This is a genomic window from Marinospirillum sp., assembly GCF_035271045.1.
Taxonomy (GTDB): Bacteria; Pseudomonadota; Gammaproteobacteria; order Pseudomonadales; family Halomonadaceae; genus Marinospirillum.
The window spans coordinates 1-57,671 of sequence record NZ_DATESC010000018.1 but is presented as its reverse complement, the minus strand read 5'-3'; the positions used below and the strand labels follow the sequence as shown (position 1 = coordinate 57,671).

Below are 57,671 nucleotides of genomic sequence, written 5' to 3'. Positions count from 1 at the left end.
CTTTATTACAAAACCTAGATTTAGACCTTAAAGGCTTAAAAGCAACCGTGGTCGGCGCGTCTAATATTGTTGGTCGCCCAATGGCGCTAGAACTTTTGTTAGCCGGCTGTACTGTTACCGTAACGCATCGTTTTACTAAAGACTTAGCCACTGAAATTGCACAAGCAGATATAGTTGTCGTTGGGGTTGGCATTCCTGGTTTAGTTAAAGGTGAATGGATTAAGCCCAACGCTATCGTGATTGATGTCGGTATTAACCGGATTGAAGATGGTTCATTAGTCGGCGATGTAGCGTTTGCACCCGCATTTGAACGGGCTGCTTGGATAACGCCTGTGCCTGGTGGTGTTGGCCCCATGACCGTTGCAACCTTGCTAGAAAATACGCTGCAAGCCTATGAGTGTACTTTAGATGCTCATAAACAATAATTAGGTATAAATAATGACTGAAACCACAGCCAAACGCATTCTGTTGGTGGATGATAGCCGCGTTGCGCGTTTAACTTTGCAGTATTTAATCAAGCTAACCGATGAACACGCCGAAATCACCCAAGCAACAAACGGCGATGAAGCTTTGGCTGTGTTCCAACCGCAAGCTTTTGACCTTGCCTTATTAGATTTTAATATGCCAGGCATTGACGGTTTAGTGTTAGCCGAGTTAATTCGCCAGCAAGATGCCAATATTCACTTAGTATTGGTAACAGCCAATATCCAAGATGCCATCGTTGCACGCGCTAAAAGTATGGGGTTAGACTTTCTTGGTAAACCCGTTGATCCAGAGCAGCTTGCTTCTTTATTAAAGAGTTAAATAATGGTCAATATTCTTAATCAAGATCAACAAGAAACCATTGTCGAGTTAATGAATATCGGTGTTGGACGCGCTGCTGCTGCCTTATCTAAACTGGTTCAAGATGAGGTTTTGTTGTCGGTACCCAAAGTTGATTTTGTTGATAGTCAAACAGCAGAATCGCGCTTTACTGAAATTCTTCCTGTGGCTTTAGCAGGTGTTACTCAAGCGTTTAGTGGCTTTATTAGCGGTAAAGCAGCACTTATTTTTCCTGAAGAGCGCAGCCTAGAATTAGTACGCATTGTGGTCGGCCATGAACTAACCGCCAGTGAAATTTCTGAATTAGAACAAGACACCCTTGCTGAATTGGGTAATATATTACTGAACGCTTGCTTAGCAACACTGGCCAATATTTTACACCGTGAGATTCGTACCGCTTTACCCGAAGCCTACAGCGGTAATTGTCACAATATACTAAAACTACTGTGCGAAGAAGATTCAATGATTATGCTAGTCCAAGTTGATTTTTCTTTACTACAACGTGAACTTCAAGGCTATTTAGCTTTTATTATTGACTTACAAACGGCTAGCGGCCTTTATGATGCGTTGAATGAATACTTAGAAAAGTTACTTTAATATGCCTCAACAGGAAGATTTCAAAAACCTAATTGATCGACTAGAAACGGGCTTAATTGTAGTTAATGCTCAACGCCAAATTTTACTTTGGAATCCGTGGATAGCACGCATTACAGGTATAGCTGAAAACCTAGCTTTGGACCAGGTGCTGGATAATGTTTTCAATGAATCCATCGACAGTGCATTAATTGATGCGCTTGAGCAGGCCAGTCAGTTTAATTTATCACGCCGCTTATCTCACCAGTTGCATCCTTCTTTATTACCTATTTTCCAACAAGGCAATAAAGAACCTTTACATCATTCTATTTTAGTTCAGCCACTTGTTTATAAGCAGCAAGCGGCTTGCTTACTGCAAATTTCTGATGTTACCACTAGAGTCAGACGAGAAAAACACCTACGCGCTGCCGTCGAAAAAATTCGTTACCTAGCCCACCATGATACTTTGACTGGCTTAGCTAATCGTACTTTACACGCCATTAATTTACACAAAACCTGTGCTTTTGCGGCGAAAAGCAATCAATCCTTTGCCTTGTTTTTTATTGATTTAGACGGTTTTAAATTCATTAATGACCGTTTTGGCCATGATGCCGGTGATTATTTACTACAAATCACGGCACAAAGACTGCAAAAAGCCTTGATTGATTTTGGTAGTAAGGCCGAGCTAGTAGCACGCTTAGGTGGTGATGAACTGGTTGCGCTATTACCCACCATAAGCAATGCCGATCAAGTGACTACGTTTGCTAATCGTGTTTGTAAAGTATTAGAAGAGCCAGTGGAATGGCAAGGGCAAAAAATGCACGTAGGTGCAAGTATTGGCATTGCACTTTGGCCACACCAAGGATTAACACCTGAAGCACTTATGGCCAGTGCTGACAACGCTATGTATCTGGCTAAAGCACGCGGTAAAGGCCAAGCAATGCTGGCTTTAAATACACCTTAAAAATTATTTAATTGCCAAGCGTATTTGGATCAAATTCTTAGGTAGAATGCTTAAAATTTAAAGTGTTAAGATTCAAAATCTATCCATCCTTTGTAAAGGTGATTCCATGTTTGAACAAGTAGAACTTTTGCCCCCTGACTCCATTCTTGGTCTAATTGAAGCATTTAACCAAGACACCAACCCCTCTAAAATTGACTTAGGCGTGGGTGTGTACCGAGATGCACTAGGCAATACGCCCATTTTGCAATCAGTTCGTGAAGCTGAAGCTCTCTTGCTTACCCGTGAAACTACTAAAAAATACATTGGCTCACACGGTGACCCTTTATTTGCCAAATACCTATTGCCATTAGTGTTTGGTGAAAGCGCTAATGTATTAGCTGAAAATCGTGCCTCTTTAACACAAGCCCCTGGCGGTACAGGTGCACTACGTTTAGCTGCCGATTTTTTAAAGAGCAATGCACCCGAAAAAACCGTGTGGATTTCTAACCCTACTTGGCCTAACCACTACGCTATTTTTGATGCAGCAGGCATTAAACATAACAATTATGCTTATGTAGACAGCGAAACTAACCGCCTAGATTTTCCAGCTATGCTGGCTGATTTAAAACAAATCCCACAGGGTGATGTGGTTTTACTGCACGCTTGCTGCCACAACCCCACAGGTTTTGATCTTTCACTTGAGCAATGGCAAGCCGTATTAGTTATTTTACAAGAACGTGAATTATTACCCTTAATCGACTTTGCTTACCAAGGCTTTGGTGAAGGGCTAGATAAAGACGCTGCTGCGGTGCGCTTACTGGCTGAACAATTACCTGAAGTAATGATTACTGCATCTTGCTCCAAAAACTTTGGCTTATACCGTGAACGTATCGGCGCTTTTATTGGTGTTGCTAAAAATGCGGCCGATATGGAAAAACTACGTAGCCAAATGGCGAATGTGGCACGCGCTAACTACTCCAATCCACCCGCCCACGGCAGTGCAATAGTTGCAACCGTGCTGGGCAGTGCCGATTTAAACCGTTTATGGCGCTGCGAAGTCGATGAAATGCGTAATCGTATCAATACCTTACGTCAACAGTTTGTCACTGCTTTAGCACCCTACGGCTTGGCAGAGAAGTTTGCTTGTGTTGCTGAACAACGTGGTATGTTTTCTTACTCTGGCTTAAAACCCAATGAAGTAGCACTTTTACAAAAAGACTTTGGTATTTATATGGTTAAAACAGGCCGCATGAATATTGCCGGTTATAACGAACAAAACCTTCCCTACTTGTGCCAAGCCATTGCCAGTGTCTGCGGTAAAAAATAAAGTTAGAATCATTTATGCTGGTGGTACCATCGGCATGCTTCCAGGCGAAAAAGGACTTGAACCTGGCAGTAACTTTGGTTCACGTTTACTGCCTTTACTGAGTAAATCTTGGCTTAAAGCACTTAACTGTGAGCTCAGTTTTTGTGAGCTTAACCCCCTGTTAGATTCGTCTGCCATGAATGCCAGCCACTGGTTTAGTTTAGCAGCACAATTATTAGAAGAAGAAAATAACTACGATGCTTTTGTTTTATTACAAGGCACCGATACGCTTGCTTGGACAGCCGCAGCACTGCATTGTTTATTAAATAATGGCTTATTAAATAGCTTTTCACGCCCACTAATACTTACAGCTTCGCAACTGCCTTTAGGTGAACCCAACAGCGATGCTTTAAGTAATATCAAATTTGCATTAGCATCCATTATTCAGCTTAAAACTGGCTGCTTTATTGCTTTTAATGGTGAATTATTACCGGCACAAGCCACACGCAAATTTCACACTCAAGCGTTTAATGCGTTTATCGCAACCAGCCAACCAATGGCAATTAATCACCAATTCTGGCCTGCTGATGGGCAATTAAGCCTTACTGAATTGCGCCAGCTAGCCATTGACTTTAAACCTAACATTTTACGTTTACCGTTAATTCCTAGCCTAAATGATGCTTGGCTTAGTCGGCAGCTAGAAGGTTTAGACGGTTTAATTTTAGAAGGTTTAGGCAGCGGCAATGCACCGCCCTTACCTTTAACTTTTAAACGCCTAGCCGAACTAGGCCAAGAACAAAACTTACCCTTAGGTTTAATCAGCCAATGTTGGCAAGGTGGCGTTAATCAAAACTATGCTGCTTCTGCGGCACTAGAAGAAGCAGGCATCTTAACTTTAGGTAAAATGACACCTGAATATGCTGAAGTACGCCTAGTCTGCTTATTAGCCTTAAAAAAACTGAACAAAATCTCGGCTAAAGACATTGTTTTTTTCTGGTTAGAAAATTAATCTTGTTGATTCAAGTCACACAAAAGTACAAAAGCCTGCCAGATCCGTGACCTAGTTCAAGTTTTGCTGAAGATACCACATTTAAGGCATAGCCTGTTATTTTAAGGCGCTTACAATGCTGGTTAGCGAATAAAAAAAGCAAGCGCAAAAGAACAAACTTAATAAGCAGCGGAGAAAATAGATGAAAAAATTAGGCGATCGCATTAAAAGTTTAAGGCGTTTACGTCACTTAACTCAGCAGCAATTAGCAGAAAACCTTGGTATCGATCAAGGTGCGGTATCACGCTGGGAACGCGGTCACATCAACCCTTCGGCTCGCTACCGTCAACAACTTGAGGTTATTTTAGGTTCGCCACTGATGGAGATGGACCAACCACTGTTAGAAAGTGTCAACCGTGATCTGCATTTTTCATTATTACTGGATGCCAATCTTTGCGTTTTAGCCGCTTCTGAAATAACCATTGCCGTGAATGGCTGCCGCTCTCGGACCGAGCTTGTGGGCAATGGCTACACACCACTATTAGACAAAAGTTGGCAAAGGCTTTATTTGTGGTTAAAAGAATCAGGCGCTTTTAAAGAAGGTATTAACTGGGCGCGTATTACCATGCCAACCCCCACCATTAACTCAGGTTATCGCTGGATGGAAAGTTTATGGGTACCTTTTCGATTAGACAGCGGCGAATTGGCTTACCGTGTTTCTTGTTGCTTGCTAGATAACGTCCCAAACGAAAGCTTAGGACGCGCGATTTTAGAAGTAGATAATAAGCAACACGAACTAATTATTCCCATTCAAGAGCATCAAGTTTATAGCCAGCAGCAGCAACCCGTTTGGATACAAGCTGCTAGTGCTATCTAAGCATTCGTACAGTCTATCAATTGACTAATGGCTTATTAGTGCTCCCGGGTTGAATGGAATTCAATATCTGGGTAGCGCTCTTGCGTCAACTGTAAATTAACCCGAGTGGGTGCTAGGTAAGTCAATAAACCCGCACCATCCACACTCAGATTATCTTCTGCTTTAAGACGAAACTCTGCTAATTTTTTTGCATTCTTACTTTCTACCCAACGTGCCGTTTGAACACTCGCTGGCTCGTATAAACAATCCACCTTGTACTCATCCTGTAAACGGTACATAACCACTTCAAACTGTAGCTGACCAACAGCTCCTAAGATTAAGTCATTATTTTTAAACGGCATAAATAGCTGCACAGCACCTTCTTCTGATAATTGCTGCAAGCCTTTTTGTAGCTGCTTCATTTTTAAAGGATCTTTAGGGCGCACACGCTGAAAAAGTTCAGGCGCAAAATGAGGAATACCCACAAACTTTAAGTTTTCGCCTTCACTAAACGTATCACCTATTTGAATAGTACCGTGATTGTGTAAACCAATAATATCGCCCGACCAGGCTTCTTCTAGTAGTTCTCGGTCACCCGCCATAAAGTTGACCGCATCAGCAATGCGAACGTCTTTACCTGTTCGACAATGACGCATTTTTAAACCACGGGTATATTTACCGGAACAAATACGCATAAAAGCAATACGGTCACGGTGTTTAGGGTCCATATTGGCTTGAATTTTAAATACAAAACCAGTGAATTTATCTTCAGTCACAGCGACTTCACGGGTTTCAGTGGCTCTAGCACACGGTGCAGGTGCCCACTTCACAAAATCAGCCAGCATTTGCTGCACACCAAAGTTAGCCAGTGCTGTACCAAAATAAACCGGCGTAAGTTTTCCGGCTAAGTAAGCGTCTTCGTCCCACTGATGCGTTGCGCCTCTAACCAGCTCTAACTCTTCTACTGTGGCATCATATTCATCACCTAAAAATGCACGTGCTGCCGGTGAATTTAAACCTTTAATCATTTCAAAATCGTGCAGCGTATGGCCATACCCAGCAGCAAAAACCAAAATCTCATCCGTATAAAGGTTATAAATGCCTTTAAGCCATTGCCCTGAACCAATTGGCCAATAAATAGGTGCGGCTTTAATTTTCAACACTTCCTCAATTTCATCCAACAACTCAATAGGGTCACGAATATCCCTATCAAGCTTGTTAACAAAAGAAAAAATAGGTGTGGTGCGTAAACGGCAAACTTCCATAAGTTTAATGGTACGGTCTTCTACACCCTTAGCGCCGTCAACCACCATTAATGCTGAATCAACAGCCGTTAGGGTACGGTAAGTATCTTCAGAGAAGTCTTCGTGACCAGGGGTGTCTAGTAAATTGACGGTACGGCCATTAAAAGGGAACTGCATCACCGACGAAGTAATCGAAATACCTCGCTCTTGCTCCATAGTCATCCAATCAGACGTAGCGTGTTTATCGGCTTTTTTACCTTTTACAATACCCGCTGTTTGAATCAATTTGCCCAGCAATATGAGCTTTTCCGTAATGGTGGTTTTACCTGCATCAGGGTGACTGATGATAGCAAAAGTCCTTCGACTCTCGATTTCTTTAAGAAGATTTTGGTCTGTCATTAACAATTTTTTCCCGTGAGGGTGATAGGTTTGGGCGCTATTTTCGCTGATATTGAGTTGATAAACAATCAATAGCCGCTAGAAGCCAAACCAGCAGGTTTCAGTTATCAAAAAAAACAATCTTATAACCATAGAGCAATTTATTCTTTTAGCCTTAATTCAGAGTATGACAAAATAATGCCATTATTTTTGGAGTTACTGTTATGAAATCTATCTACACCCTTTTGGTGTTCTTACTTTGCCTGTTTGTCAGCAGTGTTCAAGCTGCAACTTATCAGCCTTTATTAGAGGCTCAGCAATTAAGTGCTGCGCTAGAAACAAATACAGCCCTGCATATTATTGATATTCGTAGCCCGGCTGATTATGCAGCAGGTCATATTGCTGGTGCGGTTTCTGCACCTTACGGCCAATGGCGTGGACCAGCCAATAACCCAGGGCAGTTAGCGGATGTGGCTTATTTTCAACAGCTCACGCGCCAGCTAGGTTTAACCGATCAGCAGCCAATCGTGGTTTATTCTAGTGGCGCGAATGAAACCGACTTTGGTGCAACAGCTAGAGTGTACTGGACACTAAAATACTTAGGCTTAACCGATTTAACCCTTTTAAATGGTGGTTTTAAGCAGTGGCAGCAAGCACTGCAACCTATTGAAGTGGGCGTTAACCAGCCATTAGCCAGTAACTATACGGTGCAAATCAACGCTAGGTTAGCCATAGATAAAAACGAACTATTAGCAAAAATCACCCAGCAAGATACTAATTATCAGTTGTTAGATGCTCGCCCACCTGCTTTTTTTGAAGGCAAGGTAAAAGCACCAACGGCATCAACAGGTGGCACTATTGCAACGGCTGAAAGCACACCTTTTCAACAGTGGTTTAACAACTACGACACACGCATTCGATCGACCTATGAAGTTTTACAGCTAGTGCGTGAACAGGGTTTAGACCAAGCAGAAGAAACCGTTTCTTTTTGCAATACCGGCCATTGGGCAGCAACCAACTGGTTTGTTTTATCTGAAGTGGCTGGCTTACCGAATGTACGCCTTTACCCTGCTTCTTTAGCAGAGTGGACGCAATCAAGTGTAGGCTTACCTATGGAAAACACCCCTAACCGTTGGGAACAAATTCAAGCTAATTTCTCTAAACTGGTGAGCGAATAATATGAATAACCGTCTTGCTTTAACGCTTGTATTTGTTGTTTTTACAGCCTTTTTATTTTGGTTTGTTTCTATTCGCCAAAGTTTATTGTTTATTGTGGGTATTGGTTTAGGTGCAGTTTTGGCAGGTGCGCGTTTTGGCTTTACTACCGGCTGGCGTAATCTTATTGAAAAACGTGATGCCAGTGGTGTGTTTGCCCAGCTATTACTCTTGGCTATTGCCGCCGGTATTTCTTTACCGCTACTGGCTTTTTTCCCAACCGAACTCAGCGCGGCATTAGGCCCACCCAGTATTAGCCTGCTTATTGGCGCTTTGGTGTTTGGTGCCGCCATGCAGATAGCTGATGGTTGTGGTTCGGGCACTTTATATAAAGCCGGTTTAGGCATTCCTTTAAATATGGCTATTTTGCCAGTCTTTGCATTAGGCAGCTTTTTAGGTTCAGTTCACCTAGGTTGGTGGCTAGAACTGGGTAGTATTAAACCCGTCGGCTTAGTTAATGAAGTGGGCTTAACCGGCGCGATGGGGCTTACTTATTTAGGTTTAATGCTAATCGGTTTGGCGGCTTGGTTTTGGTCAAAAACCAGTGGTGGTTCACGCATTTTATTTAATAAAACTTTAATTATTGGCGCGGTGCTGCTTGCATTATTAGCCGTACTCAACTTTGTTATTGCTGGACAGCCTTGGGGTGTGGTTTATGGGTTTGGTTTGTGGGCTGCAAAAATTGCCTATGCTGGTAATTTATTTGACCCAGCCACCAATCCTTTTTGGAGCCAGCCGGTTAACGCTACCGCGCTTCAGCAATCAGTATTTTTAGACCTAACGTCTATCACCAACATTGGTATTTTAGCCGGTGCTTTATGGATTTTCTCACGCAATAAAAGTGGTAAAGCCGACAAGTTAAACACCCAACAATGGGTGGTGGGTATTATTGCAGGCTTTTTATTAGGCTACAGCTCACGCTTAGCATTTGGCTGTAACGTGGGTGCTATGGTCAGTGGTATTTCTACCGGCAGCTTGCATGGCTGGATTTGGGTGGTTATGGCCTTTGCAGGCTCTTTAATTGGTGTGCGTATTCGCCGTTATTTTAATTATTAATACTGAATTATTAAGATGGATTGCTAAAAATGAATAAATTAACGAGTGTACGTATGGTAGTATTTTGGGCTTTATTAGGTGGTTTCTTTGTTTGGGATTGGCAAACGGCTCAGCCCGTTAACCTGCGCTTAGAAACGCCAATTATTGCCATAGGTTCTGGGCAAGCGCCTTCAGGTGGGCATTGTGCTACTTTTTAACCTTTACGTTTAACAAGGCGGTTTTTCTTGTTCATCAACACCCTACTGGTTAATTACAACCAGTAGGGTGTTTTTACATGGGTTCTCCCTTAATATGCTTAACTTTTTAGGAAGTCCTCGCTTGCAAACTGCCCAATCAACACAACCTTTACCCTTATCCACACCCGGTCGTAATTTACTGCGCTTAACTTTGGTGCGTGGCATTACTTGGACAGGCTTTTTAGGCGGTATTATCTTCGGCTTAAAAGTGCTTGATTTTCAGCTTAATGTTTTTGCTGTTTTTTCCGTCATCTTCACTATGGCTTTAGTTAACTTACTCACTTGGTGGCGGCTTAGCTGGCCTGGCCCTGTTACCGATAAAGAATATTTGCTGCATCTATTAGCGGATGTTGTTGGTTTAAGCGTATTATTTTATTTTACGGGAGGAGCTAGCAACCCTTTTATTTCATATTTCTTAGTACCTTTAACCATTTCTGCTGCAACCCTACCTTGGCGTTCTACATGGATTATTGCTGCTTATATTTTATTGGCTTACCCGCTGCTAATGATTTTCCATCACCCTGTGCCTCAACTCGTACACATGGCTGAAACCCGCGAGTTAAACCTACACCTTTTAGGTATGTGGGCGAATTTTGTACTGAGTACAAGCTTGATCGCTGTGTTTGTTTTTAAAATGGCACAATCTTTACGTCAGCGTGATGCGGCTTTATCAGATACGCGAGAACGCTCACTGCGCGATGAGCAAATTATGGCCGTTGCAACCCAAGCCGCAGGCACTGCCCACGAGTTAGGCACGCCCCTTTCCACTATGGCAGTCATGCTAAAAGAGTTAAGCAATGACTATCAAAATGACCCTCAGCTAGTCGCTGATTTAGCGCTGCTACGTCGCCAAGTTGATACGTGTAAAATTACGCTACAATCTTTAGTCAGTAATGCTGATCGCAGTAAATTACTTAACCCTGAATGCAAACCTTTAAAAAGCTTTTTACAACAAGTGTTGGAACACTGGGAAGTGCTGCGCCCAGATGTGCGTTATTGCATTGATTGGCCTAGCAACAAACAAGGTGAGCCGCGCATTGTTGATGATATAACGCTACAACAGGCGCTGATTAATCTACTAAATAACGCCGCCGATGCCAGTCGAGAACCTGTCACCATTATTATTCAGTGGAATCCCCAAGAAGCCCAAATTGACATTCATGACCAAGGCCCTGGCATCCCTTTAGAAATTGCTGAGCGCTTAGGGCAAACTTTTTTATCCACCAAAAGCAAAGGCTTAGGTTTAGGTCTATTTTTAACCCATGCTACCATTAACCGCCTTGGTGGCACTGTCCATTTGTATAATCATAAACATGGCGGTACGCTAACCGAAGTTAGAGTACCCGTAAAATCCGGATTGCCTAAAGCAGAATATTTAGAGGAAATAGTTGAATGAGTAGTGATGAGCCACAGGATGAAACCGTCCGTATTTTAATTATTGATGACGATGATATTTTTACGCACGTCTTACAACGTGCCTTTATAAAACGCGGCTATGAAGTTGAAATTGCCGCCGATGAAGCCCAAGCTTTAGAAAAAACTCAAGCGTTTGAACCCGATTTAATTAGCCTCGATTTAAAGCTACAAGGCAGTTCTGGCTTAAACCTTTTACCGCAACTGGTTGAACGTTCGCCCCAATCAAAAATAGTGGTATTAACGGGCTATTCCAGCATTACCACAGCGGTTGAGGCCATTAAATTAGGTGCGATCAACTACCTTTGTAAACCTGCTGATGCCGATGAGATTTTAGTGGCTTTTCAAAAACAAAATGGCAATCCAGATGCTCCCGTTGCTGAACAACCTATGTCAGTTAACCGACTCACTTGGGAGCATATTCAAAAAGTGCTGCACGAGCACGATGGCAACATTTCAGCCACCGCGCGTGCTTTAGGAATGCATCGCCGAACATTGCAACGTAAATTACAAAAGCGCCCCGTCAAGCGCTAAGTTAAGTTTTAAGCTTCGTCTAGGTATTTTTTAGGATCGAACGCCCTTACCCAATCCGGCATATAAGCGGTTAACCCACTGACGATCATGCCGTTAACAACCGCTTCTGGTGGCAAGGTTAGCGGCAAAAACAAAAAATAATTTTGGGCTAAATGCGTAAATTGATGACCCGAAGTGTAAAACCAAGTAATTAAAATCACCACCAAACCCGTGCTTAATACCGCTAAAACACTACCCAAACCCGCCGTCACCAATACAAAAACAAAATAATTAGGCGGCAACTTCCACTCAACAAAACGCCACACCCAATGACTAACAAAAACGGGTAAAACACAAATCAGCAACGCATTAATACCAAACATATCCCAGCTTGCTTTGCCGGTTAAAGTGACACTAACTAGGGCAATGCTAGTAGCAATTAACGCCATAGGCCAATAAAACATCAGCGTTAAACTGGTAGCTAAAATAAGGTGAATAGCTACTTGTGAACTAATACCTGCGCGCATTTGCCATAAAAAAGCGACTAAAACAATGCTACCTAAAAAAAGGTGCTGTAATCCTTTTTCTTTAAACAAAATACGCCAAGGCACCTGCCACAAAGCAACAATTAAAAACAGAAGGTAAATAACCCAAGCTATCCACCCTAAGGTTTCAGGGTAGAGGCTGGAAGAAAAGCTCATATCATTTGATCCTTTAATAGAAAATACCTAGAGGTTAACAATTCTTTATAGAATAAAGCTAGAAATCCACCCACTCACAGAGGCATAATAGCTTTCTTTAATCAAAAGAATAATATACACCTTGTCTAAGCAAAAATTTTAATCACGACTCTACAACAATAAAAATCTTCGATCAGTTTTGCTTTACTCTATTATCAGCAATTTTGGAGATTTTTTTCTATGCAATTATTGCTTAGACAACTCACAATCAATTTACGTCTATGGCTAATTTTAACCCTTGCTTTACTAGCAATAGGTTTGGTTAGCTTCCTTGCTATGCAGCAAGAGCGCGGTGCTATTCTAAGCCAAAAAAAACTTCAGCTTAAGCAACTGCTCGAGCTAAGTCACAATACGCTAGAGCATTTTCATCAACAAGAAAAAAACGGCCAACTCACTCCTAACGAAGCACAAAGCAAAGCCTTTGCGATTATTAAAGAGTTTCGCTTTACTAATGGTCAAGATAGAGACTACTTTTCTATTTTTGATAAGCAAGGGCTAGCAGTTATGCACCCTAATGCCTCTATAGAAAACACCAACATGCTAAGCACTAAGGATGTAGAGGGCTTTGCTTTTATTCAAGATATTTTAAATAAAGCTGCATCTGCCAGTCAGGGTTACGCTTCTTATAGTTGGGACAAACCTGGTTTTTCTAACCCTGTTGCTAAACTTGCCAGCTACCAAACTTTTGAACCTTGGGGGCTAGTCATTATTAATGGCGTGTACTTAGACACTATGAACGCTTTATTATGGCAACACGCAATAAAGCTTTTTGTTAGCTTTGTAGTAGCGGGTTTAGTTATGGCTGGCCTAATTCTAGTGGTTATTAGCTCTATCAAACGCCCTTTACAAAATATGCTGTTAAGAATGCGTGATATTGCCGATGGTGATGGCGACCTAACCCACAGACTGCCTTTAGATGGTAGTGATGAGTTAACAGAAATAAACCGTGCCTTTAATCGCTTTATTGGTAAAATTCAAGAACTGGTACAACAAACCCATCAGTCATCTTTATCTGTTTCTGCCGCTGCTGAAGAGCTTTCTGCGGTAACCCAACAAAGCTCACAAACCGTTCACCAACAAAGCCAAGAAACAGACCAAGTGGCAACAGCCATGAACGAAATGACTGCCACAGTGCAAGAAGTTGCCACCAATGCTACCCAAGCGGCTGGTGCAGCACGGGAAGCCACAGATCAAGCACTAAAAGGACAGTCACGTTTAAATGCAACGTTAGAAACCTTGGCAGACTTAGATGAAAGCATTGAGAATACGGCTATAACACTTGAGCGTTTGAAAGAAGGTACTGAAAACATCGGTATTATTATGGATGTTATTAGTTCAGTTGCAGAACAAACCAACCTGTTAGCACTTAACGCAGCCATTGAAGCCGCTCGTGCAGGTGAGCATGGTCGCGGTTTTGCTGTTGTTGCTGATGAAGTCCGAAGTTTAGCGGCTCGTACTCAAGAAAGCACCACTGAGATTCATGGCACTATTGAGCGTTTAGTTAAAGAAGCTGATGAATCGTATAAAGCCATGGCTGAAAGTCGTAAAAAAGCCGCAGAAACAGTCAACCATGCTAAAGAAACTTCAGAGGCGTTAGACCAAGTGGGTGAGGCAATTCACTTAATTGCTGATATGAATATTCAAATTGCCAGTGCTGCAGAACAGCAAGCCGCAGTGGCTGATGAGATAAACCGTAATGTGGTGAATATTAATGAGCTTTCTAGTCAAACGAAAGAAGGTTCTGAACACACTACACAAGCCAGCAATGAACTTGCCCAATTAGCTGAAATGCTAAATGGACAAGTAAGTCAGTTTAGAACCTAAGCTACAACTTTGAGCTAAGCCGCTAAAGGCTTAGCTCATCACTTTATTGCGTCCGGTACCCTTAGCTAGATACAATTTTTGGTCGACCAAAGAAAGTAAATCATCAATACTTAAACCCTGCTTAGCTTCTACCACGCCAGCACTAACGGTTTGTTTTAAATCAATATCAAAGTGATACGTTTCTATCGCAGCACGAACTTTTTCTACCACAATACAAGCTTGCTGTTGGTTGGTTTCAGGACAAATTAATAAGAATTCTTCACCACCCCAACGACCAAATACATCCGTAGAACGTATATTCTTTTTAACTAGCGCTGTAAAAACTTGTAATACTTCATCCCCCATTTGATGGCCAAAGTTATCATTAACTTTTTTAAAAAAATCCAAATCAAACAAAGCAATTGCCATAGGCCGCTGATGACGTTGTGCTAAAGTAACTTGTTCACTTAAAGCCTTGTCTAAAAAATGCCGATTATAAGCATTGGTTAACTTATCTGTAATGGACATCATCTCTAGCTGAGCATTTTTTTGTTTTAAGTCTAACTCAGCCTGTTGCAGCAAGTGATTGGCTTGGCGTATCCGCTTATTTAAATTAAATAGATAAAATGTATAACCACCTAATACCAGCAAAATAGTGAACAAACCTAAAAAAAGAGGTAAAAATCGGCTCCAAGGAAAACCTTTAGCGACTTCCATATTCATCCAGCGGTCATAAATAAAGGTGTGCTGCTGCCTAGAAATGTGTTGTAACGCCTTATCTAAAATCACTATTAACTGCGAATTATCTTTTTGTACAGCCATTGACAAATCAAACGAGTAAGGTGTTTGCCCTGATATTTTTAGATTAGCTAAACCTTGACTCCTAATTAAATAACTAACTACGGCTAAGTTATCAATAAAAGCATCAACCTCCCCAATAGCAACGGCTTTTAAAGCTTCAATAGCACTGTCTTTAAACACCAATGTAATTAGTGGATGGTGTTGTGCCAACAGTTCATGAGAAGCATAGCCTTTAACCACAGCCACACGTTTATCATCAAGCTCAATCATATTAGCAATAAAATTAACATTATTATTAGTCACTATTACCATAGGAGAATGCACATAAGGTTTCGTAAAATCCAAATAATTATTACGTTCAGATGTATGATTCACAGCCAGTAATAGATCAATTTCACCTACTTTTGTTGCCTGTAAAGTTTGTGGCCAATCAAGCTGGTCTTGAATCTCAAAATCTAAGTATAAAAGTTCTTCTAACAGTTTAAGGTAATCATGGCTAATACCTTGTAACTCAGTATTATTAACGCCTAAATATTCAAAAGGTGGCCAGTTACGATCAATACCCACCCTTAATTTTGGCATTGATGCTAAAAAAGCCCACTCTTCATTGGTTAAATTAAGCTCTTTGTTGCCACTATCAGAAATTAACTGAGCAATGCCTTTTTGTAGCTGATGCTCTGCAAAATTAGTTTTTATAAGCTTAAATTTAGTTAAAACACTTATCATGTATTCCAATCGACCCGGTGTTAACGTACCCAGTTCAGTGGTATCCCTTGCAATTAAAGGTTCTAGCCCTTGCGCTTCATTCATTAACGCATTATAAGTTTTATTTTGAGTGTTGTAGCGCGTTAAAATAAGGTTAACTAACTCTTCTTTATTATCTAATGCATAATTCCAGCCACGCAACACCGCACGACGCATAGCAGCCACACGCTTTGGATTCTTTTGTGCTTCTTGCTGACTGGTAAAAAAAACATCACCGTAAAAATCCATACCATAATACTTGGGGTCAATAATATTTACGGCATAACCCATTTCACGTAATAAAAAAGGTTCGTTAGTGCTGTACGCCGCAATGGCATCTACATCACCATCAATCAACCGTGCAAGACGTTCTTGTAAGTTGTAACGAATTAAACCGTCTTCTAATACACCTTGATTTGCCAATAAAGCTAACAAAGAAATACCATCAGTATCGTTATCATAAAAAGCTAAACGACGATCAATCAAATCTTTAGGTTGCTGGATATTTGAAGAGCGCAGCGTCATTAATACATTGGGCGAATGCTGAAAAATAGGCGCAACCAAAACAATACGGCTGCCCTGTAAATGATGCAACAAAGCAATAGAATCCGTCACGCTATAATCCACTTCACCTTGTAAAACTTGGTCTATATTACTAATCTCTGGATTACGCTCCCTTAATTCAACAGTCAAACCTTCTTCAGCAAAATACCCTTTTTCAAGCGCTGCGTAATACCCAGCAAATTGAAATTGATGCAGCCATTTTAATTGAATAATGATGGGTTCTGATGCTGATACGAATGAAGCAGAGCTAATAATACAAATAAGCACGGAAAACAAATAGCGAAAAATTATCAAAAATCGCCAGCCAATTAATTTATTCATACTTAATTTGCCTAGTTAAATTACCAACACTTAGCATAATCAATGATTAGCAGTATTAATAGTACATATTTAAATGATTTAGCTTAACTCGCGGCGAAAAGGCGGCAGGCTGTTCAGTAGTTGACTACCATAACGCTTGGTAAGAATACGACGGTCTAGTAGGGTAACACGGCCTTGATCTTGCTCGGTACGGATTAATCGACCACAGGCCTGCACTAATCGAATACTAGCATCAGGCACAGTAATTTGCATAAAAGCATTACCGCCTGTTGCCTCAATCCATTCAGCCAAAGTAGCATCCACCGGATCATCAGGGGTTGAAAAAGGTAAGCGTACAATAATAACGTGAGTTAAGTATTTACCCGGCATATCAATTCCTTCTGCTAAAGAAGCCAGTCCAAAAATAATGCTAGGCTTTTCTTCATCTATGCGCTGTCGATGCTTTTCAATCAGTCGATTTTTAGACAGCATATCTTGGGTTAGCGTGATCTTTTGTCGTTTATTATCAAGCCGTTCATACACTTCATTCATCTGCCGCCGTGAACTAAACAACACCAAAGCAGATACTTTAATATCGCTTAAATCCTGATGAATATAATCCAAAATAGCTTGAGTATGCGCTTCAACTTGTGAAGGATCACAAGCTTGTTTAGGCACCTCAAATACACCCAATTCTGGGTAATTAAATGGGCTTTCATAAGTTTTACACGGCGTATCGGCTGATAAGCCAGCCCGCTGTTTTAGTCTATCAAATTGACCTAAAGCCGTTAAAGTAGCTGACGTTAACGTTGCACCAAAACAGCGTGACCAAAGCCGATAAGCTAAATCATCTGCTGCAGTTACAGGACTAGCACACAACTCTAAGTCTTCATCGCCTTCATTTAAGCTGTGCTTAACTAACCAACGGGCTAATGGTGCCTGATTAAGCGGGTCTTGCTGGGCGCACAAACGCCAAAGCTGATGTGCCGACAAAGCACGGGTATGCAGCACTGCCAACAAAGGCTGCCATTCTCCAGCTAACTTAGTGTCAATACTGGAGTTTTTTTCTGGGTCTTGCGCTTCTTTTAATAGATTAACCAAACCCTCTAATAAACGACACAAACCCGCAAAATAGGTTAATAGCTGCTCAGAAAAACCTTGTAAACTTTCAGGTATTACACCTTGCGGCCAGCGGTGTATAACGGGTCTTGATGCATCAGTCGTTGCTGCTACCAGTTCATAAAGTGAACCATACAAGGTACCTAAGTCGCGCTCTAACAACTCTAAAGGTGTAACTAATTGATTCAATAAACTAACCGCCGCTGGACTCGTTGCACCCAGTTTTTTTAACAGCTCAGGCTGATGTTTTTTTAACAAACGCAACCAACTAAGCGCGGCATTAAACCGAAAATTTGCTGCAAAGTGATTAATGGCTTTATCAGGTAAATGGTGCGCTTCATCAAACACATAATAGGTTTGATCGGGCGGCGGCAAAATAACCCCCCCACCCAAGGCTAAATCGGCTAATACCAAATCATGGTTAGCGACAATAATATCAGCTTGCTCCATCGCACGGCGCGAATTAAAGAAGGGACAAGCACCAGCAAAGTGTGGGCAACGGCGGTTAGTACAACGCTGATGGTCAGTGGTCAATCTATCCCACACATCATTGGCAAGGTTATCTTTTAACGAATCCCTATCGCCATCCCAAATGCCTAACGCAAGGTTTTCAGCCAGCTTTTCTAGCTGCGCTTGTCCGGTATGGCTAGAATGCTTAATGAGTTCAGCTTGAAATAAGTCCAGTGTGGCATCTTGTTCACTTAACTGATTCTTATCTAAAGCTTTTATAAGCTGGGACGTACAAACATAACGCCCACGACCTTTGGCTAAAGCATAACTAAACTTTAGGTCCGTTAACTTTGCCAGATCAGGTAAATCTTTCAGCAATAGCTGTTCTTGCAAAGCGATGGTTGCTGTTGCGATAACTAGCTTTTTTTCACGCGCTTGTGCAACAATCAGCGTACCTAATAAATAAGCAAGGGTTTTACCTGTGCCTGTACCGGCTTCAATGACCATGAGTTGTTGCTGGCTAGTACGCTGACCTTCGTCATCTTCTTTAATAGCAGCAAAACTTTTAGCAATGTCAGCAATCATATGTGCCTGACCACGACGTGCCTTTACGCCCCTACCCGCTAAAAAATCGCGGTAAGTTTGTTGAATTTTCGCTTGCCATTGAGGGTTCATATTTAGTTATGTTCTTCTTTTATTTCTTTTTCATCTTGTCGCAATTCATCAGGCGGATAAACACACGGTAATTTATTTTTGGTGAGTTCTTCAATAGCAGGCAAAGCAAACGCATCTTCTTCACCAATAAAACTAATGGAAGTGCCTAAAGCGCCAGCACGCCCAGTCCGACCAATCCGGTGTACATAATCTTGCGGATCTTCTGGCAAGTTAAAGTTAATAACATGGCTAATATCATCAATATGAATACCACGACCCGCAACATCAGTAGCCACTAAAACTTCAATACGCCCCGAGCGAAAATTTTCCAACGTAGTAATGCGCTTTCTTTGCTCGACTTCACCCGACAACATATCCACATTAATACCGGCTTTTTTAAGCCCTTCATAAACCTTTCGCGTTGCATCACGGCGATTCGCAAACACAATAACTTTAGTTAAACCCCACGTTTTAATTAAACGGGTTAATAAAGGAATTTTTTCTTCCTCAGACACTAAAAAAGCGTGCTGAGTAATGTTTTCTGAGGCTTGAATTTTAGTTGCAATTTCAACGGTTTGCGGTGCAATTGTCCATTGGTCAGCCAAGTTCATTATGTCTTGAGTAAAGGTTGCCGAAAAAAGCAGTGTTTGGCGCTGTTCTTTATTGGGCGTGGCACGAATAATGCGTTTTACATCAGGAATAAAACCCATATCTAACATACGGTCAGCTTCGTCCAAAACCAGCACTTCCACTTCACGTAAATCAACATCTCGCTTGCTGTGAAAATCTAATAAGCGGCCCGGCGTTGCTACCAATAAATCTATTTTTTCACCACGTAATTGGTCACGCTGCTTAACGTAATCCATACCACCCACTACCGACAGCAGCTTAAAAGGTGTATAGCGCATTAACGTTTCAGCATCTTTACAAATTTGAATCACTAGCTCACGCGTTGGTGCTAAAATCAAGGCTCTTGGCGCACCAATTTTTTGACCTTCAGGTATTTTTTCTTCTAGTAAATAAGTAAGAATGGCAATTAAGAAGGCTGCCGTTTTACCTGTGCCGGTTTGTGCTTTACCAATTAAATCAACGCCATGCAAAGTATAAAATAATGACTGGGCTTGAATCGGAGTGCAGTAATCAAAACCTTGCTCACTAATAGACCGCAATAACTCATTAGGCAGTTGCAAATCGGCAAAGCGCAATTTACCTTCTGCTGCAGCTACGGGATAATCTTCAGGTTTCCAATCGACCATAATTTTCTTTCCTTGCTGCTGACTGTTAAGTGTATTTGAAGCAACACGGGGTGAGTTAGGACGACGGTTCGACGGATTTCTGCGGCGGCGGCGCTTATTATTAGGACTTTTTGATCCAGACGGTGCGGCAGGGGGATTTGTCAAAACACAACCTCAACTAATATCAATAATTTAACGTTTAGATTCTCTATCATAACAACTTTTTTGCCAGCAACCTAACAGGGCTTTAACGCGCTTGCTGTAACACTTGAACCTCTTCCATTAAACGCGTAACTCGACCCACTAATTGACCACGGCTAGCTTCAAGCGAAGCAAGAATTTCTTGTTGTTCAGCGACTTGCGCGGTTAATTCGTCTATCAACTTAGCGTGTAGTTCATCCGATTTAAATTCGGTAACAGGTGTTTTACTACTTAATTCTGCAACACGCTTCTCTAAACCCACCCAATCAGTGCGTAAATCTTGATTGCGTAAACGCTCATCTAACGTACTTGCCGTTAAGCTAACTTCGGTCAGGCGTTGCATTAATCCTTTAAGCTGAACATTCACTTCTTCAGCATTGACAGTTATTTTTTCAGTATTCGCATTTAAAGTAGCCGAGTATTTATTTAAGTCATTAGCCAAAACAAGGTTTTGTTCCGTTGCAGCTTTACTGGCTAATGCTGCTGTTTTACTGACATCCAACGCTTCTGCTAGCTGCTGCTCTGACTTATTTAAACCTTCTTCTAATTGCTTAATTTTAGTTTCTAATACATCAATCGCAGGACGATTACGTTGGTGAGCGATAACCCATAATTTACGAATTTCCGAATCTGCCCACTCCAACTTCTCATTAAGCATCTTACCTGCTTCGGATAAATCATTACCCGTTGTTAACAGGATGCTTTCTAATTCCTGAATACGATTACCTAACAGTTGCATAGATTGTTGCTGCAAAACCCCCTGTTGCGTGGCTTGTTGTAGCTGTAAAAACTGCCAAGCCAGTAATCCTAAAGCGATTAATGCTAAAAAAATACCCAACCAAGCTTTTCCCGATGCACTTTTTGGTGAATTTACTGATGAACCTTGTTGTGGCTCGCTGGGTTTAGGATTAGATTTAGAACTGGACGCAGAGCCTTGTAAAAAAGCCTCTGCTTGATCGTCAGTGTCACTAGCCAGACTTTTAACCAGTGGCTGCTCTTCGATTTCTAAACGCGGTTCTTTGCGGTTTGGCATAGCTAAATTCACCCGTTATTATTGCTGCAAGCAATCGATCAATATTGAGATTGAATGCTATTTTGCCAAGACTTGCTGCGAGTAGCTACACTCGCATTTTTAATGTGCATTATTTTTTGTTGAATGCTTACTATAACCCACCAATAAGGTCGGGTTTGTCAGTGCGGTCAGTGAATGTTATTATTCCTATCGACTGATTTTTATCAGAGCGGGCTTGAAATACGCCGCTGCTAACACCACCTAATAAACAACGCTTCACTTGATGAGTAATAATAAGGAGAGTCACCATGGCTTTTGAATTACCTGCACTACCTTTTGCAAAAGATGCACTACAACCACACATTTCTGTTGAAACCCTAGAGTTTCACCACGGTAAACACCATCAAACTTACGTGACCAAGTTAAATGAATTGGTACCAGGTACTGAGTTTGAAGGCAAAAACCTAGAAGAAATCATTCAGTCAGCACCTGCTGGCCCAGTATTTAACAATGCCGCGCAAATTTGGAACCACACTTTTTACTGGAACAGCCTAAGCCCTAACGGTGGCGGTGCTGCAACGGGCGCTATTGCTGATGCTATCAACGCTAAATGGGGTTCTTTTGCTGAATTCCAAAAAGAATTTGATACCAAAGCAGTTAACAACTTTGGTGCATCTTGGACTTGGTTAGTTAAAAATGCGGCAGGTGAGTTAGAAATCGTTAATACCTCTAACGCTGGTACACCTATGACTGAAGGTCACACTGCACTATTAACCGTAGACCTTTGGGAGCACGCTTACTACATCGACTTCCGTAATGCGCGTCCTAAGTACCTAGAAGCATTCTGGGCGCTGGCTAACTGGGACTTTGTTAACCAAAACTTTGCGGGTTAATTTTTCTCGTTAATAGTCAGTTTGTTCAGTAAAAACCCAGCTTAGGCTGGGTTTTTTATTTAATCAATTAAACGGTGGTGAAGCAAATCTAAACCGTCATTAGGCGCTGAACCTAATAAGCGCTCGGCATAGGTTGTTAAATTACCCAACTCACAAACAACCAATTCTCGCCCTTCACCCCAGCTTTCTATTACAAAGCCAAAACGCCGCCAAAAATTACGCCGCCCCGCCAAAGGCTCTAACACCAATGATTTAGGCGCTTTTAAGCGACCCGTTACAATCACTGTTTCTGGCAACATACTGTTTAGCGTATGAATCATAGTGTTCACTAATAAACTAGAAACCCCTTGTCCCGACAAAGGGTTAGCGTTTTCTAAATCAATTAAAGGCTGCGTGCCAACCAAGTCCAGCACTTTAATTTTTTGATCGGCAGTAAAAGTTAAGCTCATTCTTGCTCTATGCACTTGCCCATTTAACTTGGCAGCAAAATTAATACCAAGTTCTGACTGTTTAACATCGGTATAAAGCCCAGCGCTTCCGTTAGGAATAATCACGGGTTGTTTAATGCCTTCTAACAACTGCAGCATTCGCATAAAGTTCTTTTTCAATTTAACCACTCCATGTTTGTTATTTTAAATTAAATTTAGTCACTAATTTAACGCTACATAAAAGTGCAAAGCAGCCAGTTGCAATAACAACAATAAACCAACATACCCTAAATTCCACCGCGTAAAGGCATAGGAAGCTATACCATAGCGCCCCTGCATAGCAAGGTGAGTACCAGACAAAGGCGATAAACTAACCCCTAAAGCCCACGTCATTAAAAAAACCAAAGCTAACAAATTAGGATCACTTACCCAAGGCGAAAATAAACCGCCTGCGGTTGCAATGCTAATCACTGGATGCACGCCTAAACCTGAAATCGCTACTAATACCAACAACAGCAACCAAGCTTGCCAAGCACCAAAGGTTTCTAGCTGTAAAGAAAACTCCGCCGCCTGTAAAGCAGAACCCAAACCCGCTGCTAAAACACCTGCCGCTAAAAACAACAGTACTTCACCCGACATAGTGGGCAAAGTATGCGCTATGTGCTGGCGTAAATACTGCAAAGCTTTGTAACGGTAGCGCCACACCAACAGCAGCAGCGTAAAGAATAGTGACAAAGAAGAAACAAGGGTTAAAACAGGAATGTCTTCTTTAATTAAATGCACGACCAGCACACTGATGGCTAATAAAAAAGGCAAGGTTAACGCTCGCCAATGCATAGGGTAGGCGGCGGTTAACTCTGCTTCAGGCTTACGCATTAATAAAAAACCAGCAATCAATAAGCCTATAGCTGCCAACATCAAACCTACCGGCATTAACGTCCATAAACTCGCACCCGGCGCACTGATTAATACCACCCCCATCGAAGCAAAAAAAGGCGACCAATGCGCTGCTAACGTAAAACCACGGCTAATCACTAATGCTTGCAAAGGACTTAAAACCTGCTTATTGGCTAAGCGATCAGCCATAATAATCATCGCTGAAAAGTTAATCACCGCACCAAAAAAATGCACACCCAGCAACGTTTTCCATAAAGCACGACGACCAACGGGTAAGGGTTCTTTTGCGGCTAGCTCGGTGATAGCAACAAGCCTTAAAAAACTTACGGAAAGCAGCATACTAATCAAGCCTTGATTGCCTTCTAAAGCTTTAAGTAACCAGCTTACATCGGTATTTTTTAGTTGACCAAATACCAAACCCACAGCGCCTATAGCCAACATAATTAACACTTGAATTTTTTGCAGCGGTAATAAGCGGCGAAACAAACGCACCGCAGCAAACCACGCAAAGCAGCCCGCTAAACTCGCCAATAAAGGCCAGCCAAAACTAGCTAACAGTGCCAACAAAACCATGATAAATAGGCTATAGCCAGTTAATGGGTCAGCAGGTTTCATTAGGTAAATGCTGTTTTTTCATAGCCAATTGTAAATGCGCTGCAAGCCCTTGCCTTGCTTCAATCGCAGCACGCATGATTGCAAAAGAAAAACCTTTAGCGTCAGCATTGCCATGACTTTTAACAACGCAACCCTGCAAGCCAAGAAAGCTGCCACCGTTGTAACGCACCGGATCCATCTGTTGTTTTAAACGCTGCAATAAAGGCTTAGCCATAAAACCCACTAAACGACTATAACCATTTTGATGAAAAAGGCCTTGAATTTGCCCTGATAAATAACGGGCTAAACCTTCACTGGTTTTTAAGACGGTATTGCCAGTAAAACCATCACAAACAACCAAATCTACATCGCCGTTAAAAATTTTATCGCCTTCAATATAGCCAACATAATTAAGGCAAGGATGTTGGCTGATCAAATTTGCGGCTTCTTTAACAAGGCTATTACCTTTAATGGCTTCGTGTCCGACATTCAACAAAGCAACACGCGGCTTAACTTTGCCTTCAACACAGCTAACCATCACCGAACCCATCAAAGCAAACTGCAATAAATGTTCTGGTTGACAGGCGATATTAGCACCAACGTCTAACAAGTAACTGTGGCTTTTATAAGTGGGTATAGCGGTACTGATAGCCGGTCTTTCAATGCCCGACAACATACCTAAATAATGACGACTAATGAGCATTAAAGCGCCGGTATTACCTGCACTAACAACACCTTGGCACAGGTTTTGAGCAACCAATTTAACCGCTAGGTGCATTGATGATTGCTTGCGATTACGCAGCACTGAAGCCGGTGCTTCATCCATACCAATAACGTCATCACTGGCTAATAAATAAATACGCGCAGCAAATTCACAACTTAGATGATGTTGTAGCAAAAGGGTTTGTAATAGTGATTTCTTGCCAACAAGGGTAACGCTAAGAAGAGGGTCATGCAGCAGTGCTAATAGCACACCAGCGATATTAGTACGGGGACCTAAGTCCCCGCTCATGGCATCAATAGCCAAGTTAATCTGCACAACTAAAACCAGTGCAAATCAGTACTTATTCTGCGTCTTTGTTGATAACTTGCTTGCCACGGTAAAAGCCTTCAGCAGTCACGTGGTGACGACGGTGAACTTCACCTGACGTTGCATCAACAGCCAATGCAGTTGTAGTTAATGCATCGTGTGAACGGCGCATACCACGTGCAGAACGGGTTTTTTTAGATTTTTGGACAGCCATAATTTACTCCCAGGTTTACTAAGCCAAACTTAAACATTCATTGCCCGGATTTAAGTGATTTTTTCAAATCAGCCAGAGCACTAAAAGGGTTGTGTTTCTTTGTAGACACTTGAACTTCAGGCTGCTGCTCAGTGAGCTGACCAGGTACCTTGCAACTGCCTTCTGGATGGTAAGCCACCAGAGGCAAGGCTAGAATCAATTCATCTTCTAAAGCAGGCAGAAGATCGAGTGTCTCATTTTCTATGAAGATGGGTTCATGCGTTCGTGGCAAATTAATCGCCGCTTCTTCGCTAGTCACCAGCCCCCATAAAAATTCGCTCTCAAGTGTCTGACTTACTGCTTCCAGACAACGCTGGCATTCCAGTGTCACTTCACCCTTAACCGTCCCTTGAACTTGCAACAGTCGCTGCTGGCCTATACTGAATTGCAACGCATAATGCGCTTCGCCTTCAGCACTCACCAACATTTTTTGCAACCGTTGCATAGCCTGCATAGACACATCAACAGTGATTGCCCGTTCTGCAGTACATAATTTTCTAGGATCCAGCGGGTGACGCAAGTATTCGTTTTGCATAAAATTCAAGCGCGTAATAATAGAGTGACTTAACCTAAGTGTCAAAGCACAAAGACACTTCAGCGCAAAAACTAACAGGACAAGCCTGTAAAGGCGGCTATTCTATGCTTTCATAACGCACAAGTCACCCTTATTCAAACTTAAACTTTTTCACTTTTAACTAGATTCTTTTTACCAAACAGTTTTTGTACAACAACAAAGAACAGTGGAATAAAGAAAATACCTAAAAAAGTACCAATCAACATACCGCCCAGCACACCCGTACCTATAGCACGTTGTGCGCCAGAACCAGCGCCCGTTGCTATGGCTAAAGGCAATACACCCAAACCAAAGGCAAGCGAGGTCATAATAATTGGTCGCAAACGGTCTTTCACCGCACTTAACGTCCCGTCAATTAACGCCATGCCTTGCTCTAGGTTAGCCTTAGCAAACTCGACAATAAGAATGGCATTTTTACTGGTTAAACCCACTGTGGCTAACATGGCAACTTGGAAATAGATATCTTGTTCCATGCCACGCGCTGTATTCGCTAACACCGTGCCTAAAATACCTAAAGGCGCGACCAGCATAACGGCTGTTGGCACTATCCAGCTTTCATAAAGTGCAGCGAGGCACAAGAAAACAACCAGCAACGATAAAGCATAAAGCAAAGGCGCTTGAGAACCGGCTTGGCGCTCTTGGTAAGACAAGCCGCTCCAATCCACACTAAAGCCTGGCGGTAACTGCTGCACTAGGCGTTCAATTTCATCCATCGCTTCACCTGAACTAATGCCCGTAGCTGCTTCACCTTGCACTTCCATAGCGGCTACGCCATTAAAGCGCTCTAAACGCGGCGAACCATAATCCCAACGCGTAGAAGCAAAAGCTGCAAAAGGCACCATTTGACCTTGATTATTTTTAACCGACCAAAGCAACATATCTTCAGGCGACATACGGAAATTAGCATCAGCCTGCATATAAACACGCTTAACACGACCCCGATCAATAAAGTCATCAATGTATTGTCCACCCCAAGCGGTTGATAACGTTGCGTTAATTTCAGCCATTGACAAACCTAGTGACGATGCACGCGCGGTGTCAATATCAATACGAAATTGTGGTGTATCTTCTTGCCCATTAGGACGCACGCGCGTTAGCAATGCACTTTGATTCGCCAAACCTAATAGCTGATTACGCGCATTTAGCAAACCTTCATGCCCTTGCCCAGCATTATCTTTTAAGAAAAAGCTAAACCCAGCAGCAACACCTAACTCTGGCATGGCAGGTGGTGGAAAAGTAAACGCAATGGCATCTTTTAAGCCTTGCCACGCACCCATTGCACGACCAGCCGTAGCGCCAGCACTGGTTTCAGGTGTAGTACGTTCAGACCAATCTTTTAGCTTAACAAACGCAATACCGGCATTTTGCCCAGCACCACCAAAGCTAAAGCCTTGAATGCTAAAAACTGATTGGACAACATCGACTTCATTTTGCATAAAATGATCTTCAAGCTTATAGATGCTTTCCATAGTACGCTCTTGCGTTGCACCCACCGGCGCAATCACTTGTGATATAAGCACACCTTGGTCTTCTGCGGGCAAAAAAGAACTGGGCAGGCGTACAAACATCCAAGCCATGAACCCTACAAGCAAAGCAAAGACCAGCATAAAGCGAGCAGGACGCAGCAGCATACCTTTTACACCACCACGATAAGACACACTGATTCGATCAAAGCTGCGGTTAAACCAACCAAAGAAGCCTTTCTTTTCATGGGTTTGACCTTTCACTATAGGCTTTAACATGGTGGCACACAGCGCGGGGGTTAATACAATGGCAACCAATACCGACAACCCCATTGCCGAAACAATGGTAGCCGAGAACTGACGGTAAATAACCCCTGTTGAACCCGACATAAACGCCATAGGCACAAATACTGCTGATAACACTAAACCAATACCGACCAGCGCACCCGTGATTTGATCCATGGATTTACGCGTGGCTTCCAAGGGCGACAAACCTTCTTCTGACATGATTCGCTCAACGTTTTCCACCACCACAATGGCATCATCTACCAGCAAACCTATCGCCAACACCATGGCAAACATGGTCAACATATTGATAGAAAAACCTAACGCAGCCAAAATACCAAAAGTACCCAATAATACGACTGGCACAGCGATGGTCGGAATAATGGTGGCGCGAATATTCTGTAAAAATAAATACATCACTAGAAACACCAGAACAACGGCTTCTATTAACGTGGTGAATACACCTTTAATGGAAACGCGAACAAAAGGCGTGGTATCAAAAGGAATGGCTAACTCTAAACCTTCTGGAAAGAAAGGTTTTAGCTCTTCCATTAACGCAGCAATGTTTTCAACCGTTGACAGTGCATTACCACCTGACGCTAATGAAATACCCACGCCACTGGCTGCTTGTCCGTTATAACGTGTTAAATAGCTATAATTTTCAGCCCCCAACTCAACACGCGCAATATCACCTAAACGCAGCGTTGATCCATCGGTATTGGCACGAATAACAATGTCACGAAATTCTTCAACCGTTTGCAAACGGTCTTGCGCGTTTATCGTTGCGTTAAGCTGCTGACCTTCTACTGCAGGTGTACCACCTAATTGACCTACGGCCACTTGAGCATTTTGCCCTTTAATGGCCGCAATCACTTCGTTAGTGGTGAGTTTATAAGTATCGAGTTTTTCAGGATTCAGCCAAATACGCATAGCATATTTTGCGCCAAATACTTGCACACGACCCACACCCGGTACACGGCTTAACGGCTCTGATAAATTGGTATTAACATAATCGGCAATGTCTGCACGATTCATTTTGCCATCGCTTGAATAAAACGCTAAGACCTGCAAAAAACCAGTGCTCGATTTATTAACACGAACCCCTTGCTGCTGGACGGTTTGTGGCAGTTGTTGCATAGCTGCCTGCACTTGGTTTTGTACTTGCACCTGCGCTGTATCTGGGTCTGTACCCGTAGCAAACGTCAAGCTAATCGCCGCTGCACCGCTAGAAGAGCTATTTGATGAAAAATACAGCAAACCATCTAAACCCGTTAAATTTTGCTCAATAATTTGAGTCACCGAGTTCTCTACCACTTGTGCAGATGCACCAGGGTAAGAAGCACGAATATCAATTGAAGGTGGTGCAATCGGTGGATACATAGAAACGGGAAGCTTTAAAACGGCTAAGCCACCGGCCAACATAATAATAATTGCAATTACCCAAGCAAAAACAGGGCGATCAATAAAAAAGCGAGCCATGCGCTACTCCTTATTCGGCTTTAACGGTTTTAACCGTGGCACCGGGACGAATTTTTTGCAGACCAGCCACAACAATGCGATCACCTGACGCAACACCCGAATCAACCAACCATTGGTCGCCAATGGTTTGATTCACAAGGATAGTGCGGCGTTCAATTTGGTTATTTTCGTTCACCAACATCACAAAGGTTTCGCCACGGGCATCACGCGCAACACTACGCTGCGGCACTAACAAGCCTTCAGCACGCGTTCCCATATTAATCCGTGCGCGCACATACATACCCGGTAATAATAGGTGCTCAGGGTTCGGCACTTCAGCACGTAAAGCAAAACTACCTGTCGTAGGGTTGACCGTAACGTCCGCTAATGTCATACGGCCTGCGTGTGGATAAACGCTGCCGTCTTCTAATGTAATACGTACAGCAACATCTTCAGCACGTGATAATGCGCCTGATTCTAGTTGGCGCTGAAGCTTTAACCACTCAACTGATGATTGAGTCACGTCAATGTACAGTGGATTTAGCTGCTGAATGGTGGCAAGGGCTTGCGGTTGATTAGCCGTCACTAACGCACCACGCGTAACAGAAGAAATACTAATTCTACCGCTAATAGGTGCAGTCACACGGGCATTACTTAACGTTACTTGGCGGCTTTGTAACGTCGCTTTTGCAACCGCTAGGCTGGCTTGCGCTTCTTCTAACCCCGTTTTAGCATCATCGTAACCTTGCTGACTAATCGCGCCTGTGGCACGTAAACTCTCTGCACGTTTCGCCACTCGCTGCGCCGAACTCAATGAAGCTTCCGCTCGCTGTAATGACGCTTTAGCGCTATTTAATTCCGCCAAATAAAGTGCATTATCTAACTGGTAAAGTGGCTGACCCTGCTCAACTAAAGCACCTTCAGTAAATAAACGCGCCTCAACAAGACCGCTCACTTGCGGGCGAACTTCAGCAATTAAAAAAGGGTGAGTGCGCCCAGATAATTCACGGTGCAAAGTAATCGGCTTGCTAGCCAGCGTTACGATAGAAACTTCTTGAACTGGTGCAGCAGCTGAAGGCGCTGCTGTATCTTGTTGATCGCAGCCCATCAGAAAAATGCTTACTAGCAAGGCAACAAGAAAGGTAGGACGAAAAGGCATACGCATAACAACCTCATTTAAATAGTGATGCCAGAAACCATAGCAACGCTACGGTAAATTAGACTGAGCGTTCTATTCTACATAAATTCAAATTAAAGTAATACTAATCACTTAGATTTTCACAAACATAGCAACTTAGTAACTGGGTACAGACAACTCAACTAAAGCCGATTTAAATGCCGTACTAAGGCGCTTTTCTAATACCTGCCAAGGGTTAGGTTCTGGCGTATAATTAACACTGTGCTGCACACCCAAAGCCGCTTGCAACGTAAAAACAGAACCCAACTCATCAATTAAACCTTGCGCTAAAGCCAGCTCGCCATTCCAAACCAAACCAGAAAAAATCGCTGGATTGTTGGCTAAACGGTAACCACGGCCTTCTTTTACACGCTGAATAAACTGCTGATGCGTTGAGTCAAGAATGCTTTGCCAAAATGCTTTTTGTTCGTCATTCATGTCAGAAAAAGGATCTAAAAAAGCTTTGTTATCGCCCGAAGTAAACACACGGCGTTCAATGCCCAAACGCGCCATTGCTTCTTTAAAACCAAAACCACCCGAAACGACACCAATCGAACCCACCAAACTGGCGCGATCGGCAATAATGGTGTCAGCAGCAACCGCAATGTAATAACCGCCAGAAGCACCTAAATCTTCGATCACTGCATAAACAGGCAAATTAGGATTCGCTTGTTTTAGCTTAACAATCCCATCGTAAATTTGCCCTGATTGAACTGGGCTACCGCCTGGGCTATTAATTATTAATACGACAGCCTTAGCACCCACCGCATTAAAAGCCCGCTGCGCCCCTTGCAATACCGTTGCCGCATTCGCACGCCCATCCGCTTCAATCGTGCCTTTAATATCAATCAGGGCTAAATGAGGGCTGCCACTCACCGCGTCTTCTGCTGCGGGTGAAAAAAACTGACGGCTTGAACCAAAGATCACCAATAAAACCACCAGCGTTATAACGCCACGAAAAATACCGCCAATTAAACGTCCGCGCCTTGCACGACGCTGCTCCAGTAATACCTCTTTTGCCCAAGCCTGCATCCATTGCTCTGGTTCACCTGTTTTTTTATGCTCTTCAACTGACTTAGCTTGGCTAGTCCAAGGATCGTGTTGTTCACTCATTTTACTTAACCTTAACCTGTTCAACTTTCTGCCAATTTTCATCTAAAGGCGCTTCTATACTTAGGCGCACTAGTGTTTGCGGATCTAAAAATTCTAAACGCCTTGCATGTAAGAACATTCTTGGGATCCCCGCACAACGAAAATGTTCATTAATTAAATCATTACCGTACTTGGGATCACCCAGCAATGGAAAACCGGCTGAAGTGGCGTGAACCCGAATTTGATGCGTTCGACCAGTCACTGGCTCTGCTTCTATTAAGGTTAAATCTTGATGTTTTTTAATGATTTTAAAACGTGTTAACGACGCTTTACCTTCTTTAAAGTCGGCAATTTTCATGCGCCTCTCGCCCGAAGGTGAAGACGCTCGATCAATCGGTGCGTTGATTTCCACTAAGTTGTTTGGCCAACGGCCTAATACCCAAGCCTGATAAATTTTACTCATGCTGTGTTCACGCAACTGGTCTTGTAAAAAATTAAGTGCCTGCCGTGATTTAGCCAGCAAAATGCAACCTGAAGTATCTTTATCAAGTCGATGCACCAATTCAAGATCAACTAATTCTGGACGAACCTGACGCAGCGCCTCAATTAAACCTATCCGCACGCCGCTGCCGCCATGCACAGCTAACCCTGCCGGTTTGTTAAACACCATCACCATGTCATTTTCAAACAACAATGCTTTACCTTCTAAAAGCTCACGCAAACCAGCACCAATCGGTGTTTTTGACGCTTTTTCTGCCAAACGAATCGGCGGTATTCTGATCGAGTCGCCTGCTTGCAAACGCGTATCTGCTTTAGCGCGTTTTTTATTAATACGCACTTCGCCTTTACGAATAATCCGATAAACCAATGTTTTAGGTGCGCCTTTAAGCTGATTAAGCAGGTAATTGTCTAACCTTTGACCATCTGCATTGGCGGTTACTTCTAAATAAGTTACTGCAACGGGGGAGCCTGCTGTGCTCGACATAAATCAAATCACCTAGGTTGGCTAGTCTTAAAATCGCGCCAGTATAACAAGCTTAAACGTCTTTTTCTGACCGATTGCTCAGCCCTATGACTGCTGGTATGATGCGGTAGCGCGGAAAAGGGCATAACACCCTCATGCAGCGCCTGCACCCACAGTCAATTTTGGTGGGTGACACGCAGGCCAGTGCAAAACATATTTTAGAAGAAGCCGCGGCACAGACTTGAGTTGTGAATTATTTATTTTTAGTCTAAACATGAAAAACCTAATGTAAACAACCCGCCATATCTGGGCCGCCAAAACCTACGGAAACACCATGAAACGTATGCTAATTAATGCTACCCAGCCAGAAGAGCGTCGGGTAGCCCTTGTTGATGGTCAAAGACTTTACGATCTGGACATTGAATCAGGTTCCAGAGAATCCAAAAAAGCCAATATTTATCGCGGACGTATTACCCGTGTTGAACCCAGCTTAGAAGCTGCTTTTGTTGACTATGGCGCTGATCGCCACGGTTTTTTACCGCTAAAAGAAATTGGGCGTGAATATTTTGCGAAAAGCCCCAACGAAGGCCGTGGCAATATTCGTGACTTGGTAAAAGAAGGCACCGAAGTTATTGTTCAAGTTGATAAAGAAGAACGCGGCAACAAGGGTGCAGCCCTTACCACTTACGTGAGCTTGGCAGGTCGCTATCTGGTCTTAATGCCCAACAATGCACGCGCTGGCGGCATTTCTCGGCGTATTGAAGGTGAAGAACGCAGCGCTTTAAAAGAAGCCATGAGTAACCTTAACGTACCCAATCAAATGGGTGTCATTGTTCGTACAGCCGGTATTGGCCGTACCAGTGAAGAGCTGCAATGGGACTTAGATTACCTTGTTAAAATTTGGGAATCGGTTAACCAAGCCGCACTAGAAAAACCTGCGCCATTTCTTATTTACCGTGAATCTAACGTTATTATTCGCGCCATGCGTGACTACCTACGCCAAGACATTGGTGAAGTACTAATTGATAACCAAGAAGTTTATGACCAAGCGCAAACGTTTATTCAGCAAGTAATGCCTTCTTACCAAAGCAAAATCCGCTTTTATCAAGATGACGTACCACTGTTTTCTCGCTTCCAAATAGAAAGCCAAATAGAAACCGCTTTTCAACGTGAAGTAAAACTGCCTTCCGGTGGCTCAATTGTTATAGACCACACCGAAGCTTTGGTTTCTGTGGATATAAACTCTGCCCGCGCAACCCGTGGTGGTGACATTGAAGAGACAGCGCTGCAGACCAACCTTGAAGCAGCCGATGAAGTGGCTCGCCAGTTACGTTTGCGTGATATTGGTGGCTTAGTCGTTATCGACTTTATTGATATGAGTCCAATTAAGAACCAGCGCGAAGTTGAAAACCGGATGCGTGATGCGCTAAAAATTGACCGTGCTCGTGTACAAATTGGTCGTATCTCACGTTTTGGCTTATTAGAAATGTCACGCCAGCGTTTACGCCCCTCGTTAGGTGAAACCAGTGGTATGGTTTGCCCACGTTGCGAAGGTCAAGGCACAATTCGTGATGTTAAATCCATCGCACTTTCTATTCTTCGTTTAATTGAAGAAGAAGCCATGAAAGAAAATACGGCACAAATTCGTGCAGTTTTGCCTGTAAGTGTGGCAACTTTCTTATTAAATGAAAAACGCTCGCCCCTTTACGACATTGGCAAACGCCAAGGCGTTGAAGTGCTGGTTATTCCTAATCCTGATATGCATACCCCTCATTATGATGTGGTGCGTGTCCGCGAAGATGAACTTGAAGACACCGACGTTATAACCGCAAGCTATGAGTTAGATGTCAGTTCGCACAATGACAAAGAACCCGTAACCAACAATGAAAAAGCAACCGGCTTTGCTGAAGCAGCCGTACAAAATGTTATTCGTACTGCGCCAGCACCTGCACCCGTTGCTATGGCTACCAACCAAGAAAAACCAGCAGTTAGCACGCCAGCACCAGCGTTAGAAGCTAAAGAAAAAACCGGCTTTTTTGGTCGCCTGATTAAGCTGTTTTTGGGCACGCCCGATGTTAGCGCTGAAAAAGTGGAAGTGGTAGCTAAACCAACGCCTAAAACGGCCAGCAAGCCAACAACCCATAATGCGCCTAACGATAAACAACGCAGCGAACGAACACCGCGCCCTAGTCGTCCACGCCCTGACAATAACCAGCGTAATAATCGTCAGCGTCCTGACACACGTCGCACTAATAATCGTCGTGATGACAACAGCGCACAAAATGATAATTCGCGTCCAGAAACCACGCGCCAAGAACCACAACGTCCAACAACCCCTACTGTACAAGCTCAAGACAGCAATACACCGCCTAAGCCAACACGTACTAACCCACGCAATCGCCGCCGTAATAAAGCAGCAACAGGTGATGCGGCAGTTGCACCCAACTTCAATAAGTTAAAAGCAGCTGACCCGGCAATCGTTGAAGATAAAACGAACAAGGCTACTGACACCGAAGATGCGACTAACAAGCCACAAGTGGTGCCTGTTGAACAAACAGTAACTCAAGCACCTACGGCTAAAAACCTACCCAATGAAAAAGTCAATGAAACGGTAAGTGAAGCAATAGAAACAGAACCAAAATCAGCAATAGAGCAACCTCAACGCGACTCTGAGCACTCACTTAAAGAAACACTCGCTAACGAAACAGCTAAAAATGAGCTCCCAGCAGTTACCAAGGAAGTTAAAACTGAAGCCGTAATAGCTGCCAAAGCACCAGAAGTAGTTGAGAAATCAGAAGTAGTTGAGAAATCAAAAGTGGTTGAGAAATCAGAAGTGATTACAACACCAGAGGTGATTGAGAAGCCGATTGAAAAATCTGAACCAGTTACCGAAGCAAACGTACCTGCAACAAAAGAAATAAAAGTACCAGCAGTAGAAGCTGAAATCAAACCAAAGGTTGCAGCAGCCACACTTGACAATCCTTTTGCCCACTTACCCGGTTATCAACCCTTGCCCGGACGTGCGCCCAATGATCCACGTGAAGTCCGCCGTCGTAAAAAGATGGAAGCAGAATTACTACCAACACCGCCTGATGCCTAAAACTCTTTAATTATAAAAATTGTCTGCAAATAAAAAAGGCTACCCAAATAGGGTAGCCTTTTTATTAACTTACTGCTGACTAATCAGCAAAGCTATTATTACTTAGCTTTAGGTTTAACTGCTGCTCTAGGCTTAGCCCTAGTAGGCTTAGTTGCTGTTGCAGGTGTTGCTTTAACTTCAAGCTTAAAATCATCCGCTTTTTTTGTAACAGCTGGCTCAACTTTTACTTCAACCTTAGGCTCATCAGTAGCTTTTACTTCAGTAGCCTCAGCTTCAGTAGCTTTAGACTCGGCTGCAACAGGCTCAACAACTTTAACTTTATTAGGGTTAATAACATCGGTTATTTTCAGTTTCACATAACTACCCGGTGCTACCTCTATAGCTTTAAGCTTACCTTTGCTTGGGTCACGTGCTGCCACTTGGCTCGTAGGGTCAGCATATTTATTGCTAGTCGCCCATTCTTGCCAATCTGGCCACCAAGAACCTTCATGCTTATCAGCACCAGCAAACCAAGCATCAGGATTTTCAGCAATCGTCTCGTTAGTCCAGTAACCGTACTTAACCTTATTCGGTGGGTTAACAACGCCTGCAATATGACCAGAACCAGATAATACAAACTTAACAGGACCAGAGTGAACCTGAGCGCCCTTGTAAGTTGATTTCCATTTAGCGATGTGATCTTGAATAGTCGAAATAAAATAAGCCGGTGTTTTAATTTGGCTTAAATCAATCTTAACACCATCCACTTCAATGCCACCTGGCTGAATTAACTTATTATTTAGGTACATATTGCGTAAGTAGAATTTGTGCATTGCTGCCGGCATATTCGTACCGTCAGTGTTCCAATACAGCAGGTCAAATGCAGCGGGACGCTCGCCTTTTAGGTAGTTATTAATGTAAAAAGACCAGAAAAGATCATTCTCACGCAGTAGGTTAAAGCTAAAAGCCATTGCACGGCCATCAAGATAACCTAGCTGATCCAATTTCTTTTCAATACTAACCAAACGTGATTCATTAATAAATACGCTAATTTCACCCGGATCAGAAAAGTCCTGCAAAGTAGCCATATAAGTCACTGATTTAACACGACTAGCTTGATCTTTAGCTGTTAGATAAGCAACGGTTGAAGCGGTTAAAGTACCACCAATGCAATAAGAAAGCAGATTCACATCTGGTTCACCTGTTTGCTCTTTAATCGCATCCATAGCAGCCAAAGGCCCTTGGTGCATATACTCAGCCCAACCATAATCACGCATTTCAGGACCTGGATTAGCCCATGAAATAATAAACACCGTATGACCTTGATCCGTTAACCACTTAACAAGTGAGTTACTTTCACGCAAATCTAAAATGTAGTATTTATTGATCCAAGGTGGGACAACCAATAAAGGCGTTTTGAATTGCTTTTCAGTGGTTGGCTGATACTGAATGAGTTGAATCAGTTTATTTTGAAAAACCACCTGACCCGGTGTTGTTGCAACGTTTTCACCTAAAGTAAACGCAGTGCTATCCGTCATGGTTACATTCAAACCATCGGCACTTTCTTTTAAGTCTCGACCCAGTTGTTCCATACCGTCGATTAAGTTTTTGCCACGCGTTTCTAGCGTGCGGCGAACCACTTCAGGATTGGTAAATAAAGAATTAGAAGGTGAGTTAGCATTGACTAATTGACGGGTGTAAAAATCAACCTGTTGACGTGCTTCATCTTTTAAACCATCTACACCCTGTACAATGTTAAAAACACTACGAGACTGAAGTAGGTAAGTCTGCTTAATAAAGTTATAAACTAAATTTTCAGACCATTCTGGATCAGTAAAACGGCGGTCATCTCTGGCAGGCTCAATAACAGGTTCAACGTCCTTATTACCCAAAATTTCACGTACAGTATTTTGCCATAATTGTGTTTGACCTTGCATCAAGCTCATTTGTTCGTCAAACAACACCATAGGATTAGCCGCTAATTGCTCCCCTAACTGTTGAAAATTTTCACCTATATCATTAAGAACAGATGAAGACGAATCACTAGAACCACCTTCGTTACGGTTTATAAACTGCTTGATTACCGATTTATAGCGCTCATTAGCTTCCGTCATCCATTCAAACATTTCAGCAGAATCAAATGATTCATTACCTGACTGTTGATCGTTAGTCTTTTCGGTCATTAAGCACTTTCCCTTTTATTTATCTACAAAAAAGAGGCTTGTTAGCCCCTTTTTTATTTATTTTAAACGCTTGGAGCTTTAGCTAGTAATCGATATTACTTGCTAGCTGCTGGCTTAGCATCTGCTGCTGACTTAGTTGCTTTACCTTCAGCCGCTTTATTAAAAGCTTGAGCACGAGATTCTTCCATGATTTTTTCAATTTCAGCTTTAAACTCCATGCTCATGTCAGCCATAGTTTTAGCATCTTCAAGTACTTTTTTGCTCAAAGTGCTCATCATTTCAGCTTGGGCTGTGCTGTAATCACGAACGCTGTCAGCATCTTTAACTTCAGTTGCCTGCTTCATTTGGGTTAAACCCATATGGCTATAAGCTTTTAGAGCTTCTAGTTGAAAATCAGTCATTTTTTCCATATTTTCAACTAACAATGCATTAATTTTACGCATTGGGTTATACATATTTTTAGTTTGTTCAGAAAATGCATTCATCACTTTGTCTTGCATTGTTTTATCTTGCATCATTGTTACTCTCCAAAGTTACATTTTATTTCAGAGTTTAAACTCTGTTTAAGTTTTGTATAGATAAAAGTTCTATACGCTAAATTTATACATTTAATTACATTGCAACTCTTATTCTTTGAGTGCAATTTATATTATAGCATTTGGTTAATTACTTTTGTGCTAGTTTACTAAATAAGATATTTTGTCAAACTTTTAGCTCTTATTTTGACCATAGCTTGACATTAAGTCCATCATCATTTTTTGGTAGCTATTGACTGAATCAAAGCTTTGTGAAAAGTAAGGCTTGATAAGAGACAAGGCATCGTAACCTTCAACACCTGCATCCATTTGTTCAGCTATTTTTCTCATTAACTCTTCCTGAAAATGCTGAACATCGGGCAAGCCCATTGCTTTACGAAATTCTTCAGGAGTTATATCAAATTCAACATTGATCTTCACTAGCATACTCCACGTAAGTTTTGAATTATTTAACTATCTATACTAAGCAGTATGGCATATACAATACAAGTGCAAAATAAGACTCTAGCCTGATACTTGACCAAAAACTAAAATATGCATAAAAAAACTAAATAACACTAGCAGGAATAATAGGTGTTAATTGTACAACACCAGCATTTTGCCCTCTATGTCGCAATAAGTGATCCATCAGTACAATGGCCAACATGGCTTCAGCAATAGGTGTTGCACGAATACCAACACATGGATCATGACGGCCGGTTGTGATCACTTCGCAAGGCTGACCCTGAAAATCTATACTGCGTCCCGGCAGGTGCAGGCTGGAGGTAGGTTTAAGCGCAATGCTGACTTCGATGCTCTGACCACTGGAAATCCCACCCAGCACACCACCGGCATGATTACTTAAAAAACCTTCAGGAGTGATTTCATCACGATGCTCAGTACCTTTTTGTTCCACACAGGAAAAACCGGCACCTATTTCGACTCCCTTAACTGCATTAATAGACATCATGGCATGGGCAATATCAGCATCCAAGCGGTCAAAAACCGGCTCGCCTAACCCCGGTGGCACGCCCGTTGCCACAACCTGTAGTCTAGCACCAATCGAATTGCCTTCTTTGCGCAGAACCTTCATGTAGCTTTCCATTTCGGGCACTTTATCGGGGTCCGGACAGAAAAAATCATTTTTTTCTATTTCTTCCCAAATCAATCGCTCTGCTTTAATTGGCCCTAGTTGTGACAAATAGCCGCGCACTTCAACACCGAGGGTTTCTTTCAGGTATTTTTTTGCAATCGCACCGGCTGCAACACGCATGGCTGTTTCACGGGCAGAACTACGACCACCGCCCCGATAATCACGAATGCCATACTTTTGCTGATAAGTGTAATCAGCATGTGCTGGCCGGAATTGCTCTTTAATTTTACCGTAATCTTTAGAGCGCTGGTCAGTATTTTTTATCAATAAACCTATTGGTGTACCTGTTGTTTTACCTTCAAAAACACCAGAAAGAATTTGCACCTGGTCTGCTTCACGACGCTGAGTAGTATGTTGACTGGTTCCAGGTTTACGACGGTCTAAATCTAGCTGTAAATCGGCTTCAGTTAATGCCATACCCGGCGGACAACCATCAATAATAGCGCCCAAGGCTAGGCCATGACTTTCACCAAAGGTGGTGACAGTAAAAAGTTTTCCAAAGGAATTGCCCGACATAATGTTATTTCCGTTAGCTGTTCAAATAAATCAATAACTGCAAACCGCATCAAAATCAGCTTGAAATTCATCCAGTTGCTCGGCTGTAAGCACAAAAACACCCCGTGCATCCGATTCAAATTCTACCCATAAAAAAGGCACGTGTGGAAAAGTGGCTTCTAGGTGTTTTTCACTATTGCCCACTTCAACCACCAGCAATCCATCATTATTAAGGTACTGCCTTGCTTGGGCTAAAATAATTTTTACTAAATCTAAACCATCATCACCTGCAGCTAACGCCAGTTCTGGCTCTTGGTGGTATTCTTCTGGCATTGCGGCTAAATCTTGTGCATCAACATAAGGTGGATTACTCACAATTAAATCAAATTTATCATTGGCTTCTAAACCAGTAAATAAATCAGAAGCAAGAGCAGTAACACGCTGCTCTAAATGGTGACGCACAATGTTTTTTCTAGCAACGTCTAAAGCATCTTGCGAGATATCGCTCAATACCACTTCAGCGGTTGGAAAAGCATAGGCGCAAGCAATACCAATACAGCCACTGCCAGTACAAAGGTCTAAAATTTTAGCCGGTGGCTGCGTTTCATCAAACCAAGGTTCAAAACAATTAACAATGAGTTCAGCAATAGGTGAACGCGGAATAAGCACCCGTGCATCAACGTTAAAAGGCAAGCCTGCAAACCAACTTTCACCTAACAAATAAGGCAGTGGTGTACGCGTTTCGCAACGCTGCTTAATTAAGTCAATTAATTTTTCACGCTCTAACTGAGTTAAACGTGCATCTAACAAACGTTCATCAGTATCAGAAGGAAGGTGTAAACTGCCTAAAACCAAGTGCAGTGCCTCATCCCAAGCATTATCAGTACCATGCCCATAATAGAGGTGGTTTTTATTAAAATTAGTCAATGCCCAACGTACAAAATCGCGTAGGGTTTGTAATTCTTGAACCAACGAAGTGGTGGTTTGATTGGTAATTGGACTCATCGCTGCGTAGTTTCCTAAATTGGCGTGTTAATATCCATCAAGTTTAACATAAGGAGAAAAAAGTGAGTCTTGAGAATGATCCTAACGACGATCATAATTTATTTCGTGCATTAATGAAGGGGGTTCGACCCGTCAAACAAAACCTTGCTGATACGGGAAAACCGCGTAAAGTTGAAAACATTAATCACCTAACTCGCCGCCAAGCTGCGACTAGCGAATCGAATGCTTTAACAGATTTAGGCATTTCTGATGGCCAAGTAAAACCCGTTAATCCTGGAGAAAATTTAACGTTTCATGTGCCTGATCTGCCATTACGCACTTTTCAAGAATTAAAAAAAGGTCTATTAAGCTGGCAAGAAGGTTTAGACCTACACGGTTTTACGATAGAAAATTCACGTGCTGCTTTAAGTGAATTTATTCGTGACGGACACCGATCAGCTAGTCGTTGCTTATTAGTCGTGCATGGCAAGTCTTATAACCGTGAAGGTGAAGTGCCTAGTATTAAGTCACACGTTAACGTTTGGCTTAGACAAATGCCTGAAGTGTTAGCTTTTTGCTCTGCTTTACCCAAAGATGGTGGCACAGGAGCGCTTTATATATTGTTACGAACCCGCAAAGCAGTAACATTCAAATAGCTAACCTTATTTGGCACAACACACAAAATCATTCACGAAAGCAGACTTCCACAACAAAATCACCACTTTCAACATGAAAGGGTATTAAAATTTTTGGCCCATGAACACTGTGTAAAATTTTATGCCCTTCACCGACAAAAGTTACTGGTTGCGAAAGGTAAAAGTTAAAACCGGATTCAGACAAAATTGTTTTCGCACCACCTGATACTATGTTAGTAATCTCACCCACTAGATCACACACGGTATCGTCTATCTTAGTCGGATGATCACCTAACATTCGTGTTACTAAATCAATCGCAACTGGCTCAGAAAAGCTTATCGCCATAGAACCAGCCGTGTGTTCACCCATTAAATCTATAAATCCAGTCACCACACCTCGGGCAACGTTATCTTCTTTTAATACTGGCTTACCCACTTGCGGGTGCAAGTCACACATAGTCCGCAACACATTAATCATGGCATGAAGAAAAGGGTTAATAAAATCCGCGCGCATAGAAACAGTCCTACAATAATAGATTAAACGTAAAGCTTACCGTAAAGAAATTACAAAAGGGAGGTATAGTTAAAAAGCTTTGACTGATAAAAGTATAAAAACAACAAGCTTACGTTTACGTCAACTGCCTCTAGTGCTATGTTAGCCTATAAAATTCATTAAATATAACAAAAACTAGGAGGCTCTCATGCCTGTTAATCAACCCCTTTGGCAACCTTCCGCTGCTAGTATTGCTGCTAGTCCTTTAACTGCTTTTATACAGCAGGTGAATGAAGGTTACCAACAACAACTTACCAGCTATGAAGACCTATTTCAGTGGAGTAATGCTAATTCTGCCGAGTTTTGGGCTCAGGTTTGGGAGTTTGGTGGTGTGGTTGCTGCTGAACAAGGCAGCCAAGCCTTAGTAGATGCTCACAAAATGCCTGGTGCACGTTGGTTTCCTGAAGCTAGATTAAACTTTGCTGAAAACTTGCTAAAGTTTCGTGATGATCGCCCTGCGATTATTTCTTTGCATGAAAATGGTCAGCGCACGGCTTTAACCCATGCTGAACTTTATACGCAAGTGGCACAAATTGCCGCTGGCCTACAAAAAGCCGGTGTAAAACCGGGTGATAGAGTGGCTGGTTTTGTACCCAACTGCCACTACGCACTAATTGCTATGTTAGCAGCAACTAGCTTGGGTGCTATCTGGTCGTCTTGCTCACCCGACTTTGGCTTTAATGGTGTGCTTGATAGATTCGGACAAATTCAACCTAAATTCTTATTTGCGACCGATGGTTATTTATATAACGGTAAGCGCATTAACAGCCTGCCTTTAGTGGCTGAAATTGTTGAATCTTTGGATGATTTACAACAAGCGATTATTTTCCCTTACTTAGAGACCAGCCCAGATATTAGCAGCATTAAAAAAGCCTGCCTGTGGGATAATTTTAAAATTGCCGAAGCCCAAGAAATTGAGTTTGCTCAGCTGCCTTTTAATCACCCGCTGTATATTATGTATTCCTCCGGCACTACTGGCGTGCCTAAGTGCATCGTACATTCCACCGGCGGTACTTTATTACAACACCTTAAAGAGCACCTTTTACACACCAGCCTAACCCGTGATGACACTCTGTTTTATTACACCACCTGCGGTTGGATGATGTGGAACTGGCTAGTCACTGGCCTAGCAGCGGGCGCAGCCTTGGTGCTTTTTGATGGTTCGCCCTTTGCGCCAGCGCCTAAAGCCCTGTGGGATATGGCAGAAAATGAAGGCGTAACAGTTTTTGGTACCAGCGCTAAATACATAGCCGCTTGTGAAAAAGCCGGTTTAACGCCCGGTTCTACGCATAATTTATCTAAGCTACGTGCCATTCTTTCTACTGGTTCGCCTTTATCACACGAATCGTTTGATTACGTGTACCGTGATATTAAGCAAGATTTACTGCTTGCTTCTATTTCTGGCGGCACCGATATCGTTTCCTGCTTTGCGCTGGGCTGCCCTATTCGCCCTGTGTACCGTGGGCAACTTCAAGCCCGTGGTTTAGGCATGGCGGTACAAGTTTTTAATGATGCGGGCCAGCCGGTTATAGAAGAAAAAGGCGAGCTAGTTTGTACCCAGCCCTTCCCTTCTATGCCAATTGGCTTTTGGAATGATGAAGACGGTAGCAAGTACCAAGCTGCTTACTTTGATCGCTTCGACAACATTTGGGCGCACGGCGATTATGCAGAAATTACTGCTGAAGACGGCATGATTATTCATGGTCGATCCGATGCCGTGCTTAACCCAGGCGGTGTGCGTATTGGTACAGCAGAAATTTACCGTCAGGTAGAAAAAGTAGACGAAGTGTTAGAAGCGCTTTGCATAGGTCAAGAATGGAAGGACGATGTGCGAGTGGTACTTTTTGTGCGCATGAAGGAAGGTTTTACACTGGATGATGAAATCTGCAAGCGCATTCGAGACACAGTGAAAGCTGAAACCACGCCACGCCACGTACCTAGCAAAATTATTCAAGTTGCTGATATTCCACGCACTTTATCGGGCAAAATTGTAGAGCTAGCGGTTAGGGAAGTGGTGCATGGTCGCCCTGTTAAAAACCAAGATGCTTTAGCCAACCCAGAAGCTTTAGCCTTATTTGCAGACTTACCCGATTTGCAAAAATAGCCTAACTAAAACTAAGCCCATAAAAAAACCGGAGATTAATCTCCGGTTTTTTTATGCAGCTAGTAATTCAATTAAACACGTTCAAAAATAGTTGCCACACCCTGCCCCATACCAATACACATGGTCGCTAGGCCAAGGGTTGCATCTTTTTGCTGCATCACATTAAGTAGCGTGGTGCTAATACGTGTACCCGAACAACCCAGTGGGTGACCTAAGGCAATTGCGCCACCGTTTAGGTTAACCTTCTCGTCCATCTTGTCGATCAATTTAAGGTCTTTCAGCACTGGTAAACCTTGCGCTGCAAAGGCTTCGTTCAATTCAACAATATCAATATCGTCAATGGTTAAACCTGCTGCTTTAAGCGCCTGCTTGGTTGCAGGAACAGGGCCATATCCCATAATGGAAGGATCACAGCCAGCAATACCCATAGAAAGCACTTTAGCAATTGGCTTAAGACCTAATGCTTGCGCTTTTTCATAGCTCATCATTAACATGCCTGAAGCACCCACTGACAAGGCTGAGGAAGTACCTGCCGTGACAGTACCGCTGCGTGGGTCAAACACTGGCTTAAGCAGCGACAAGCTTTCTACCGTGGTTTCAGGACGAATTACTTCATCTTTAAGAATCAGTTTTAAGCGACCTTCAGCATCGTGGCCTTCTACACCAATGATTTCGTTATCAAAACGACCATTGATAGAAGCCTCATGAGCTAAACGGTGTGAACGTGCGCCCATTTCGTCTTGCTGCTGACGGGTAATACCGTGCATTTTACCGAGCAATTCAGCGGTTAAGCCCATCATCATGGCTGCTTTAGCATTTTGCATACTGGCCGAAGGGTTAACATCAACACCATGCATCATGTTAACGTGCTCCATGTGCTCTACACCGCCGACTAGGTAAATATCACCTAAGCCCGCTTTAATGTTAGCGCCAGCAATATGAATGGCGCTCATGGAAGAGCCGCACAAACGGTTAACGGTTTGCGCCGGAACGCTTTTAGGAATGTCGGTCAAAATAGCCGCATTACGGCCTACGTTATAACCTTGTTCTAGCGTTTGGTTAACACAACCCCAAATAATGTCATCAATTTCAGCGGGGTTTAAACCCGCGTTACGCGTTAATAATGAACGCATAATATCGGCGGATAATTCTTCAGCACGCACATTGCGAAAAGCACCATTTTTGGCCTTAGCCATAGCGGTACGTACACCATCGACGATTACGATATCACGTGGTTGCAGACTCATTGTTCTTCTCCTGAATTCGGTGACAAAACCTTAGTTATAAAATTGTTCGTTATTGGCAGCCATAGCACGTAGCTTATCGGTCGGCGCATAAAGCGGACCTAGCTCTGCTAAAGAATCAGCCAAATCAACAAAGGCTTGCACACCCATGGCATCTATGTAACGTAGCGCACCACCACGGAAAGGCGGGAAACCTATACCGTAAATTAACGCCATATCTGCTTCGGCAGGTGTACCCACAATATTATCTTCTAGGCAACGCACCGTTTCTAAGCAAAGAGGAACCATCATACGGGCGATAATCTGCTCATCCGTTAGTTCTTCATTGGCTTTTACTAAAGGCTGAATTAGCGCATCAGTGGTTTCATCATTTTTCTTCTGTGGCTTACCCTTACGGTCTTCTTCGTACTTATAAAAACCCGTCGAGTTTTTCTGACCTAAACGGCCAGCATCGTACATAGCATTCAGTACAGTTTTGCCTTCACGCTTCATACGGTCAGGGAAGCCTTCAGCCATAACATCATTCGCATGAACGGCTGTGTCTAAACCCACCACATCTAACAAGTAAGCAGGACCCATAGGCCAGCCAAAATTTTCCATGACTTTATCAACACGGCGAAAATCTGCGCCCTGTTCAACTAGGCCAATAAAACCACCAAAGTAAGGAAACAAAATACGGTTAACTAAAAAGCCTGGGCAGTCATTCACAACAATGGGGGTTTTACCCATTTGCTTAGCGTAGGTCACTGTTGCCGCTATGGCTTTTTCAGATGACTTTTCGCCACGAATCACTTCCACCAAAGGCATACGGTGCACAGGGTTAAAAAAGTGCATACCACAGAAGTTTTCTGGGCGCTTTAGGTTTTTAGCTAGGCTGTTAATTGAAATGGTTGAAGTGTTAGAAGCAATAATCGCATCCTCAGCCACATGGTTTTCTAGCTCTGCTAAAACAGTTGCTTTAACCTTGGCATTCTCTACCACCGCTTCAACGGTTAGCTCTACATCACCAAAATCACCGTAAGAAAGCGTAGGACGAATACGGCCTAAAGCTTCTGCCATTTGTTCAGCAGTAATGCGTTTGCGCTTTAGCTGGCCACCTAGCAATTTACTGGCTTCTTTTAATCCTAGCTGAAGGGCAGCTTCGTTAATGTCCTTCATCATAATCGGCGTACCTTTAGAGGCCGACTGATAAGCAACACCACCACCCATAATACCGGCACCCAAAACGGCTGCCTTCTTAACCGGATCAACCTGTTTTTGATAGGCTGCGGCTTTTTTCTTAACTAGCTGGTCATTTAAGAACAAGCCAACCAAGTTATAGCAAACATCCGTTTTAGCCATTTTTGCGAAGGTTTTAGCTTCCACTAGCTGCGCTTTTTCACGAGAAGCCGTGGCACCTTTTTGAATGGCTTTAATGGCTTCAACAGGCGCTGGGTAATGAGGGCCTGCTTTGCCTGCTACAAAACCCTTGGCCGTTTCAAACACCATCATGGATTCAATAGGGTTCAGTTTTAGCGGTGCTTTTTTCTGTTCACGACGCGCTTGCCAATCTAAGTTGCCCGCTTGAGCTTCAGCTAGAATATCTAAGGCTGCATCCCTTAGGTTTTCTTTACTCACCACCGCATCGGCAGCACCCATTTTAAGCGCAACATCGGCACGGTTTTCAGTACCACCAGCAATCCACTCAATGGCGTTATCGGCACCAATCAAGCGTGGCAAACGTACACAACCACCCCAGCCTGGCACTATGCCTAGCTTGGTTTCTGGTAAGCCAATTTTTGCGGTATCAGCCATAACACGAAAGTCAGTGGTGAGTAGCATTTCACAACCACCACCTAAGGCTAGGCCGTTAATTGCGGTCACAGTAGGAAAGGGTAAATCTTCAATGCTATTAAATAATTCGTGAACCTTTAGGTTCATTTCAACTAGGAATTCTTCGGTTTCACCAAAAATGCCATGAAACTCAGTAATGTCAGCACCAACAATAAAGGCTTCCTTGGCGCTACTCATTAGCAAACCTTTAACACCGGTTTTTGCTTTAATTGCAGCAACAGCTTCACCTAATTCTTTAATGGTGGGAGTGCTGAGTACGTTAACTGCTTCACCTTGGCGATCAAAAATTAGTTCTACAATTCCGTCACTATTTTTGTCTGTAAGGGCGTGTACCTGAATGGCTTTACCTTGGTAAATCATCGTGTGATCTCCAGCTTTTTGTTGTAGAAAAACTTATCTGGCACTGCATATTTGCTATCAAGCAAAAATTCATACAGCCGTTTGAACTGAGGTTAAGATTCGACCATTCAACAGAAGTTGTCAAGCAACTTGAACCATTACAAGCCACCAATTTCTTTATCAACGCCTAAAAATAATTACTAATCCCAATATAATCAGTCAGTTATTAAATTCATCGAATCAATTATCAACATTCTATTGACTTCTAAAGACGCTTGGTCTAATTTAACCCAATATTAATTAGACCGACCGTCTAATAATTGAGGATAGAATGATAAAATCACCAGTAAAACGTAAGCCGGGTCGACCCAAAAAAAATTCTGATACCGTTTTTTTAGACACGCGTGAAGAATTGATTAAAGCCGGTTTAGCTGCATTAACTATAAAAGGTTACTCAAGTACGGGTATCGACGAAATTTTAAAAGTAGTCCAAGTACCCAAAGGCTCGTTTTATCACTATTTTGATAACAAAGAGGCTTTTGGAACAGAGTTAATTGAAGCTTATGGTCAGTATTTTGCTAAAAAACTAAGTCATTGGTTTTATGATACCGATACCAGCCCCTTAAACCGCCTGCTGGCTTTTATAGCCGATGCAAAAAAAGGAATGCAGAAATTTGAATACCAAAGGGGTTGTTTAATTGGCAACCTTGGGCAAGAAATGGTGGCACTGCCTGAAGGGTTCAGAAAGCAGCTCATACAGGTATTTAACGACTGGGAAATGAAAACAGCACACTTACTGGATGAAGCCAAAGCTGCCGGTGAAATTGCTAAAACGATTAACACCGCACAAATGGCCTATTATTTTTGGGTGGGTTGGGAAGGCGCGGTGCTTAGAGCCAAACTTGAACAATCTGGTGAACCTTTAGATCTTTTTACAAGCGGGTTTATAGCACTAATTAAACCTACGCCACATTAAAATCTAAGTCACCTTAACTTTTAACCTCTCAATGCATTAAATAAAGACTAAAAAAAACAGGAGATTAATGATGTTTAAAGCAATTTTAATTGAAGGTAGCAGAAGCGATCAAAAAGTTTCAATTGCATCAGTCAATAGCACGCAACTCCCCGAAGGGGATGTAGATGTTGATGTGGCTTTTTCTACCATCAACTACAAGGATGCGTTAGCAATTACCGGCAAAGCGCCCATTGCCAAGCACTACCCGATGATTCCTGGTATTGATTTTGCTGGCACTGTAACTAACTCTAGTCATGCTGACTTTAAAGTAGGCGACAAGGTTATTCTAAATGGCTGGGGTGTGGGCGAAAAACACTGGGGTGGCTTAGCAGAAAAAGCCCGTGTGTCCGGTGATTGGCTAGTCCCCCTACCCTCCGCTTTTACTACTAAACAAGCTATGGCGATAGGCACCGCTGGCTATACCGCCATGCTCTGCGTTATGGCGCTAGAAAAACACGGACTAAAACCAGAAGACGGCGAAATTTTAGTGACAGGTGCAGCAGGCGGCGTGGGTAGTGTTGCTGTGGCATTGCTAGCAAAGCTAGGCTTTAGCGTAACCGCAGTCACTGGCCGCCCTGAAGAAGCCGTATTTTTAAAATCTTTAGGTGCTAGCACAATTATGGACCGTGCTGAATTAAGCGAACCCGGCAAACCTTTAGCGCGTGAAACTTGGGCAGGTGCCATAGATGTTGCAGGCAGCCATGTGCTTGCCAATGTTTGTGCTGGCATGAAATACCAAGGCGCTGTCGCCGCTTGTGGCCTTGCTGCGGGTATGGATTTTCCATCCAGCGTAGCGCCTTTTATTTTGCGTGGCGTTACCCTTTATGGCATTGATAGCGTTATGGCGCCCAAAAGTAAACGCTTAGAAGCTTGGCAACGCCTCGCTGAAGTTTTAGATATTTCCTTACTAGACAGCCTAACCACAGAAGTCGCTTTTGATGACGTGATTAACGCCGCTGGTCAACTAATGGAAGGCAAAGTCAGAGGCCGAATTGTAGTGCCAATTCAAGCTTAATTACTCATTAAAATTAATAACTAACAACGCCAATAAATAAGGATTCAATATGAGCAAAGCAACAGAATTACCCATTAGCCGCTTCCCAACGCCTTCTCTTGATTCCATGCCGGAAGATGTACGCAATAGAATTTTAGATGTTCAGGAAAAATCGGGCTTTATCCCCAATGTTTTTTTAGTGTTGGCTAATCGTCCGGCTGAATTTCGTGCTTTTTTTGACTACCACGATGCGTTAATGGAAAAAGACAGCAACCTAACCAAAGGTGAGCGTGAAATGATCGTCGTCGCTACCAGTGGTTTAAATCAGTGCCAATACTGTGTTGTTGCCCACGGTGCAATTTTACGTATTCGTGAGAAAAACCCACTGATTGCCGATCAAATTGCAGTTAATTACCATAATGCTGATATCACCCCTCGACAAAAAGCCATGCTAGATTTTGCTGTTAAAGTATCGCAAACGGCTCAAGAAGTCAGTGATGCGGATATTAACGAACTAAAACAACATGGCTTTGATGATGAAGATGTTTGGGATATTACGGGCATCTCTGCTTTCTTTGGTTTATCTAACCGCATGGCCAATGTCACCGCCATGCGCCCTAATACCGAATTTTATTCTTTAGGGCGTTAAAAACTAGGGCGTTAAAAGCTTAGGGTGGTTAGCTTCAAGGCAACCACCCTAGCAGGGCACACCAGAATGAAACCTAAATTTAGTATCGGGGCTTTGAATTAGCTGCTGTTCTATCGCTAACAAACTAGCCACTCTGGGTGCAATAGGCTCGTCTGTGTAAAGTTCAGCTAGGTATAAATAGCCTTCAAAATGCCGCGCTTCAGCTTTAATAAGCGAGCAATAATAACCAGCAAGCGCCACTTCACCTTGGGTGACTAAACCAGGAACCAGTGCCGCAAAGCGTTCGCAAGAACGGGCTTCAATAATGGCACCTATAATTAATGCATCAATAAAATGGCCGAGTTCACTGGTTCTTAGGTGTTTAAAAATTTTACCGGCATAACGACCCGGTGCTATATTTTGGTAAGTAATGCCACGCTCACGCAGCAGGTTTATCACTTGCTTAAAATGCGTCAACTCCTCTCTCGCCAAGGCAGTCATTTTGTCTAGCAGCTCGTCATATTGCGGATAACGGTGCATTAAGCTAATGGCCGTTGAAGCCGCTTTTTTTTCACATAAAGCATGGTCAATTAAAACCACATCAAGGTTTTTTAAAGCGTAATCCACCCAAGCTTGAGGCGTAACACACAACAAAAAAGCATCGATTTCTGGAATAGCAGGTATTTCTATACCGAGTGTTTCTATACTGGATGTTTCAATAACGCTCATAAAATTAATCTTCTTAAATTAATCAAATAAAGTCGGCTCTTTAGGTTTAAACGTTAACGCCAGCAGTTGTTCTTGCAAACTAACCACGTCTAAAGATGAACCTGTAATAAAAGGCTGGCCTGCTATCAATTCTAAACGGGAATCACGTCGATAGGTAATCGGCTGCGTCACTAGCTCTAAACCTACTTTATTAAAACTACGCCACTGCTTAGTTCCCACACGAAACACACCTTTAATTCTAAGCAAGTTTTGCTGCTGATCTACCCATTGATAAAGCTTGTCTTCATCAAAAGCATCGTCACGATGAAATACCCAACCCACAGAAAAAGCACCCAAACCTTCCCCTTGCTGGCAAACAGGCTTACCCACTTCAGGCAAGGCTAAAAAAGCTAAACCTGTAGTTTGTGGTGCTAAAAAATTGGCTTTAGGATGATGACTAGGCGTGGTTTTTGGTTTGGTTTGCTGGCTAATTAACTGGGCGGCAGAATCTAAAACACTCAGCGGCAACTCACCCTTTTCACAGGTTAATAAAGCCAACTTAGGTGGAAACATCTGCTGGGCTTCTGCTAAGGCTTTTTGGGTTTGCGCTGGGCTAGCAAGGTCAATTTTATTAAAAACCAAAATATCGGCTAAAGCGATTTGGTCTTGAAAGGTTTCATGCGCCACCACTTTGGGGTCATTTAATAAACGAGGGTCAACCAAGGTGACTAATGGGCGCAGTTCTAGCACTTCATTAAATTGTCCGCCAGTTAGTAAATCAATAATGCCAGCTGGGTGGCCTAAACCCGTGGGTTCAATAATCAATCGGTCGGGTTTAAAGCGTTGTAAAAGGTTAATCAGGGTGACAGAAAGGGTTAAACCCAAAGCACAACAAATGCAGCCGCCGGGTAATTCTTTAATTTGTAAATCTTCACCGGCTTCTAACAGGCTGGCATCTACCCCAATTTGCCCAAACTCATTCACCACCAACGCCCAGCGTTCACCTTCTGGCTTGTTTTTAATTAAATGATTGATTGCCGTTGTTTTACCAACACCTAAAAAACCGCTAATCAAGTGAACAGGTACTTTTTTGATGAGTTGTGTATTTTCAGAAGTGCTCATAAGGCTTTTTTACCGTCTACTTTTTCTCTATCTAACAACTGTTGTTTCATCGCTAAGCCAAAGGCAAAACCACCTAAGCTGCCATCGCTACGTAAAATACGGTGGCAGGGTACTAAAAAAGGGATGGGATTAGCACCACAAGCACTACCTATGGCTCTGACTGCTTTAGGCTTACCCACTTTAGCTGCTAACTGGCTGTAGCTGAGTGTTTCACCTTTGGAGATATTTAATAAAGCCGACCAAACCGTCAGCTGAAAAGGCGTGCCTTGTAAATCTAGCGGCAGGTCTTTAATTAAGGCAGAATTCACTAAAGCCGCACTAATACGCTGCGACCAACTTATACGTTGCCCAGCCGATAAAGGTTCTATTCTAGCTAAAGAAAACGCAGCTAGCTGTTCAGCAAAGTCAGCATCATTAAAAAAAGGCTCAAGCGCAACTAATCCTTTAGGGCTAACTAAAATAATGGCTTTAAAGTCTGGCAGCTGAATTTCTGCCCAGCTAAGCAATTCACCTTGCAATAAAGCTATGTTAATCATCTGCCGCCCCCTTACACATAAATAGTATGACTAGAAGATTAACAAAAAAGCCCCACCTAGGTGGGGCTAAATTACTACAGAGTGATACAGCTTTTACTAGTGGAGAAAACTTATTTCATCGAGATAGTGGTGTTCACACCTTCTGAAATACTGTCTGGCTGGAACCAACGCTCGGTTACTGTCTTGCTGTGTGTCCAGAACTTCACTGCTTCTTTACCATTAGGGCCTAATGGACCTAAACGTGAAGCACGTGAACCAGTGAAACTAAAGTAAGCAACAGGCACAGGAATTGGCATATTAATACCCACCTGACCGACATCGATTTCATTTTGGAACTTGTGTGCAGCCCAACCCGAAGCGGTAAAAATTGAAGTGCCGTTACCATTTTCGTTGGCATTAATGTAAGCAATCGCATCGTCTAGCGTTTCAACACCCACGACACAAAGTACTGGACCAAAAATTTCCTGTGAATAAATATCCATATCAGGTGTAACGTCAGTAAACACCGTTGCACCAACAAAGTTACCCTTCTCATAGCCTTTAACCACTGGGTTACGGCCATCTAGGGCTAGGGTTGCACCTTGAGCAACACCAGAATCAATCAGCTTAACAATTTTGTCTCTTGCTTGAGGCGAAACCACTGGGCAAACGTCAACCGTTACGTCGGTACCCGGGCCAACTTTCATTGTCTTGGAACGCTCAACAATATCGGCTGACCATTCGCGTGCTTCACCCACTAAAATAACCACTGGGTTAGCCATGCAGCGCTGACCTGCTGCACCAAACGCAGAACCTAACAAGGCATCAATCGCTTGATCTTTATTCGCATCAGGCAGAACAACTGCGTGGTTTTTAGCACCCATCATGCACTGAGCACGCTTACCAGCACGACCAGCGTGGTCATAAATAATTTTACCAACATGGCTAGAACCAATGAAGGATACTGCTTTAATGTGCTCGTGTTCACATAAACGCTGCGCCACTTCTGGGCCACCATGAACAACGTTAAGTACACCAGGTGGTAAGCCCGCTTCGTGCGCTAGCTCTACTAAACGTAGGCTTGAAGTAGGATCTTGCTCTGATGGTTTCAGTACAAAAGTATTACCCGTTGCAATGGCAATCGGGAACATAAAGCAAGGCAACATAATCGGGAAGTTAAAAGCCGTAATACCTGCGCCCACACCTAATGGCTGCTTTAACGTGTAAACATTAACGCCAGTGGCTACGTTTTCAGCCATTTCGCTGATTTGTAGTGAAGGAATAGAGCAAGCGTGTTCAATAACTTCTAAACCACGACCCACTTCGCCTTCAGCATCGGGCAAAGTTTTACCGTGTTCTTCAGTAATTAAAGCCGCTAACTCTTTAACATTTTCACGCACTAACTGTTGAAATTTCAACATAATACGCATACGCGCAGCTAGTGAAGTGTTGCGCCATGTTTTGAAGGCTTCGTTAGCATTTTCAATCGCTGCATCCACTTCATCTAGCGTACAAAAAGGCACGCGTGCCACAACTTCTTGCGTTGCAGGGTTAAGCACATCGCGCCAGTCAGTTGACTTAGAGATTACTTCTTTACCACCAATAATCATCGGGATTTGACGTAGGGTCATGGCATACCTCTCGTTTTAGTTATTTGTTTTAGTTATTCATTATTTAAAAGCTTAGTATTGAATTGCTTGGTTAGCATCTTAGACACCCTTATCCCTGCTTGACAAGCTACCCAAGTGCAAGGCAGGCTTGCAAAAATGCAATGCTGTTGTTTAGTAACCCCTTAGCCAGAAAAAAGGTTTTGATATGGACTGGGATGATATACGAATTTTTTTAGAATTAGCCCGTACAGAAAAGCTAAGTGAAGCCGCCAAGCGCTTGCGTATCAACGCCTCAACCGTATCGCGCCGCTTGCATCGCTTAGAAACACAACTAGAAGTACAGCTATTTGAACGCAGTCCAGAAGGGCATTTGCTGACTAGCCAAGGTCAATTATTATTAGCAACCGCAAGGCAAATGGAACAACAAGCTTTGACTGCCAGTGAAATTCTGCAAGGACTCGGTGAAGAACGCATAGGCTCGGTAAGAATTGGTTCAACTGAAGGTTTTGGCAGTTTTTTTATCACGCCTAAATTAAGTGGATTTTGCCGCCAGAACCCCCGCCTAGTGGTCGAACTGTTACCCATGCCTCGCTTTGTAAAGCTGACGCGCCATGAAGCAGATATGGCCGTAACCATTGAACGCCCAAGGCACACCAGCCTAGTAGTTACTAAATTATGCGACTACCGGCTTAAACTTTATGCCACCGATGCTTATTTAAAAGAAGCACCCCAAGTTAACCAAATTGAAGACTTAAACCAGCACCGCTTAATTGGCTACATTGACGATTTAATGTTCACCGACCAGCTTAATTATATGGATAGGTTACTGCCCGATGCCCAGCCAGCGTTTCGTAGCACCAGTGTTATTTCACAATTCTCAATGGCAAAAGCAGGTTTAGGCGTGGCAATTTTGCCTTGTTTTATGGCCAAAGAAGCACCTGAGTTAAAGCCTGTTTTAGAAGAACAGCTCACCCTAACCCGCAGTTTTTGGTTAGCCGCCCAGCCAGAACGTAAACGCCTAGCTAGGGTTGAAGCAGTATGGTTGGAGTTAAGACGATTAGTAGAAGAACAAGAAGCTTTATTGATGGGGGAAGAGCATTCTGACATTACTCAATAGAACAAATATCAGCCCATTCTTGACTCGCTGGGCCAACCACACACTGGCCATCTTCGCGCAACGCCAAACGTAGATGGCATTTTTTTATTTCATCTTGAAACTCTTGCTTAGGAATGCTTTGTACCGCTTCTATTAGCTTGGTATGAAAAGGAAGTTTTTTGCTAATCAAGGTATAAAAAACCCACTTCCCTTCTTTTTTTGCCGTCACCAAACCAGCTCTTTGCAAAATTTTTAAGTTACGAGAAACGTTATAGTGCGGCTCACCAAGAACATCCATCGCTTCAGCAACACAAATCCGCTCATCAATTTGTACCAATAACCAAAAAAGCCGCAAACGGTTAGGCTCTGCAATAGCTTTCAAGGCTTCAACATAACGTTCATCCACAGAACACTCCTATAATTTTACGGCTTAAACTGTGGGCTATTATCGCTTGCAGGCTTGTTGGGTCAAGCTTAATCAACATTTAGAGTTTTCTACACGCTTTTCTGCTTTTAGTGCTTTAACTATTAAAACCAAGCCAATAAAAAATACTAAGCCTGAATGGCAAGCATGAAATATACAGAACTTTCCATTGAAGAGCGTGCCACCATTCAGGTGGGCTTAGCCCAAAACTTCAGTTTAAGAGCTATTGCAAGATTGCTTGAACGTCCTCCTTCGACAATTTCTCGTGAAGTTAAACGTAACTCTAGTGCTGGTGCTAGCTACCAAGCACGTAATGCTCAACTGATAAGAAATCACCGCCGTATCCCTTGCCGACCTAAAAAGAAACTCAAGTTAGGTTCTGAATTGTTTGATCTGGTTATTTATTTACTACGTCAAAAGTTTTCACCACAGCAAATTGCAGGTAGGCTTCGTAATATGAAACTACCTGGATACGAAGACACTTACGTGTGCCAAGAAACCATTTACAATGCAATCTATGCGTTGCCTGTGGGCGAACTAAAAAAAGAACTCATCATCTGCCTGCGTCAGGGTAAATCAACCCGTAGGCCACGCGCTGGCGGTGTAGACCGACGCAATCAAATCCCTGAAATGGTCAGCATCCATATGCGCCCACCTGAAATAGAAAGCCGTGTTATACCCGGTCACTGGGAAGGTGACCTTATTAAAGGCAAGATGAATGCTTCAGCTGTTGGTACTTTAGTTGAGCGCACCAGTGGCTACCTTATTTTAGCTAAAATGCGTGATGCAACAGCAACCTCGGCTGTTGAAGGTTTTAGTGCTGCACTTAACCGAATGCCGTTAGAACTACGTAAAAGCATGACCTATGATCAAGGTCGTGAGATGGTAAAACATGCTGAAATCACTCAAAGAACGGGGGTGGCAATCTACTTTTGTGATCCGCACAGCCCTTGGCAGCGTGGTAGCAACGAGAATATTAATGGCTTGATACGCCAATACTTGCCTAAAGGCACGGATTTATCGGGTGTAACGCAAGAAGAGTTGGATGCTATTGCTTACCAGTTAAATATACGCCCCAGACAACGCTTTAATTACGACTGCCCAATCGAAGTCATTACCAAAGTTTTTAAGAAGGAAGTAGAAAACCCAGCTTCAACACACTAGTGTTGCACTCAGAGTTAGCAACCAAGCTTTTAATAACCGGCTGTGCAACAACAAAAATACAAACTCACATCGATCCTGAACATAAGAATAAAACTTATACCAAAATTTTAGTTGATGTACCAAACGCAAATTTTGAGTTCAAAGAGTTGTTGTTTACTAAACTATGCAATGATCTAAGTAAAAGATCTGTAGAGTGTATAACAAAGGATGACCTGTTTCCTCCTACAAGAGAGTATTCAGAACCTAAAGTTTTTGAAATCATTGAGCAGAGTGGTATCGATGGTTGGTTAATCATTGGTATCGGATCAGGTGGCAGTAGTAGCCAGTATATAGGGTCCCAAACATTTGGCTCGGCTACCGTTTACGGCAATACTATTTCAGGTAGCACAAACTCCATGGCAACGTACTCCTATAATCGAAACCAAGGGTATTCGATAACCATGTTTGATATGGAAACAAAGTACAAAGCATTCATCATGGAAGCCAGCACCTCAGCATCAGGCTTAGCAAATATAACTAACACGGTGTTTGCAGAAAGTTTGGCAAAGAAAATAGTCAATGAGATGTTCACTACTGGCTTTATTGAGTAACAAGCTTTAAGAATGTTTACTCCATAGTTTTTAGCTATTACTAGATGGTGGGCTGCTTTTTTGCAATAGTGCACTCTAGCATTACTCAACAGGACAAATATCAGCCCATTCTTGACTCGCCGGGCCAACCACACACTGGCCACTCTTGCGCAACGCCAGGCGTAGATAGCATTTTTTCACTTCATCTTGAAATTCTTGCTTAGGAATGCTTTGTACCGCTTCTATTAGCTTGGTATGAAAGGGACGTTTTTTGCTAATTAAGGTATAAAAAACGTAAGCGCCCTTAAATCAGCACCCTTGCAGAACGGCTACTTAGCTTAATCCAGCTCTACATTCCATGGCAGCAGGGCTTCGAGTTTTTCTAATGTGTCAGCGACAGCTATGCGGTCAAGAATGTGCTTGATGTAGGCTTGT

General features: G+C 42.8%; 53 protein-coding genes (1 of these 53 running past the window's edge). 23 read left to right on the top strand and 30 right to left on the bottom strand.

Annotated features, from left to right (window positions below):
• The 7 genes from folD to VJY63_RS07575 all read left to right on the top strand — a co-directional run.
• Positions 1 to 425, top strand: the 3' portion of a protein-coding gene (gene folD / locus VJY63_RS07605) for a bifunctional methylenetetrahydrofolate dehydrogenase/methenyltetrahydrofolate cyclohydrolase FolD (RefSeq protein ID WP_324049603.1). It extends 442 nt beyond the left edge of the window; the window shows 425 of its 867 coding nt (coding positions 443–867); the start codon falls outside the window, past its left edge; it ends in the stop codon at positions 423 to 425.
• A 13-nt stretch (positions 426 to 438) separates the two neighbouring features.
• On the top strand, positions 439 to 804 hold the full coding sequence (locus tag VJY63_RS07600; RefSeq protein ID WP_324049601.1) for a response regulator: 366 nt from the start codon (positions 439 to 441) through the stop codon (positions 802 to 804).
• A gap of 3 nt (positions 805 to 807) precedes the next feature.
• The gene (locus VJY63_RS07595) at positions 808 to 1,419 is read left to right on the top strand and encodes a hypothetical protein (protein ID WP_324049600.1); all 612 of its coding nucleotides are present in this window, start codon (positions 808 to 810) and stop codon (positions 1,417 to 1,419) included.
• Position 1,420: 1 nt separating this feature from the next.
• Positions 1,421 to 2,359, top strand: coding sequence for a diguanylate cyclase domain-containing protein (locus VJY63_RS07590; protein WP_324049598.1), 939 nt, complete (start codon positions 1,421 to 1,423; stop codon positions 2,357 to 2,359).
• A gap of 106 nt (positions 2,360 to 2,465) precedes the next feature.
• The gene (locus tag VJY63_RS07585; RefSeq protein WP_324049597.1) at positions 2,466 to 3,665 is read left to right on the top strand and encodes an amino acid aminotransferase; all 1,200 of its coding nucleotides are present in this window, start codon (positions 2,466 to 2,468) and stop codon (positions 3,663 to 3,665) included.
• A complete protein-coding gene (locus VJY63_RS07580) occupies positions 3,646 to 4,653 on the top strand; it encodes an asparaginase domain-containing protein (protein WP_324049596.1) in 1,008 nt (335 codons plus the stop codon). Before VJY63_RS07585 ends, VJY63_RS07580 begins: the two co-directional genes overlap by 20 nt.
• 181 nt (positions 4,654 to 4,834) lie before the next feature.
• Positions 4,835 to 5,509: a helix-turn-helix transcriptional regulator gene (locus VJY63_RS07575; protein ID WP_324049594.1), complete on the top strand. Its 675-nt coding sequence runs from the start codon at positions 4,835 to 4,837 to the stop codon at positions 5,507 to 5,509.
• Between the two features lie 35 nt (positions 5,510 to 5,544).
• Here the strand turns inward: VJY63_RS07575 and VJY63_RS07570 are convergent, their stop codons facing one another.
• The gene (locus VJY63_RS07570) at positions 5,545 to 7,131 is read right to left on the bottom strand and encodes a peptide chain release factor 3 (protein WP_324049592.1); all 1,587 of its coding nucleotides are present in this window, start codon (positions 7,129 to 7,131) and stop codon (positions 5,545 to 5,547) included.
• Between the two features lie 203 nt (positions 7,132 to 7,334).
• Here VJY63_RS07570 and VJY63_RS07565 point away from each other — a divergent pair, with 203 nt between their 5' ends.
• The 5 genes from VJY63_RS07565 (at position 7,335) to VJY63_RS07545 (ending at position 11,564) form a co-directional block, all read left to right on the top strand.
• Positions 7,335 to 8,288 (top strand): sulfurtransferase, encoded by a 954-nt coding sequence (locus VJY63_RS07565; RefSeq protein WP_324049590.1) that lies wholly within the window; start codon positions 7,335 to 7,337, stop codon positions 8,286 to 8,288.
• A gap of 1 nt (position 8,289) precedes the next feature.
• The gene (locus tag VJY63_RS07560) at positions 8,290 to 9,381 is read left to right on the top strand and encodes a YeeE/YedE thiosulfate transporter family protein (RefSeq protein ID WP_324049588.1); all 1,092 of its coding nucleotides are present in this window, start codon (positions 8,290 to 8,292) and stop codon (positions 9,379 to 9,381) included.
• 29 nt (positions 9,382 to 9,410) lie between these two features.
• A complete protein-coding gene (locus VJY63_RS07555) occupies positions 9,411 to 9,578 on the top strand; it encodes a hypothetical protein (protein ID WP_324049586.1) in 168 nt (55 codons plus the stop codon).
• 121 nt (positions 9,579 to 9,699) lie between these two features.
• Positions 9,700 to 11,013, top strand: coding sequence for an ATP-binding protein (locus VJY63_RS07550; RefSeq protein WP_324049584.1), 1,314 nt, complete (start codon positions 9,700 to 9,702; stop codon positions 11,011 to 11,013).
• The gene (locus VJY63_RS07545) at positions 11,010 to 11,564 is read left to right on the top strand and encodes a response regulator transcription factor (RefSeq protein WP_324049583.1); all 555 of its coding nucleotides are present in this window, start codon (positions 11,010 to 11,012) and stop codon (positions 11,562 to 11,564) included. The genes VJY63_RS07550 and VJY63_RS07545 overlap by 4 nt, the downstream gene beginning before the upstream one ends.
• A gap of 8 nt (positions 11,565 to 11,572) precedes the next feature.
• Here VJY63_RS07545 and VJY63_RS07540 read toward each other — a convergent pair whose 3' ends face one another.
• Positions 11,573 to 12,244, bottom strand: coding sequence for an energy-coupling factor ABC transporter permease (locus tag VJY63_RS07540; RefSeq protein ID WP_324049581.1), 672 nt, complete (start codon positions 12,242 to 12,244; stop codon positions 11,573 to 11,575).
• A gap of 219 nt (positions 12,245 to 12,463) precedes the next feature.
• On the opposite strand from VJY63_RS07540, the gene VJY63_RS07535 reads away from it, so the two are divergent.
• Entirely contained in the window at positions 12,464 to 14,107 is a 1,644-nt protein-coding gene (locus VJY63_RS07535; protein ID WP_324049579.1) for a methyl-accepting chemotaxis protein, read from the top strand.
• 30 nt (positions 14,108 to 14,137) lie between these two features.
• Here VJY63_RS07535 and VJY63_RS07530 read toward each other — a convergent pair whose 3' ends face one another.
• The 5 genes from VJY63_RS07530 to VJY63_RS07510 all read right to left on the bottom strand — a co-directional run bounded on the left by VJY63_RS07530 (position 14,138) and on the right by VJY63_RS07510 (position 21,476).
• Positions 14,138 to 16,516, bottom strand: a complete 2,379-nt coding sequence (locus VJY63_RS07530; RefSeq protein WP_324049577.1) for a transporter substrate-binding domain-containing diguanylate cyclase — start codon at positions 16,514 to 16,516, stop codon at positions 14,138 to 14,140.
• Between the two features lie 78 nt (positions 16,517 to 16,594).
• A complete protein-coding gene (gene dinG, locus VJY63_RS07525; protein WP_324049575.1) occupies positions 16,595 to 18,739 on the bottom strand; it encodes an ATP-dependent DNA helicase DinG in 2,145 nt (714 codons plus the stop codon).
• 2 nt (positions 18,740 to 18,741) lie between these two features.
• Positions 18,742 to 20,118, bottom strand: coding sequence for a DEAD/DEAH box helicase (locus VJY63_RS07520; RefSeq protein ID WP_324049573.1), 1,377 nt, complete (start codon positions 20,116 to 20,118; stop codon positions 18,742 to 18,744).
• An 82-nt stretch (positions 20,119 to 20,200) separates the two neighbouring features.
• Entirely contained in the window at positions 20,201 to 21,187 is a 987-nt protein-coding gene (locus VJY63_RS07515; protein WP_324049571.1) for a hypothetical protein, read from the bottom strand.
• Positions 21,188 to 21,317: 130 nt separating this feature from the next.
• Entirely contained in the window at positions 21,318 to 21,476 is a 159-nt protein-coding gene (locus VJY63_RS07510; RefSeq protein WP_324049569.1) for a hypothetical protein, read from the bottom strand.
• Here VJY63_RS07510 and VJY63_RS07505 point away from each other — a divergent pair.
• Entirely contained in the window at positions 21,475 to 22,059 is a 585-nt protein-coding gene (locus VJY63_RS07505) for a Fe-Mn family superoxide dismutase (RefSeq protein WP_324049567.1), read from the top strand. The genes VJY63_RS07510 and VJY63_RS07505 overlap by 2 nt on opposite strands.
• A gap of 59 nt (positions 22,060 to 22,118) precedes the next feature.
• On the opposite strand, the gene VJY63_RS07500 is transcribed toward VJY63_RS07505, so the two are convergent.
• The 9 genes from VJY63_RS07500 to VJY63_RS07460 form a co-directional block, all read right to left on the bottom strand.
• The gene (locus tag VJY63_RS07500; protein WP_324049565.1) at positions 22,119 to 22,667 is read right to left on the bottom strand and encodes a hypothetical protein; all 549 of its coding nucleotides are present in this window, start codon (positions 22,665 to 22,667) and stop codon (positions 22,119 to 22,121) included.
• Positions 22,668 to 22,709: 42 nt separating this feature from the next.
• Positions 22,710 to 23,999: a hypothetical protein gene (locus tag VJY63_RS07495; protein WP_324049563.1), complete on the bottom strand. Its 1,290-nt coding sequence runs from the start codon at positions 23,997 to 23,999 to the stop codon at positions 22,710 to 22,712.
• Positions 23,986 to 25,017 (bottom strand): phosphate acyltransferase PlsX, encoded by a 1,032-nt coding sequence (gene plsX / locus VJY63_RS07490; protein WP_324049561.1) that lies wholly within the window; start codon positions 25,015 to 25,017, stop codon positions 23,986 to 23,988. The genes VJY63_RS07495 and plsX overlap by 14 nt, the downstream gene beginning before the upstream one ends.
• 25 nt (positions 25,018 to 25,042) lie before the next feature.
• On the bottom strand, positions 25,043 to 25,222 hold the full coding sequence (gene rpmF / locus VJY63_RS07485) for a 50S ribosomal protein L32 (RefSeq protein ID WP_324049559.1): 180 nt from the start codon (positions 25,220 to 25,222) through the stop codon (positions 25,043 to 25,045).
• 37 nt (positions 25,223 to 25,259) lie between these two features.
• On the bottom strand, positions 25,260 to 25,796 hold the full coding sequence (locus VJY63_RS07480) for a YceD family protein (protein WP_324049557.1): 537 nt from the start codon (positions 25,794 to 25,796) through the stop codon (positions 25,260 to 25,262).
• A 140-nt stretch (positions 25,797 to 25,936) separates the two neighbouring features.
• Positions 25,937 to 29,062 carry an efflux RND transporter permease subunit gene (locus VJY63_RS07475; protein ID WP_324049555.1) on the bottom strand — a complete coding sequence of 1,042 codons (3,126 nt, stop codon included), beginning with the start codon at positions 29,060 to 29,062 and terminating at the stop codon, positions 25,937 to 25,939.
• Positions 29,063 to 29,072: 10 nt separating this feature from the next.
• On the bottom strand, positions 29,073 to 30,206 hold the full coding sequence (locus VJY63_RS07470) for an efflux RND transporter periplasmic adaptor subunit (RefSeq protein ID WP_324049553.1): 1,134 nt from the start codon (positions 30,204 to 30,206) through the stop codon (positions 29,073 to 29,075).
• A gap of 129 nt (positions 30,207 to 30,335) precedes the next feature.
• A complete protein-coding gene (locus VJY63_RS07465; protein ID WP_324049551.1) occupies positions 30,336 to 31,331 on the bottom strand; it encodes a S49 family peptidase in 996 nt (331 codons plus the stop codon).
• A gap of 1 nt (position 31,332) precedes the next feature.
• On the bottom strand, positions 31,333 to 32,295 hold the full coding sequence (locus VJY63_RS07460) for an RluA family pseudouridine synthase (RefSeq protein ID WP_324049550.1): 963 nt from the start codon (positions 32,293 to 32,295) through the stop codon (positions 31,333 to 31,335).
• A 313-nt stretch (positions 32,296 to 32,608) separates the two neighbouring features.
• Between VJY63_RS07460 and rne the strand changes: the two genes are divergently transcribed.
• On the top strand, positions 32,609 to 35,374 hold the full coding sequence (gene rne / locus VJY63_RS07455) for a ribonuclease E (RefSeq protein ID WP_324049548.1): 2,766 nt from the start codon (positions 32,609 to 32,611) through the stop codon (positions 35,372 to 35,374).
• 98 nt (positions 35,375 to 35,472) lie between these two features.
• Here rne and phaC read toward each other — a convergent pair whose 3' ends face one another.
• From phaC to prmB, 5 genes are all read right to left on the bottom strand, one after another.
• Entirely contained in the window at positions 35,473 to 37,536 is a 2,064-nt protein-coding gene (gene phaC / locus VJY63_RS07450) for a class I poly(R)-hydroxyalkanoic acid synthase (protein ID WP_324049547.1), read from the bottom strand.
• A gap of 95 nt (positions 37,537 to 37,631) precedes the next feature.
• Positions 37,632 to 38,054 carry a phasin family protein gene (locus tag VJY63_RS07445; RefSeq protein ID WP_324049545.1) on the bottom strand — a complete coding sequence of 141 codons (423 nt, stop codon included), beginning with the start codon at positions 38,052 to 38,054 and terminating at the stop codon, positions 37,632 to 37,634.
• 192 nt (positions 38,055 to 38,246) lie between these two features.
• A complete protein-coding gene (locus VJY63_RS07440; RefSeq protein WP_414674829.1) occupies positions 38,247 to 38,492 on the bottom strand; it encodes a DUF6489 family protein in 246 nt (81 codons plus the stop codon).
• Between the two features lie 127 nt (positions 38,493 to 38,619).
• A complete protein-coding gene (gene aroC, locus VJY63_RS07435; RefSeq protein WP_324049541.1) occupies positions 38,620 to 39,720 on the bottom strand; it encodes a chorismate synthase in 1,101 nt (366 codons plus the stop codon).
• 30 nt (positions 39,721 to 39,750) lie between these two features.
• Complete coding sequence (gene prmB / locus VJY63_RS07430; protein ID WP_324049539.1) at positions 39,751 to 40,704, bottom strand: 50S ribosomal protein L3 N(5)-glutamine methyltransferase; 954 nt, start codon at positions 40,702 to 40,704, stop codon at positions 39,751 to 39,753.
• Between the two features lie 62 nt (positions 40,705 to 40,766).
• Between prmB and VJY63_RS07425 the strand changes: the two genes are divergently transcribed.
• Positions 40,767 to 41,339, top strand: coding sequence for a Smr/MutS family protein (locus VJY63_RS07425; RefSeq protein WP_324049537.1), 573 nt, complete (start codon positions 40,767 to 40,769; stop codon positions 41,337 to 41,339).
• 28 nt (positions 41,340 to 41,367) lie between these two features.
• Here the strand turns inward: VJY63_RS07425 and VJY63_RS07420 are convergent, their stop codons facing one another.
• Positions 41,368 to 41,832: a chemotaxis protein CheX gene (locus VJY63_RS07420; protein WP_324049536.1), complete on the bottom strand. Its 465-nt coding sequence runs from the start codon at positions 41,830 to 41,832 to the stop codon at positions 41,368 to 41,370.
• A 187-nt stretch (positions 41,833 to 42,019) separates the two neighbouring features.
• Between VJY63_RS07420 and VJY63_RS07415 the strand changes: the two genes are divergently transcribed.
• Complete coding sequence (locus tag VJY63_RS07415) at positions 42,020 to 43,975, top strand: acetoacetate--CoA ligase (RefSeq protein WP_324049534.1); 1,956 nt, start codon at positions 42,020 to 42,022, stop codon at positions 43,973 to 43,975.
• Positions 43,976 to 44,046: 71 nt separating this feature from the next.
• On the opposite strand, the gene fadA is transcribed toward VJY63_RS07415, so the two are convergent.
• On the bottom strand, positions 44,047 to 45,222 hold the full coding sequence (gene fadA / locus VJY63_RS07410; protein ID WP_324049532.1) for an acetyl-CoA C-acyltransferase FadA: 1,176 nt from the start codon (positions 45,220 to 45,222) through the stop codon (positions 44,047 to 44,049).
• Between the two features lie 30 nt (positions 45,223 to 45,252).
• The gene (fadB, locus tag VJY63_RS07405; RefSeq protein WP_324049530.1) at positions 45,253 to 47,412 is read right to left on the bottom strand and encodes a fatty acid oxidation complex subunit alpha FadB; all 2,160 of its coding nucleotides are present in this window, start codon (positions 47,410 to 47,412) and stop codon (positions 45,253 to 45,255) included.
• Positions 47,413 to 47,722: 310 nt separating this feature from the next.
• Between fadB and VJY63_RS07400 the strand changes: the two genes are divergently transcribed.
• The 3 genes from VJY63_RS07400 to VJY63_RS07390 all read left to right on the top strand — a co-directional run bounded on the left by VJY63_RS07400 (position 47,723) and on the right by VJY63_RS07390 (position 50,049).
• Complete coding sequence (locus VJY63_RS07400; protein WP_324049528.1) at positions 47,723 to 48,367, top strand: TetR/AcrR family transcriptional regulator; 645 nt, start codon at positions 47,723 to 47,725, stop codon at positions 48,365 to 48,367.
• Between the two features lie 67 nt (positions 48,368 to 48,434).
• Entirely contained in the window at positions 48,435 to 49,421 is a 987-nt protein-coding gene (locus VJY63_RS07395) for an MDR family oxidoreductase (protein WP_324049526.1), read from the top strand.
• 49 nt (positions 49,422 to 49,470) lie between these two features.
• Positions 49,471 to 50,049: a peroxidase-related enzyme gene (locus VJY63_RS07390; protein ID WP_324049524.1), complete on the top strand. Its 579-nt coding sequence runs from the start codon at positions 49,471 to 49,473 to the stop codon at positions 50,047 to 50,049.
• 48 nt (positions 50,050 to 50,097) lie between these two features.
• Here VJY63_RS07390 and VJY63_RS07385 read toward each other — a convergent pair whose 3' ends face one another.
• The 4 genes from VJY63_RS07385 to VJY63_RS07370 all read right to left on the bottom strand — a co-directional run bounded on the left by VJY63_RS07385 (position 50,098) and on the right by VJY63_RS07370 (position 54,004).
• A complete protein-coding gene (locus tag VJY63_RS07385; RefSeq protein WP_324049522.1) occupies positions 50,098 to 50,757 on the bottom strand; it encodes a tRNA-(ms[2]io[6]A)-hydroxylase in 660 nt (219 codons plus the stop codon).
• A gap of 18 nt (positions 50,758 to 50,775) precedes the next feature.
• A complete protein-coding gene (locus VJY63_RS07380; protein WP_324049520.1) occupies positions 50,776 to 51,858 on the bottom strand; it encodes a GTP-binding protein in 1,083 nt (360 codons plus the stop codon).
• On the bottom strand, positions 51,855 to 52,394 hold the full coding sequence (locus VJY63_RS07375) for a methylated-DNA--[protein]-cysteine S-methyltransferase (RefSeq protein WP_324049518.1): 540 nt from the start codon (positions 52,392 to 52,394) through the stop codon (positions 51,855 to 51,857). Before VJY63_RS07375 ends, VJY63_RS07380 begins: the two co-directional genes overlap by 4 nt.
• Positions 52,395 to 52,504: 110 nt before the next feature.
• On the bottom strand, positions 52,505 to 54,004 hold the full coding sequence (locus VJY63_RS07370; protein WP_324049516.1) for a CoA-acylating methylmalonate-semialdehyde dehydrogenase: 1,500 nt from the start codon (positions 54,002 to 54,004) through the stop codon (positions 52,505 to 52,507).
• A gap of 184 nt (positions 54,005 to 54,188) precedes the next feature.
• Between VJY63_RS07370 and VJY63_RS07365 the strand changes: the two genes are divergently transcribed.
• On the top strand, positions 54,189 to 55,100 hold the full coding sequence (locus VJY63_RS07365) for a LysR family transcriptional regulator (protein ID WP_324049514.1): 912 nt from the start codon (positions 54,189 to 54,191) through the stop codon (positions 55,098 to 55,100).
• Here VJY63_RS07365 and VJY63_RS07360 read toward each other — a convergent pair.
• Complete coding sequence (locus tag VJY63_RS07360; RefSeq protein ID WP_324049512.1) at positions 55,090 to 55,485, bottom strand: metalloregulator ArsR/SmtB family transcription factor; 396 nt, start codon at positions 55,483 to 55,485, stop codon at positions 55,090 to 55,092. The genes VJY63_RS07365 and VJY63_RS07360 overlap by 11 nt on opposite strands.
• 165 nt (positions 55,486 to 55,650) lie before the next feature.
• Here VJY63_RS07360 and VJY63_RS07355 point away from each other — a divergent pair, with 165 nt between their 5' ends.
• Positions 55,651 to 56,667 (top strand): IS30 family transposase, encoded by a 1,017-nt coding sequence (locus VJY63_RS07355; protein WP_324049510.1) that lies wholly within the window; start codon positions 55,651 to 55,653, stop codon positions 56,665 to 56,667.
• Positions 56,667 to 57,257: a hypothetical protein gene (locus VJY63_RS07350; RefSeq protein WP_324049508.1), complete on the top strand. Its 591-nt coding sequence runs from the start codon at positions 56,667 to 56,669 to the stop codon at positions 57,255 to 57,257. Before VJY63_RS07355 ends, VJY63_RS07350 begins: the two co-directional genes overlap by 1 nt.
• Before the next feature lie 317 nt (positions 57,258 to 57,574).
• Here the strand turns inward: VJY63_RS07350 and VJY63_RS07345 are convergent.
• A partial coding sequence (locus VJY63_RS07345) for a transposase domain-containing protein (protein ID WP_324049338.1) occupies positions 57,575 to 57,671 on the bottom strand: 97 nt, incomplete at its 5' end.

What these genes read in the sequence shown, in the direction of transcription:
- VJY63_RS07600 (WP_324049601.1), top strand. Translation starts at nt 439, where the DNA reads ATGACTGAAACCACAGCCAAACGCATTCTGTTGGTGGATGATAGCCGC.
- VJY63_RS07595 (WP_324049600.1), top strand. Translation starts at nt 808, where the DNA reads ATGGTCAATATTCTTAATCAAGATCAACAAGAAACCATTGTCGAGTTA.
- VJY63_RS07590 (WP_324049598.1), top strand. Translation starts at nt 1,421, where the DNA reads ATGCCTCAACAGGAAGATTTCAAAAACCTAATTGATCGACTAGAAACG.
- VJY63_RS07585 (WP_324049597.1), top strand. Translation starts at nt 2,466, where the DNA reads ATGTTTGAACAAGTAGAACTTTTGCCCCCTGACTCCATTCTTGGTCTA.
- VJY63_RS07575 (WP_324049594.1), top strand. Translation starts at nt 4,835, where the DNA reads ATGAAAAAATTAGGCGATCGCATTAAAAGTTTAAGGCGTTTACGTCAC.
- VJY63_RS07570 (WP_324049592.1), bottom strand. Translation starts at nt 7,131, where the DNA reads ATGACAGACCAAAATCTTCTTAAAGAAATCGAGAGTCGAAGGACTTTT.
- VJY63_RS07565 (WP_324049590.1), top strand. Translation starts at nt 7,335, where the DNA reads ATGAAATCTATCTACACCCTTTTGGTGTTCTTACTTTGCCTGTTTGTC.
- VJY63_RS07560 (WP_324049588.1), top strand. Translation starts at nt 8,290, where the DNA reads ATGAATAACCGTCTTGCTTTAACGCTTGTATTTGTTGTTTTTACAGCC.
- VJY63_RS07555 (WP_324049586.1), top strand. Translation starts at nt 9,411, where the DNA reads ATGAATAAATTAACGAGTGTACGTATGGTAGTATTTTGGGCTTTATTA.
- VJY63_RS07545 (WP_324049583.1), top strand. Translation starts at nt 11,010, where the DNA reads ATGAGTAGTGATGAGCCACAGGATGAAACCGTCCGTATTTTAATTATT.
- VJY63_RS07540 (WP_324049581.1), bottom strand. Translation starts at nt 12,244, where the DNA reads ATGAGCTTTTCTTCCAGCCTCTACCCTGAAACCTTAGGGTGGATAGCT.
- VJY63_RS07535 (WP_324049579.1), top strand. Translation starts at nt 12,464, where the DNA reads ATGCAATTATTGCTTAGACAACTCACAATCAATTTACGTCTATGGCTA.
- VJY63_RS07530 (WP_324049577.1), bottom strand. Translation starts at nt 16,516, where the DNA reads ATGAATAAATTAATTGGCTGGCGATTTTTGATAATTTTTCGCTATTTG.
- dinG (WP_324049575.1), bottom strand. Translation starts at nt 18,739, where the DNA reads ATGAACCCTCAATGGCAAGCGAAAATTCAACAAACTTACCGCGATTTT.
- VJY63_RS07515 (WP_324049571.1), bottom strand. Translation starts at nt 21,187, where the DNA reads ATGCCAAACCGCAAAGAACCGCGTTTAGAAATCGAAGAGCAGCCACTG.
- VJY63_RS07505 (WP_324049567.1), top strand. Translation starts at nt 21,475, where the DNA reads ATGGCTTTTGAATTACCTGCACTACCTTTTGCAAAAGATGCACTACAA.
- VJY63_RS07510 (WP_324049569.1), bottom strand. Translation starts at nt 21,476, where the DNA reads ATGGTGACTCTCCTTATTATTACTCATCAAGTGAAGCGTTGTTTATTA.
- VJY63_RS07495 (WP_324049563.1), bottom strand. Translation starts at nt 23,999, where the DNA reads ATGAAACCTGCTGACCCATTAACTGGCTATAGCCTATTTATCATGGTT.
- rpmF (WP_324049559.1), bottom strand. Translation starts at nt 25,222, where the DNA reads ATGGCTGTCCAAAAATCTAAAAAAACCCGTTCTGCACGTGGTATGCGC.
- VJY63_RS07480 (WP_324049557.1), bottom strand. Translation starts at nt 25,796, where the DNA reads ATGCAAAACGAATACTTGCGTCACCCGCTGGATCCTAGAAAATTATGT.
- VJY63_RS07475 (WP_324049555.1), bottom strand. Translation starts at nt 29,062, where the DNA reads ATGGCTCGCTTTTTTATTGATCGCCCTGTTTTTGCTTGGGTAATTGCA.
- VJY63_RS07470 (WP_324049553.1), bottom strand. Translation starts at nt 30,206, where the DNA reads ATGCGTATGCCTTTTCGTCCTACCTTTCTTGTTGCCTTGCTAGTAAGC.
- VJY63_RS07465 (WP_324049551.1), bottom strand. Translation starts at nt 31,331, where the DNA reads ATGAGTGAACAACACGATCCTTGGACTAGCCAAGCTAAGTCAGTTGAA.
- VJY63_RS07460 (WP_324049550.1), bottom strand. Translation starts at nt 32,295, where the DNA reads ATGTCGAGCACAGCAGGCTCCCCCGTTGCAGTAACTTATTTAGAAGTA.
- rne (WP_324049548.1), top strand. Translation starts at nt 32,609, where the DNA reads ATGAAACGTATGCTAATTAATGCTACCCAGCCAGAAGAGCGTCGGGTA.
- phaC (WP_324049547.1), bottom strand. Translation starts at nt 37,536, where the DNA reads ATGACCGAAAAGACTAACGATCAACAGTCAGGTAATGAATCATTTGAT.
- VJY63_RS07445 (WP_324049545.1), bottom strand. Translation starts at nt 38,054, where the DNA reads ATGATGCAAGATAAAACAATGCAAGACAAAGTGATGAATGCATTTTCT.
- aroC (WP_324049541.1), bottom strand. Translation starts at nt 39,720, where the DNA reads ATGTCGGGCAATTCCTTTGGAAAACTTTTTACTGTCACCACCTTTGGT.
- prmB (WP_324049539.1), bottom strand. Translation starts at nt 40,704, where the DNA reads ATGAGTCCAATTACCAATCAAACCACCACTTCGTTGGTTCAAGAATTA.
- VJY63_RS07420 (WP_324049536.1), bottom strand. Translation starts at nt 41,832, where the DNA reads ATGCGCGCGGATTTTATTAACCCTTTTCTTCATGCCATGATTAATGTG.
- VJY63_RS07415 (WP_324049534.1), top strand. Translation starts at nt 42,020, where the DNA reads ATGCCTGTTAATCAACCCCTTTGGCAACCTTCCGCTGCTAGTATTGCT.
- fadA (WP_324049532.1), bottom strand. Translation starts at nt 45,222, where the DNA reads ATGAGTCTGCAACCACGTGATATCGTAATCGTCGATGGTGTACGTACC.
- fadB (WP_324049530.1), bottom strand. Translation starts at nt 47,412, where the DNA reads ATGATTTACCAAGGTAAAGCCATTCAGGTACACGCCCTTACAGACAAA.
- VJY63_RS07400 (WP_324049528.1), top strand. Translation starts at nt 47,723, where the DNA reads ATGATAAAATCACCAGTAAAACGTAAGCCGGGTCGACCCAAAAAAAAT.
- VJY63_RS07395 (WP_324049526.1), top strand. Translation starts at nt 48,435, where the DNA reads ATGATGTTTAAAGCAATTTTAATTGAAGGTAGCAGAAGCGATCAAAAA.
- VJY63_RS07390 (WP_324049524.1), top strand. Translation starts at nt 49,471, where the DNA reads ATGAGCAAAGCAACAGAATTACCCATTAGCCGCTTCCCAACGCCTTCT.
- VJY63_RS07385 (WP_324049522.1), bottom strand. Translation starts at nt 50,757, where the DNA reads ATGAGCGTTATTGAAACATCCAGTATAGAAACACTCGGTATAGAAATA.
- VJY63_RS07380 (WP_324049520.1), bottom strand. Translation starts at nt 51,858, where the DNA reads ATGAGCACTTCTGAAAATACACAACTCATCAAAAAAGTACCTGTTCAC.
- VJY63_RS07375 (WP_324049518.1), bottom strand. Translation starts at nt 52,394, where the DNA reads ATGATTAACATAGCTTTATTGCAAGGTGAATTGCTTAGCTGGGCAGAA.
- VJY63_RS07370 (WP_324049516.1), bottom strand. Translation starts at nt 54,004, where the DNA reads ATGACCCTACGTCAAATCCCGATGATTATTGGTGGTAAAGAAGTAATC.
- VJY63_RS07365 (WP_324049514.1), top strand. Translation starts at nt 54,189, where the DNA reads ATGGACTGGGATGATATACGAATTTTTTTAGAATTAGCCCGTACAGAA.
- VJY63_RS07355 (WP_324049510.1), top strand. Translation starts at nt 55,651, where the DNA reads ATGAAATATACAGAACTTTCCATTGAAGAGCGTGCCACCATTCAGGTG.